The sequence below is a fragment of the Natronorubrum halalkaliphilum genome (assembly GCF_009834785.1).
GTDB lineage: Archaea > Halobacteriota > Halobacteria > Halobacteriales > Natrialbaceae > Natronorubrum > Natronorubrum halalkaliphilum.
Genome location: NZ_WUYX01000070.1, coordinates 21,622 through 79,292 on the forward strand (window position 1 = coordinate 21,622; position 57,671 = coordinate 79,292).

51 protein-coding genes (1 of these 51 running past the window's edge) are annotated in these 57,671 nt (G+C 63.8%); 19 read left to right on the plus strand and 32 right to left on the minus strand.

The genetic code is table 11. From position 1 onward, the window contains the following. The coding region (locus tag GS429_RS22310; RefSeq protein ID WP_235920866.1) for a hypothetical protein at positions 1 to 204 on the plus strand (204 nt) is incomplete at its 5' end. Between the two features lie 262 nt (positions 205 to 466). Here the strand turns inward: GS429_RS22310 and GS429_RS19565 are convergent. The 4 genes from GS429_RS19565 to pyrB all read right to left on the minus strand — a co-directional run bounded on the left by GS429_RS19565 (position 467) and on the right by pyrB (position 4,539). Then, on the minus strand, positions 467 to 1,684 hold the full coding sequence (locus GS429_RS19565) for a hypothetical protein (RefSeq protein WP_160067347.1): 1,218 nt from the start codon (positions 1,682 to 1,684) through the stop codon (positions 467 to 469). Between the two features lie 267 nt (positions 1,685 to 1,951). After that, on the minus strand, positions 1,952 to 2,833 hold the full coding sequence (locus tag GS429_RS19570; RefSeq protein WP_160067349.1) for a hypothetical protein: 882 nt from the start codon (positions 2,831 to 2,833) through the stop codon (positions 1,952 to 1,954). A 289-nt stretch (positions 2,834 to 3,122) separates the two neighbouring features. After that, on the minus strand, positions 3,123 to 3,611 hold the full coding sequence (pyrI, locus tag GS429_RS19575) for an aspartate carbamoyltransferase regulatory subunit (protein WP_160067351.1): 489 nt from the start codon (positions 3,609 to 3,611) through the stop codon (positions 3,123 to 3,125). Then, positions 3,604 to 4,539: an aspartate carbamoyltransferase gene (gene pyrB, locus GS429_RS19580; protein ID WP_160067353.1), complete on the minus strand. Its 936-nt coding sequence runs from the start codon at positions 4,537 to 4,539 to the stop codon at positions 3,604 to 3,606. The genes pyrI and pyrB overlap by 8 nt, the downstream gene beginning before the upstream one ends. Positions 4,540 to 4,693: 154 nt before the next feature. On the opposite strand from pyrB, the gene GS429_RS19585 reads away from it, so the two are divergent. Next, positions 4,694 to 5,320, plus strand: coding sequence for an RAD55 family ATPase (locus tag GS429_RS19585; protein WP_160067355.1), 627 nt, complete (start codon positions 4,694 to 4,696; stop codon positions 5,318 to 5,320). Positions 5,321 to 5,431: 111 nt separating this feature from the next. Here the strand turns inward: GS429_RS19585 and GS429_RS19590 are convergent, their stop codons facing one another. Together GS429_RS19590 and GS429_RS19595 are read right to left on the minus strand one after the other, a co-directional pair. Beyond that, positions 5,432 to 5,941 carry a twin-arginine translocation signal domain-containing protein gene (locus GS429_RS19590; protein WP_160067356.1) on the minus strand — a complete coding sequence of 170 codons (510 nt, stop codon included), beginning with the start codon at positions 5,939 to 5,941 and terminating at the stop codon, positions 5,432 to 5,434. A 312-nt stretch (positions 5,942 to 6,253) separates the two neighbouring features. Beyond that, complete coding sequence (locus GS429_RS19595; protein ID WP_160067358.1) at positions 6,254 to 7,225, minus strand: FKBP-type peptidyl-prolyl cis-trans isomerase; 972 nt, start codon at positions 7,223 to 7,225, stop codon at positions 6,254 to 6,256. An 88-nt stretch (positions 7,226 to 7,313) separates the two neighbouring features. Here GS429_RS19595 and cyaB point away from each other — a divergent pair, with 88 nt between their 5' ends. After that, positions 7,314 to 7,871 carry a class IV adenylate cyclase gene (gene cyaB, locus GS429_RS19600; protein WP_160067360.1) on the plus strand — a complete coding sequence of 186 codons (558 nt, stop codon included), beginning with the start codon at positions 7,314 to 7,316 and terminating at the stop codon, positions 7,869 to 7,871. A gap of 91 nt (positions 7,872 to 7,962) precedes the next feature. Further along, positions 7,963 to 9,168 carry a methionine adenosyltransferase gene (locus tag GS429_RS19605; RefSeq protein ID WP_160067362.1) on the plus strand — a complete coding sequence of 402 codons (1,206 nt, stop codon included), beginning with the start codon at positions 7,963 to 7,965 and terminating at the stop codon, positions 9,166 to 9,168. Positions 9,169 to 9,201: 33 nt separating this feature from the next. Here the strand turns inward: GS429_RS19605 and GS429_RS19610 are convergent, their stop codons facing one another. Further along, on the minus strand, positions 9,202 to 9,885 hold the full coding sequence (locus GS429_RS19610; RefSeq protein ID WP_160067364.1) for a DUF4336 domain-containing protein: 684 nt from the start codon (positions 9,883 to 9,885) through the stop codon (positions 9,202 to 9,204). A gap of 304 nt (positions 9,886 to 10,189) precedes the next feature. On the opposite strand from GS429_RS19610, the gene GS429_RS19615 reads away from it, so the two are divergent. From GS429_RS19615 to GS429_RS19625, 3 genes are all read left to right on the plus strand, one after another. After that, on the plus strand, positions 10,190 to 11,419 hold the full coding sequence (locus tag GS429_RS19615) for an MFS transporter (protein WP_328821499.1): 1,230 nt from the start codon (positions 10,190 to 10,192) through the stop codon (positions 11,417 to 11,419). Between the two features lie 125 nt (positions 11,420 to 11,544). Further along, entirely contained in the window at positions 11,545 to 12,723 is a 1,179-nt protein-coding gene (locus GS429_RS19620) for a tRNA sulfurtransferase (protein WP_160067366.1), read from the plus strand. Positions 12,724 to 12,763: 40 nt separating this feature from the next. Beyond that, positions 12,764 to 13,396: a DUF5804 family protein gene (locus tag GS429_RS19625; protein WP_328821500.1), complete on the plus strand. Its 633-nt coding sequence runs from the start codon at positions 12,764 to 12,766 to the stop codon at positions 13,394 to 13,396. Between the two features lie 202 nt (positions 13,397 to 13,598). Here GS429_RS19625 and nirK read toward each other — a convergent pair whose 3' ends face one another. From nirK to GS429_RS19645, 4 genes are all read right to left on the minus strand, one after another. Continuing rightward, positions 13,599 to 14,636 (minus strand): copper-containing nitrite reductase, encoded by a 1,038-nt coding sequence (gene nirK, locus GS429_RS19630; protein WP_160067368.1) that lies wholly within the window; start codon positions 14,634 to 14,636, stop codon positions 13,599 to 13,601. 341 nt (positions 14,637 to 14,977) lie between these two features. Beyond that, a complete protein-coding gene (locus GS429_RS19635; protein WP_160067370.1) occupies positions 14,978 to 15,697 on the minus strand; it encodes a hypothetical protein in 720 nt (239 codons plus the stop codon). A 110-nt stretch (positions 15,698 to 15,807) separates the two neighbouring features. Continuing rightward, complete coding sequence (locus GS429_RS19640) at positions 15,808 to 16,785, minus strand: PLP-dependent cysteine synthase family protein (protein ID WP_160067372.1); 978 nt, start codon at positions 16,783 to 16,785, stop codon at positions 15,808 to 15,810. Positions 16,786 to 17,022: 237 nt separating this feature from the next. After that, positions 17,023 to 18,084, minus strand: coding sequence for a Leu/Phe/Val dehydrogenase (locus GS429_RS19645; RefSeq protein ID WP_160067374.1), 1,062 nt, complete (start codon positions 18,082 to 18,084; stop codon positions 17,023 to 17,025). A gap of 84 nt (positions 18,085 to 18,168) precedes the next feature. Between GS429_RS19645 and GS429_RS19650 the strand changes: the two genes are divergently transcribed. Then, a complete protein-coding gene (locus GS429_RS19650; RefSeq protein ID WP_160067376.1) occupies positions 18,169 to 18,498 on the plus strand; it encodes a VOC family protein in 330 nt (109 codons plus the stop codon). An 84-nt stretch (positions 18,499 to 18,582) separates the two neighbouring features. Beyond that, the gene (locus GS429_RS19655) at positions 18,583 to 18,954 is read left to right on the plus strand and encodes a TlpA family protein disulfide reductase (RefSeq protein ID WP_160067378.1); all 372 of its coding nucleotides are present in this window, start codon (positions 18,583 to 18,585) and stop codon (positions 18,952 to 18,954) included. Positions 18,955 to 19,119: 165 nt separating this feature from the next. On the opposite strand, the gene GS429_RS19660 is transcribed toward GS429_RS19655, so the two are convergent. The 9 genes from GS429_RS19660 to thyA form a co-directional block, all read right to left on the minus strand. Next, on the minus strand, positions 19,120 to 19,866 hold the full coding sequence (locus GS429_RS19660) for a WbqC family protein (protein WP_328821501.1): 747 nt from the start codon (positions 19,864 to 19,866) through the stop codon (positions 19,120 to 19,122). Positions 19,867 to 20,179: 313 nt separating this feature from the next. Then, positions 20,180 to 22,378: a thioredoxin domain-containing protein gene (locus GS429_RS19665; protein ID WP_160067382.1), complete on the minus strand. Its 2,199-nt coding sequence runs from the start codon at positions 22,376 to 22,378 to the stop codon at positions 20,180 to 20,182. A gap of 39 nt (positions 22,379 to 22,417) precedes the next feature. Next, on the minus strand, positions 22,418 to 22,915 hold the full coding sequence (locus GS429_RS19670) for a small multi-drug export protein (RefSeq protein WP_160067384.1): 498 nt from the start codon (positions 22,913 to 22,915) through the stop codon (positions 22,418 to 22,420). Between the two features lie 141 nt (positions 22,916 to 23,056). Further along, positions 23,057 to 23,782: an alanyl-tRNA editing protein gene (locus tag GS429_RS19675; protein WP_328821502.1), complete on the minus strand. Its 726-nt coding sequence runs from the start codon at positions 23,780 to 23,782 to the stop codon at positions 23,057 to 23,059. A 159-nt stretch (positions 23,783 to 23,941) separates the two neighbouring features. Then, a complete protein-coding gene (locus GS429_RS19680) occupies positions 23,942 to 24,925 on the minus strand; it encodes a methyl-accepting chemotaxis protein (RefSeq protein ID WP_328821503.1) in 984 nt (327 codons plus the stop codon). Positions 24,926 to 25,220: 295 nt separating this feature from the next. Beyond that, complete coding sequence (acnA, locus tag GS429_RS19685; RefSeq protein ID WP_160067386.1) at positions 25,221 to 27,947, minus strand: aconitate hydratase AcnA; 2,727 nt, start codon at positions 27,945 to 27,947, stop codon at positions 25,221 to 25,223. A gap of 120 nt (positions 27,948 to 28,067) precedes the next feature. Beyond that, positions 28,068 to 28,916 carry a fructosamine kinase family protein gene (locus tag GS429_RS19690; RefSeq protein WP_160067388.1) on the minus strand — a complete coding sequence of 283 codons (849 nt, stop codon included), beginning with the start codon at positions 28,914 to 28,916 and terminating at the stop codon, positions 28,068 to 28,070. A 9-nt stretch (positions 28,917 to 28,925) separates the two neighbouring features. Next, a complete protein-coding gene (locus GS429_RS19695; protein ID WP_160067390.1) occupies positions 28,926 to 29,525 on the minus strand; it encodes a dihydrofolate reductase in 600 nt (199 codons plus the stop codon). Continuing rightward, positions 29,522 to 30,538, minus strand: a complete 1,017-nt coding sequence (thyA, locus tag GS429_RS19700) for a thymidylate synthase (protein WP_160067392.1) — start codon at positions 30,536 to 30,538, stop codon at positions 29,522 to 29,524. Before thyA ends, GS429_RS19695 begins: the two co-directional genes overlap by 4 nt. Positions 30,539 to 30,649: 111 nt before the next feature. On the opposite strand from thyA, the gene GS429_RS19705 reads away from it, so the two are divergent. Next, the gene (locus GS429_RS19705; RefSeq protein WP_160067394.1) at positions 30,650 to 32,266 is read left to right on the plus strand and encodes a ribonuclease H-like domain-containing protein; all 1,617 of its coding nucleotides are present in this window, start codon (positions 30,650 to 30,652) and stop codon (positions 32,264 to 32,266) included. Between the two features lie 3 nt (positions 32,267 to 32,269). After that, the gene (locus GS429_RS19710; protein WP_160067396.1) at positions 32,270 to 34,945 is read left to right on the plus strand and encodes a DEAD/DEAH box helicase; all 2,676 of its coding nucleotides are present in this window, start codon (positions 32,270 to 32,272) and stop codon (positions 34,943 to 34,945) included. 83 nt (positions 34,946 to 35,028) lie between these two features. Here the strand turns inward: GS429_RS19710 and GS429_RS19715 are convergent, their stop codons facing one another. Both GS429_RS19715 and GS429_RS22315 read right to left on the minus strand, forming a co-directional pair. Then, positions 35,029 to 37,074, minus strand: coding sequence for a prolyl oligopeptidase family serine peptidase (locus GS429_RS19715; protein ID WP_160067398.1), 2,046 nt, complete (start codon positions 37,072 to 37,074; stop codon positions 35,029 to 35,031). A 174-nt stretch (positions 37,075 to 37,248) separates the two neighbouring features. Beyond that, positions 37,249 to 37,704, minus strand: coding sequence for a hypothetical protein (locus tag GS429_RS22315; RefSeq protein ID WP_235920868.1), 456 nt, complete (start codon positions 37,702 to 37,704; stop codon positions 37,249 to 37,251). 503 nt (positions 37,705 to 38,207) lie between these two features. On the opposite strand from GS429_RS22315, the gene purD reads away from it, so the two are divergent. Beyond that, complete coding sequence (gene purD / locus GS429_RS19725) at positions 38,208 to 39,500, plus strand: phosphoribosylamine--glycine ligase (RefSeq protein WP_160067400.1); 1,293 nt, start codon at positions 38,208 to 38,210, stop codon at positions 39,498 to 39,500. A 286-nt stretch (positions 39,501 to 39,786) separates the two neighbouring features. Here the strand turns inward: purD and GS429_RS19730 are convergent, their stop codons facing one another. The 6 genes from GS429_RS19730 to GS429_RS19750 form a co-directional block, all read right to left on the minus strand. Continuing rightward, positions 39,787 to 40,143 carry a hypothetical protein gene (locus tag GS429_RS19730; protein ID WP_160067402.1) on the minus strand — a complete coding sequence of 119 codons (357 nt, stop codon included), beginning with the start codon at positions 40,141 to 40,143 and terminating at the stop codon, positions 39,787 to 39,789. 56 nt (positions 40,144 to 40,199) lie between these two features. Beyond that, positions 40,200 to 41,555, minus strand: a complete 1,356-nt coding sequence (locus tag GS429_RS19735; protein ID WP_160067404.1) for an aminotransferase class III-fold pyridoxal phosphate-dependent enzyme — start codon at positions 41,553 to 41,555, stop codon at positions 40,200 to 40,202. A 74-nt stretch (positions 41,556 to 41,629) separates the two neighbouring features. Then, the gene (locus GS429_RS19740; protein WP_328821504.1) at positions 41,630 to 42,922 is read right to left on the minus strand and encodes an MgtC/SapB family protein; all 1,293 of its coding nucleotides are present in this window, start codon (positions 42,920 to 42,922) and stop codon (positions 41,630 to 41,632) included. 136 nt (positions 42,923 to 43,058) lie between these two features. Continuing rightward, positions 43,059 to 43,334, minus strand: coding sequence for a PadR family transcriptional regulator (locus GS429_RS19745; RefSeq protein ID WP_160067406.1), 276 nt, complete (start codon positions 43,332 to 43,334; stop codon positions 43,059 to 43,061). Between the two features lie 447 nt (positions 43,335 to 43,781). Continuing rightward, positions 43,782 to 43,928 carry a hypothetical protein gene (locus tag GS429_RS21990; protein ID WP_201294055.1) on the minus strand — a complete coding sequence of 49 codons (147 nt, stop codon included), beginning with the start codon at positions 43,926 to 43,928 and terminating at the stop codon, positions 43,782 to 43,784. Positions 43,929 to 44,305: 377 nt separating this feature from the next. After that, entirely contained in the window at positions 44,306 to 45,010 is a 705-nt protein-coding gene (locus GS429_RS19750; RefSeq protein ID WP_160067408.1) for a hypothetical protein, read from the minus strand. A 275-nt stretch (positions 45,011 to 45,285) separates the two neighbouring features. Here GS429_RS19750 and GS429_RS19755 point away from each other — a divergent pair, with 275 nt between their 5' ends. After that, positions 45,286 to 46,296: a lysylphosphatidylglycerol synthase transmembrane domain-containing protein gene (locus GS429_RS19755; protein ID WP_328821505.1), complete on the plus strand. Its 1,011-nt coding sequence runs from the start codon at positions 45,286 to 45,288 to the stop codon at positions 46,294 to 46,296. A 76-nt stretch (positions 46,297 to 46,372) separates the two neighbouring features. Continuing rightward, positions 46,373 to 47,131, plus strand: coding sequence for a DUF7117 family protein (locus GS429_RS19760; protein WP_160067410.1), 759 nt, complete (start codon positions 46,373 to 46,375; stop codon positions 47,129 to 47,131). A 153-nt stretch (positions 47,132 to 47,284) separates the two neighbouring features. Here the strand turns inward: GS429_RS19760 and folD are convergent, their stop codons facing one another. Together folD and GS429_RS19770 are read right to left on the minus strand one after the other, a co-directional pair. Next, the gene (folD, locus tag GS429_RS19765) at positions 47,285 to 48,178 is read right to left on the minus strand and encodes a bifunctional methylenetetrahydrofolate dehydrogenase/methenyltetrahydrofolate cyclohydrolase FolD (protein ID WP_160067412.1); all 894 of its coding nucleotides are present in this window, start codon (positions 48,176 to 48,178) and stop codon (positions 47,285 to 47,287) included. 101 nt (positions 48,179 to 48,279) lie between these two features. Continuing rightward, positions 48,280 to 49,092, minus strand: a complete 813-nt coding sequence (locus tag GS429_RS19770) for an alpha/beta fold hydrolase (RefSeq protein WP_160067414.1) — start codon at positions 49,090 to 49,092, stop codon at positions 48,280 to 48,282. Between the two features lie 256 nt (positions 49,093 to 49,348). On the opposite strand from GS429_RS19770, the gene GS429_RS19775 reads away from it, so the two are divergent. Next, complete coding sequence (locus tag GS429_RS19775; RefSeq protein WP_160067416.1) at positions 49,349 to 50,803, plus strand: APC family permease; 1,455 nt, start codon at positions 49,349 to 49,351, stop codon at positions 50,801 to 50,803. A 181-nt stretch (positions 50,804 to 50,984) separates the two neighbouring features. Here the strand turns inward: GS429_RS19775 and GS429_RS19780 are convergent, their stop codons facing one another. After that, positions 50,985 to 51,194 (minus strand): hypothetical protein, encoded by a 210-nt coding sequence (locus GS429_RS19780; RefSeq protein WP_160067418.1) that lies wholly within the window; start codon positions 51,192 to 51,194, stop codon positions 50,985 to 50,987. 86 nt (positions 51,195 to 51,280) lie between these two features. On the opposite strand from GS429_RS19780, the gene GS429_RS19785 reads away from it, so the two are divergent. From GS429_RS19785 to GS429_RS19795, 3 genes are all read left to right on the plus strand, one after another. Next, on the plus strand, positions 51,281 to 52,768 hold the full coding sequence (locus GS429_RS19785; RefSeq protein WP_160067420.1) for an NAD(P)/FAD-dependent oxidoreductase: 1,488 nt from the start codon (positions 51,281 to 51,283) through the stop codon (positions 52,766 to 52,768). 116 nt (positions 52,769 to 52,884) lie between these two features. Then, positions 52,885 to 54,042, plus strand: a complete 1,158-nt coding sequence (locus GS429_RS19790) for an MFS transporter (RefSeq protein ID WP_328821506.1) — start codon at positions 52,885 to 52,887, stop codon at positions 54,040 to 54,042. A gap of 226 nt (positions 54,043 to 54,268) precedes the next feature. Beyond that, a complete protein-coding gene (locus tag GS429_RS19795) occupies positions 54,269 to 55,519 on the plus strand; it encodes an RNA-guided endonuclease InsQ/TnpB family protein (protein WP_160067422.1) in 1,251 nt (416 codons plus the stop codon). 58 nt (positions 55,520 to 55,577) lie between these two features. On the opposite strand, the gene glyA is transcribed toward GS429_RS19795, so the two are convergent. After that, the gene (glyA, locus tag GS429_RS19800) at positions 55,578 to 56,825 is read right to left on the minus strand and encodes a serine hydroxymethyltransferase (RefSeq protein WP_160067424.1); all 1,248 of its coding nucleotides are present in this window, start codon (positions 56,823 to 56,825) and stop codon (positions 55,578 to 55,580) included. Between the two features lie 264 nt (positions 56,826 to 57,089). On the opposite strand from glyA, the gene GS429_RS19805 reads away from it, so the two are divergent. Further along, on the plus strand, positions 57,090 to 57,671 hold the start of the coding sequence (locus GS429_RS19805; RefSeq protein WP_160067426.1) for a hypothetical protein. Its footprint extends 1,524 nt past the window's final position; the window shows 582 of its 2,106 coding nt (coding positions 1-582); the start codon lies at positions 57,090 to 57,092; its stop codon lies off the right edge, out of view.

The window sequence follows — 57,671 nt, forward strand, 5'->3', positions numbered from 1 at the left end:
GACGACGATGACGGGCTGATGGGCGACGATGACGACGACCTCATCGGAGACGACGATGACCGTCGGACGGACGATGACGGATTGATGGACGATGACGACGACGATCTGATTGGCGACGACGATGACGGACTGATGGACGACGATGATGGCCTGATGGACGACGACGATGACGATGACGACATCATCGGTGACGACACCCGATAGTCACGTCATCACGCCAATCCGACGTCGCCTCCGCTGGCTACTCTCAATTTTCGATCGCCGATACCGACCCGAGAACTGATCGGTCGCTACCGACGGGATAGTCGCTTCCGTTGGTTGCACTCGAGCCTTCGAGTCGAAAACTATCGACGGCTTCTCGCTCGAGCAGTTTGCGTCCGAAACGAGACAGTCGAGAAGACGCGCACTGGCGAAACGACCGTCCGGGACGGAAGATCGGACCGAGAAAAGCGGCTATAGAACGCCGTTACTCCGGCTGATCGGCGGCATCGATTGGGTCGGTTTCGAGATCGTCGTCCTCCCGCGGCCCTCGTTCGACCGAGAGATCAGTGTCATCCTGTGACATCTGATCCCGGTCGGCATCGCGGTCGGCGTTTGGTTCGGACTGACGGGCCTGTGACCGAGACGTCTCGAGTGCTTGTCCGGACGATCCCTCGCGCTGGCTCTGTCCTCGACGGTGACTGGTCGGTTGACGCTGTCGACGCTGATCGCGCTTGCCTCCTCCCGAATCGATCCGCTGTGAGTACTGCTCTCGGTGACGACCGCGGGTCGATCGATCGGGGCCCTGTTGGAACGGTTGTGGTCCGTCCTGTGTCTGCTGATTCCGCGGCTGTTGATTCCGTGGTGTCGGTGACTGTTGGTTCCGGGGCTGCGGTGATGTTTGTGGCTGTTGATTCTGTGACTGTGGGTATCGATCCTGGCTCTGGTCCTGTCCCTGTCCTTGCCCCTGCCGAGTATCGCGCCCAGACTGGCTGTGCTGTTGTCCTCGAGCGGATTGGCCCTGAGACGGACTGGAGTCGGAGGGGCCCTGATCGTGATGGGGCTGCTGAGTCTGGGCCTGGTCCTCAAACTCTGTTTGTGATGGGGGCTGTCGGTCGATCGAACCGGACGGCTCACCGCCGTACGTGTTCTCCCGGGGGATCCATTCGCCGGCCTGTGCGTACTGCTGTGTCGGCTCCTGGGAGTGGGACTGCTGGACCCCCATCTGTTGGGCACCCGTCTGCCGTCCACTGCGCTGTTGCCCAGCCCGGGTGGCATCCGTCATGGGCCCGCCCGGTCCCTGCTGAAGTCTCGGCTGCTCGAGCATTTGCTGACCCCCCATCTGATTTGCTTCTAACTGTTGTTGCAACGGCGCCTGATTCGCGGCGTGCATCCCCTTCTCCATCGCGCGTTCCATCTCGGGCATAACGGCCTCGATCCCGTCCAGATAGCTCCGCATCATCGACCGGGTGAACTGCTGGCCCGGGAACCCCTGCAGCATCGACATCGTCATCTCGAGTCCCCGTTGCTGAGCCGTCTCCTGCCACTGAATCGCACTCAGGCTCATTCGCACGATGTTCCGCTGGAGATCCATCGCCTGCTCGATGGCGTCCCGTCCCTGATTGATCGTCGTCTGTTGGAGTTGTGCCGTTGGATCGTGCTGTGACTGCTGAGATCGGTGTTGATGTTGGTGTTGGTCCGTCATCGGTTTCACTCGAGGATCGCTCGATCCTCGCTGGCACGTACGGCGAGCGAGCATCGTATAAAGGTCGCCGTCAGTTCCAGCCGAAAGGAGTCGACCACCGACTGAAACGATTCTGAACGCGCGACCAACGCGGTGAAATAACGGCACACGCGGCCAAAGAACACCGTTCAAATTCCCACTGCAGCTCCTGTGTAATCACACTGCGATCCGTCGCCAATCGGTAGTTAGCTCGGCGTAACAGGTTCTTGGGAGACTGTTATCGACGGTTCAGGGATCTGCATTCGAATCCGAATCCGGACCTGGAACCGAATTCGACTCTGTCTCCGGCTCACCGTGTGTCACACCCTCCCGTTCGTCCGCCTGCATGCGACGCAGTGCTGCCCGCCCGTTGCTCGCTTCGTAGCCGAAGAAAACGTTCTTCCCGTAGGCCTGGGCGACTTCGGTGGCGTGGATCAGGTTGTCGATATCGATGTTTATCGCGTACAATTCGATGCTGAACGGCGTCTCGAGTGCGCTCTCGAACCCGCGGGCGATCGTCTCGAGCCAGTAGGTCGTCTCGTAGGCCATGTCGTACAGTGGGACGACGAACTCGTCGACGTGTTCCTCGAGGGCCGCGAGATCGATCCCGGCGCGCTCGTAGAGGTGGCCGGGGTAGGGGTCGGGGTAGAGCGTCATGTAGACGCGACCGGGAATGCGATCGACGGCTTCCTCGACGAACTCGGTGATGACGCTGGCGCGCCACTCGAAGCGGTCGTCGTACTCGCTCGCCTCGAAGGACTGCTCGCAGACGCCACAGCGACAGTATTCGTCGCGCGGGAACCCGATATCGTCGAGTCGGACGTCCTCGTTCGCGTCGACGCAGTCGTCGATGACGTCGAACAGGCCCTCGCGGTAATCCTCGCGACTGGGGCAGATGTACGCCCAGTCGAAGTACTCTCGGTCTCGCGTGGCCGGGCGGCCGAAGTCGTCGACGGGAACGAGCGACGGATCGGCGTCCGCTGCAGCGTTGTCGCCGAAGCAAGACACCATGTTTACGCCGTCTTCGATCGGTTCGGCGGACCGGCCGGTAACGTCTTTGACCTCGTAGAATCCGCGATCGAACTCCGGCCACCGGACTTCTTCAGCGTTACGCGTGACGACGCCGTACATAACTCACCGTACGACGCCGTCGCCGTAAGCCGTTCGGAATCGAACGGGGGGTGTTCGATTACTCGACCGGTTCGTACTCGACTTCTTCGATATCGACATCGGAGGAGCCGCCGGAAACGACTTTCCAGAGAACGGCGATGACGAACAGGGCAACCAGGATTTTGACTGTACGTGACATGTACAGTCGAACAATGTATTGACAGACACTTAGATATTCGGGATACTCATCGATGCCTGAAGATCAAACCGGATCGTTACGGAAACTACAGCAGTCCGGATCCGAGGCCGGTCAGGTGTCGATCAGCGAGGCGATCCCCCTACGAACGATCGTCTCGCAGTACGCACAACGGACGCCATCGTCGAGCACCTCGAACCGGGACACGACTGGCTCTCCTCCGGTCGTGATACAGCCCGGATTGGGACACGAGAGGACGCCCTCGACGGCACCGGGGCGTTCGACGCGGTGTTTCTCGATCACCTCGTAGTCGCGAACGATGTTGATCGTGGCGTCCGGCGCGATCAGCGAGAGCACGTCGACCTCGTCCTGACTGAGCTCCCGGCCCTCTACCTTGACGATGTCCTTGCGCGCCAGGCGATCCGACGGAACGTTCATCCCGACCGAGACCTCCTCGCCGTCGCTCCCGTCGATGCCGAGAATTGCGAGGACGTTCAGCGCCTGACCGCCCCGAACGTGGTCGATAACGGTCCCGCTGCGAATCTTGCTGACCCGCAACTCGTGGTCGTCGTGGCCGTCGTGGTGGTCGTGATCGTCACTCATCGCGTTCACCCCCCGTCTCGCTGAGCAACAGATCGAGCAGCGCCATCCGCACCGGGACACCGTTGTGCGCCTGCTCGAAGTAGGCCGCGTGCTCCGTCTCGTCGATCGACGGCGCGATTTCGTCGACGCGCGGCAGGGGATGCATGATGGTCAACTCGTCGCTCGCGACCTCGAGCGTCTCGAGATCGATCTGGTACTCGCCCGCGACTTTCTGATACTCGTTCTCGTCGGGGAACCGCTCGCGCTGAATCCGGGTCATATAGAGGACGTCCAGCGACGGCAGGACTTCCTCCAGCGAGTCGTGCTCGCGGACCTGTGCGCCGTCGCCCGCCTGATGCAGGTCGTAGACGACCTCGCGGGGCAACTGCAGACTCTCCGGGCTGATGAAATGCTGGTGGGCGTCGAAGTTCGTCAGCGCGTAGGCCAGCGAGTGGACGGTCCGGCCGTACTTCAGGTCGCCCATGATCCCGATCGTCAGGTCGTCCAATCCGGCGTTTTCCCGAATCGTGTACAGATCGAGCAGCGTCTGAGTTGGATGGTGGCCCGCTCCGTCGCCGGCGTTCAACAGCGGCACGTCGACGAATTCGCTGGCCATCGTCGCCGCACCCTGTTTGGGGTGGCGCAAGACGAGTGCGTCGGCGTACCCCTCGATGACGCGGACGGTGTCCGCGAGCGTCTCGCCTTTCTTTACGCTCGAGGATTCGACGGACCCCATGTCGACGACGTCGCCCCCGAGTCGTTTCATTGCAGCTTCGAAGCTCATCTTCGTCCGCGTGCTCGGCTCGAAAAAGAGGAGGCCGAGCAACGTGTTCGCGTGACGGTCGGCGACGGTCGACGGATCAGCGTCGATTTCGGCCGCCCGGTCGAGGACCGTTTCGATGTCCGCCCGCGAGAGTTGTTTGCTCGTGATGAGGTGATCGTGACGCATTCGTTCGTGTTGGCTCTTGCCGGCCCCTTGAATCTCTCCATTCGCAGTCGACTGCGCTCCGCCCGACCCGATTCTCACGGACGACACTGGCCGACGAGACGTTGTATCGAAGCCAAAGAGTTATGCGGGCACTGGGGCAATTGAGCACAATTGTATGGTCGGTCGGCTGGAAACCGGAATCGACGTGCTGGATCGGAAGCTCGACGGTGGGTTACCTCCGGGGTGTGTCGTCGCGTACACTGCCAAGCCAGCCAGCCAGTCGGAGCTGCTCCTGTACGAACTCACGGCCGCCCGCGGAACGCTGTACCTCTCGACCGAACGCTCGGCCGACGCCGTCACGCACGCGATCGAAAGCTCACCGTCCGCCGTCGGCAGTCCGACCGTTCGACACGTCACCAGCGACGACCCGCTCGAGGAAGCGACCCAACTCATCAGTGCCCTGCCCGACGGTGCCAACCTCATCATCGACACGATGGACGTCCTGGAACGATCCGACACCGACGACTACGTCGAGTTTTGTAACGAACTCAAAACACACATGCTCGAGACCGGATCGATCGCAGTGTTACACTGTCTGAAGAGCGACGACGAACCCGCAAACCGCTCGCGGACGTTCCACGCGGCCGACGCCGTCTTCGATCTCCGGACCATGATCGCCGGCAGCGAACTCGAGAGTCACCTCACGATTCCCAAGTTCCGCGGCGGGAGTCAGCCGACCGAGGCGATCAAACTCGAACTGACGGAGGAAGTGGCGATCGATACGAGTCGGGATATCGCTTGATCGTTTTGTCTCCTGGCTGCCTAATCGCCCGATATCCGCCGCCTGAAAACGCTGAACTCTCGAGCGGTGTGAGAAGAACCGATGGCTCGTTACATCGAACGCAGACGTCAACTACTCGGATCGAACCTCGATCGAGCCGACCATGTCGTCTTCGTGGGCCTCACAGAGGTAGATCTCCATCTCTTCGGTCGCTTCGACGGTGAGGGAGGTCGTTTCACCTTCCTCCTCGACAAAACTCGTCGCCTCGGCTGGGCCATCCTCGTCCCAGATTGCGAAGTTGTGATTACTGCCGTCCCTATTCGTCCAGAGAAACTCGTACTCCGATCCCTCGTAGAGTGCAATATCCGGGTTTTCGATATCCTCGATAACAGACGGTCTTCGACCGACCCAGCCGTCTTCGCTGGCGTCGAACTCGATCGTCTCGACGTCGTCCCACTCCTCGTCCCAGTCGTCTTCCGGCGGGTCGGCTTGCTCGTCCTCTTCCGACTCACGTTCGTCGTCGCGATCGGTTTCTCCCGGGTCACCGCCCCCTTCGGTACACCCTGCAAGGATCCCAGCAGCGGCCGCTACGCCGCCGATTCGAAGAAACGTCCGTCGTGAACGCGGATTCGGTCGTTTCATTGTACGGCGTAGGTGGCCGACGAAAATAAACGACTTGCGGACACTTGCGTGGCCGGTGGGAAACTCGGCCCGCCAGCGGAGAAATCGCACCCTCGACTACGGTTTCGACCGGCACGAACGCGGGCCGTTCCCGAACGGCTGCTACGGTTCCTGTCCGTCAGTACCGACGCACCGACAGCCGCCGTGGCTCACTGATCGATACAACAGTCCGTCTGACTCTCGCACAAAACGACGGTCGGCTCCACACCGACACCGTTCGGTGGCGGTTCCTGACAGTGTCGTTCGAAAAATTCGGCTCTCGGGCTGTGTCGCTTACTCTTCGGCGCCTTCGAGTTCTTCGACGATCTCGTCGGCATCGACGTCGGCGTCCTCGAGGGCCTCCTCGATGTCGCCGCCGCCCATACCGCCCATGCCGCCCATCATACCGCCCATACCCATGCCACCCATGCCGTCGATGACTTCCTGGACGATGACGCGGTCGACGCCGACCTTCTCGATGACGTCCTGTCCGATCTGCTGTTTGCCCATCATCCACTGCTGATTCATCGTCATCTGGGGCGTGGCCTCGAGGTAGAGCGTCTCCTTCTCGACGGTCTCGGTCTCGAACTCCGGTTCGGCGGGTTCGTCGTCTTCGTCCTCGTCCTCGTCCTCATCAGGCTCGACGGGAACCTCCTCCTCGACTTCGTCCGTCTCGATCCAGAGGTCGGGCTCCATCCCGAGGTACATCTCGAACAGGCCGGACGCCTGCTGTTCGCGGTCCTCGACGGTGTCGGCGACCGTGTACTCGTACTCGACGTCCTCGCCGGCCAGCGGGTGGTTGAAGTCGACCCGCGCGCGGCCGCCGATGATGGTGCTGATGTAGCCCTGCTGGCCGTCGATCTGGACGTTCGCACCGGGGTAGCGGTCGTCCTCGTCGATTTTCTCGGCGCTGACGGTCTGGACGTCGTCAGGGTCGTACTCGCCGAAGGCGTCTTCGGCATCGATCGTTACGGTGCCGGAGTCGCCGGGCTCGCTGCCGACGATGGCCTCCTCGACGCCTTCGAAGATGTGGCCTTCGCCCAGGATGATCGTTCGCGGCTTGAACTCCTGGCCCTGGTCGTCGACGCCCTCTTCCTCGGCAACTTCGGGGTCGGTCGTGTCGACCAGCTGGTCGTCCTCGGCGGTGTATGCGGTGTACTCGATCTCGACGAAATCGCCGTGCTGCAGTCCGTCGGCGTTCTCGTCTCCTTCTGCGTCAACGTCATCGGCCTGCTCCTCGAGCTCGGCCTCCTGTTCCTCGGTCATACGTTGTACGTCCCGCCGTCGACATTTAAGTACGACGCTTTGCGCCGAGAACGACCGATACTTACGGGCGCTCGCCGTTCCCCCGGCCATGTACGAAGTCGAAGTGAAGGTGCCCGCGGCGCTCGAGGCCGTCCGTTCTCGACTCGAGGCCCTCGGCGCGGACCGAGAGGGGACTATCGTGCAGGCGGACACGTACTACGACGCGCCCCACCGTTCGTTCGTCGACACCGACGAGGCGCTGCGGATCCGCCGCGAGTCGAATCCCGAGTCAGGGACCGACGAGACCCGCATCACCTACAAGGGCCCGCTGCTCGACGACGAATCAAAGAGCCGCGAGGAGTTCGAAACGGCGGTCGGCGACGGCGAGACGATGGACGCCGTCCTGACGCACCTCGGCTTCGAACCCGCCGCAACGGTTCGCAAGGAGCGGGAACGCTACGGCCTCGAGGGCGATGGCTATAGCTATACGGTCACGCTCGATTCGGTCGACGACGTCGGCGAGTACGTCGAGGTCGAAACGGACGTCGAACGCGAAGCCGACCTCGAGCCGGCTCGAGAAGGGGCGTACGACGTTCTCGAACGGCTCGAACTCGATCCAACCGAGCAGCTTCGAACCTCGTATCTGGGACTGTTACTCGAGTCTTGAACGCGGTGGCTGTCACGTATTACCACCAGGTATTTTTCGAACCCATCCTGTTTCCGCAAGTTATAGAACCACCGTCCGCCAATTCCCCCTAATGAGTGAGCGGAACATCCGGGTCGAGCCCATCGACCGACAGGCAGTAGAGGACCAGGAAGTCGAAATCGTTGAACGAAAGGGGATCGGCCACCCCGACTCGATCTGTGACGGAATCGCCGAGGCCGTTGCCGGCGCGCTGGCCCGGGAGTACCTCGATCGCGTGGGCGAAGTACTGCACTTCAACACCGACGAAACCCAACTCGTCGCGGGCGAAGCCGCGCCCGCCTTCGGCGGCGGCGAAGTCGTCGACCCGATCTATCTGCTGATCGTCGGCCGCGCGACCAAACACTACGAGGGCCAGACCATCCCCGCCGAGACCATCGCGTTGCGCGCCGCTCGCGAGTACCTCGAGGAGACGATTCCACAACTCACCTTCGGCGAGGATATCGTCGTCGACGTCAAACTCGGCGAAGGGAGCGGCGACCTCCAGGAAGTGTTCGGCGAGGACGAAGTGAGCGTCCCGATGGCCAACGACACGAGTTTCGGCGTCGGCCACGCGCCCCTGACCGAAACCGAGCAGATCGTCCTCGAGGCCGAGTCGCGGCTGAACGGCGAGTTTGCCGCGGAGAATCCCTACCTCGGATCGGACGTGAAGATCATGGGCAAACGCGAGGGTGACGAGATTGACGTGACCGTCGCGGCGGCGATGGTCGACGAGCACGTCGCGGATCTGGACGCCTACATCGACGCCGTCGAGTCGGTCCGCGAGTTCGTCGAGGAAGTTGCGAACGAACACACGGACCGCGCGGTCGACGTCCACGTCAACACGGCCGACAATTACGACGAGGGCTCGATCTATCTGACCGTCACCGGTACCTCCGCCGAGCAGGGCGACGACGGCTCGGTCGGTCGCGGGAACCGTGCGAACGGGCTCATTACACCCAACCGCTCGATGTCGATGGAAGCCACCAGCGGGAAGAACCCGGTCAACCACATCGGGAAGATCTACAACCTGCTCTCGACCGAAATCGCCGAGGAGGTCGTGGGCGAGGTCGACGGCATTCGCGACCTGCGCGTTCGCCTTCTCAGCCAGATCGGTCGGCCGATCGACCAGCCCCACGTCGCCGACGTCCACGTCGTCACCGAGGATGGCGTCGCGCTCGGCGACGTCAAAGAGGACGTCGAAGCGATCGTTGACGAGGAACTCGCCGACGTCACCGGCATCACCCGCCGCGTGATCGACGGCGAACTGACGACGTTCTGAGGCGACACCGGAGAATCGTTTTCTGCCGAATCGCTACTCGAGCAGCCAGTCGTAACCCTCGAGGAGTGCTTGTTGTCCTCCGGAGTCGATTATCTCACCGTGTCCGGGCACGACGCGGTCGAACTCCCAGGCGAGGACGTCCCGTATCGAGCGACGGAACGTCGCCTCGTTCTGTATCGTGAGTCGGAGTTCGATCGGCGGTCCCAGGCGATTTCGGATCCGGAGCGCGCGGGCCACGAGTCGCGTCTTCAGTGGGCTATCGTCTCCCACGTGAAACCCGACATCTCCGAGGATCAGCGTCCGACTCGGCCGATGGAAGAAGGCGAGTTCCGTGAGCCAACGGTGGCCGGCGACGACGACCTGATCGATATCGGTGCCCCACCGCGGATCAGGGGTATCGCCCAGCACGTGGTCGAACCGCAGGTCCGGTCGCCGCGCGGGGAGACCGGGGGCGGCCAGCAACGTCGCGTCGGGATACGCGGCGCGGTACTGTTCCATGTACAGGTGGCCGTGGAGCTTGCTCGCCGGTGCGACGAACCGGACTTCGCCGAGTTCCTCGAGCGCCGTTTTCAGTTCGGGAGTCAACTCGGCCGGCGACTGAACGAACAGGCCGCCGCTCGAAAGTTTCATTACCGACATAATTCGACCGAGCTCGACGCCGAGAAACCGAAGCGACTCCTCGTAGGTCCAGAACCGATTACCCCGCTGTGTGAGCATCCTATCCGTTCTATCGTCGAGTTAACGTATATAACAGCGAGCCGATCCCAGACTGCTGGGACCGGGCGGCTGATACGGTTTACTGTAGTCAATTACCGCCGATCACCGACCCCGTCCCTGATGATCGGCGGTACATAGTTACAGCAATCCGTATGAATCTCCAGTACTCGGTGTCTTTCTCTCTCGAGGACAACGGGAAGATAACGCCGCCTCGGGGATCGCCGATTTCGATAGACCCTTTAGCCGCGATCCAGTCTGTTTTCCCAACGGGTTACGAATCGAAATACCTAGAGAGCGATCGCCAGTGTCCCTTCCATCCGCCAGTTCGAACCGCATCGTCCTCGCCGTCGTCGCGAGTACCTTCTTCGTCGGATTTGGCGGCGGCGTCATTTTCCCGATCCTGCCGAATCTGGGCGAAGTGCTGGGAATTTCGGCGTTCATGGTTGGCCTCATTCTGAGCGCGAATCGGTTTACGCGCCTCGTGGCTAACGCGCCGGCCGGCGCTCTCGTCGACCGAATCGGGACCCGAAAACCGTTCATCGTCGGGCTGGCGATCGAAGGCGTCGCGACGTTCATGTATGTCGTCGCGATCCTCTCACCGCTGCCCGAGTTCTGGTTTATGCTCGCCCGCATCCTCTGGGGCGTCGGCAGCGCGCTCGTCTTCGCGACCGCCTACACGATCACCGCCGACGTCAGCGAGGCCGACTCGCGGGGTACGAGCATGGGCATCGTCCGCGCGGGCATCACGTTCGGCTTTCCCGCGGGGCTCGTCCTCGGCGGCGTCGTCAGCGACGTCTGGGGCAACGTCGAAGCGTTCGTCCTCGCAGCGTCGTTCGCCGCCCTCGCGAGCGTCATCGCGTACCTGATCGTCCCCGAAACCCACGTCGAGGGCGAACAGGATTCGGTCAAGCCCTGGGACATCGAAACGAGCGTCCCCGCCCTGACGATCGGATTCGTCAATTTCGGACTCTACTTCGCGTACATCGGCGTCCTCTTCTCGACGCTCGTCTTGCTGCTCGACGCACGGGCGATCTCCATCTTCGGACTCGACGCCCAGGGCTCCTCGGGCATGCTGATGGCCGTAACGGTGCTCGCCGGCGCAGTGTTCACGCTCGGCGGCGGTGCGCTGAGCGACTCGGTCGGGGCCCGCGTTCCCGTCATGATCGGCTTCCTCGCGACCTCGTGTATCGGCTTCGCGGTCCTGGCCTTCGGCTCGAGTTTCGAAATTCTGGTCCTCGCCTGTATTCTGATCGGGGCCGGTCAGGGCGGCGTCGGCGGTCCGCTGACGGCGCTGCTCGCGGACCTCACGCCGGAGGAGCGTGTCGGCCGCGCGATGGGGACGAACAACGTTCTCGGCGACGTCGGCGGCGGACTCGGGCCACTCGTCTCGCTGCCGCTCGTCGAAACGGTCGGGTTCGAGGTTATCTACGGATTGAGTGCGATCGTCCCGATGCTCGCCGGAATCGTGCTCCTCGTCGGCATCTACGCACACACCGGTCGCATGAGTCCGACGATCGGCGAATCGGTCGGCTGACAGTGTCCCACCCGTCAGCTGGCTCTGACGACTGTTAGCGGTACCCGAACCGCCGGTCGTGTCGGCGTCGCCCCGAGACGTCGTCCTCGTAACCCCCTTATAGCTCCGGCCGACTATCCCCGTTTATGCACCCGCCGGGAGCCGATACCGTCCTCCTCCGTCACGGGGACGTCAACACCAAGAGCAACACCGTCAAGCGGTACATGGAGGGGCTCCTCGTCGAAAATCTCGAGGCCCTGCTCGCGGATCGATCGATACCCGGCGAGGTCGAACGCCGCTGGAATCGACCGCTGATTCACACCGCAGAAGACGCCATTTCGGACGCGACTGCGGCCGCGTCGGACGCCTTCGGCGTCGTCTCCGCGAGTCCGGCCCTAACCGTCAGCACCGAGAAAGAACGGATTCTCGAGGCCCTCGTCGAAACCGCCCGTGCGTGTTACGACGGCGGCGCGTTCGCCGTCGACGCCCGCCGGTCCGATAAGAGCCTCCCCTATGGCAGCGAGGAACTCGCCCGGGACGGCGGGACCGCTATCTGGGAGGCCGTCGATGACGAGTTCGACCCCGAAGTCGACCTCGACGACCCCGATATCACCTTCGGCGTCGAAGTTCGGGAAGATCTCGCGTTCATCTACCTCGAGAAAGTCCCCGGACCGGGCGGGCTCCCGCTCGGCGCTCAGGAGCCGGTGATCGTCCTGGTCAGCGGCGGGATCGACTCGCCGGTCGCGGCCTACGAGATGATGACGCGGGGCAGCCCGGTTATTCCGGCCTACGTCGATCTCGGAGCCTACGGCGGCATCGACCACGAGGCGCGCGCGATGGAAACCGTTCGAAAACTCTCGCAGTACGCGCCTAACTTCGACATGCAGGTCTACAAGGTTCCGGGCGGCGAGACCGTCGATCTGCTGGTCTCCGAGATGGAACAGGGCCGGATGCTCTCGCTTCGCCGGTTTTTCTACCGCGCCGCCGAAACGCTGGCCGAACGCGTCAACGCCAACGGAATCGTCACCGGGGAAGCGATGGGCCAGAAGTCGAGCCAGACCGTCCGGAACCTCGGCGTCACCAGTCGCGCCGCCCGCCTGCCGATCCACCGGCCTCTACTCACACTGGACAAGCAGGATATCGTCGCCAAAGCCCGCGAAATCGACACCTACACCGATTCGACGATCAACGCCGGCTGTAATCGGGTTGCCCCGGATCGGGTCGAAACGAACGCGCGACTCGAGCCGCTCTTGGAAGCGGAACCCGACGATCTGCTCGAGCGAGCCGAGGCGGCCGCGCGAAACGCCGAACTGGTCGAACCCTGATCCGTAACCCACATTACACAGACGCACCCACCACAGACTAGTGACCCGCGTCTGTCTCATCGGGACGGCCGACTGCACCCTCCAGTACGAACTCCTCTCCCGGGAGACGTCCCGCGAGGCGCTCTCGACGTACGACCTCGAGCGCCCGTTCGAGAACTCGCTTGCGCTTGACACCGTCAGCGTCGGGGCCGCCGTCTCGCTGCTCAACGACCTGAACTGGTATCTCACGCGGTTCGTCGACGAAGCGCTCGTCCAGGAACCGTCCATCAGCGACGACGAGTGGCTCTCGAGAGACCTCGCACGGGAACTTCGAAACGGCGAGGTTAAACCCGGCGAAACGGCGGAGTTCTGCAAGATTTACGGCCTCGAGCGCGTGGGCCCGGACGGGGGATCGATGCAGGAAGAGGCAGCAGAGGGGTCGAGTCAGGCTGGGGCTACCGCCTCGAAGGGTGGTTCCGAACCAGCACGGAACGACACCTCTGACTCGGTGACCGCCGCGACGGAAGACTCGAGTGACACCGCCGCGACGAGTGCCGGTGACGGCGGTTCGGTCTGGCGGCTCGTCGAACCCCTGTACGTGCGCCGAACCGACGGCGAACTGCCGACGTACGATCTCAGAGCCGTCGAAAAGACCCTCGTTGTTCGACTGACCGAAGCTGAACATTCGCCGTAGCTCATACTGCCGGACAGAAGTCACTGTAGAAGATTCGCCGGACGGAGACAGCAAATCCTCACAATAGTTCTGTCCGACAGTATCACAATCGTCGTCCGGGCTCCCTCGAACGGGAGACGGACCCTCGACTATCGCACTCGGCAGAAACCGGTGGACCGATCACACGTCCGGCAGGACGTGGCTGGGGTCCGGTTCGATACCGTCACGGATCGGGATTGTAGATGTCGGTGTCCTCCTCGCCTTCGACTTCTACCTCTGCGAGCAATCCTTTTCGGACCGTTCGGGAGAGTGCGTGGTCGACGAGTTTGACGGGTCCGGGAACCGGCAACTCCATTTCGCCGACCCCCGTCGTCCCTGCGGGGAGCGCCGCCCCTTCGACGTTCCGAACGGGCTCCGACTCGATATCCCCGTAGTCGTACCAGCGTGCCCAGACGTTACCGATGGGGTGTGGACCACTCATTAGGTTCGGTCCGGCGTTACACCAATAGACGCGTACGGTTTCGTCCGTTTCCGCGTGAATGCGTCCTTGGTCGCCACCTTCGGTAAAGGTCCCCACCTCGCCGTTGAACAGGACGTACGTGGGGTTCTCGTCGGCGGCGGCGTCGAAGTCGAAGTTGTGGTGGCCTTCCTCGCCGACCTCCATGTCCGTGTAGAGTTCGTGCTGTCCGAGGTAGAGTTCGCGGTCAACTTCGGGGAGTCCGTCCTCCGGTTCGACCAGAATCGTGCCGAACATCCCCGTGGAGATGTGGTAGTCGTGTTGTCCCGGGGCGCAGTGATAGTAGAACGCGCCGGGGTACTCCAGTCGGAACTCGATTTCGACGGGGCCCTCGCCCGGTGCGATCGTCGTGTCGGCCGCCCCACCACCGGGGCCGTAGACCGCGTGGAAATCGATGTTGTGTACGTCTGCGTTGAGGTCGTCGGGGACGTCGAACGTCAGATGGACAGTGTCGCCGACGCGGGCGCGGACGAACGGACCGGGGATTTGCCCGTCGAACGTCATGAACCGATGCGTGACGCCGTCTTCGATCTCCGCGACGAGTTCCTCGGTCTGAATCTCCAATTCGTGGTGTTCCGGTTCGTCCCGATCTATCGGATCCGGTAGGTCCGTGGGATCGGCAGCGATGCTATCGACGTCGGTCTCTTCCGCCGGACGACCCTCATCTTCGTCGTCGTCCTGCGAGACCGCCGTGCAGCCAGCGACGGCACCCAACGCACCAACGGTGCCGAGCGTTTGAATCATTCGGCGTCTGTCGATGTGTTGATTCACCTGTTACACTCGCAGATCCGTTATCAAAGAACACACACCGAAGAGTGCAAGCCTAAACGACTGGTAAAATCACAGTTGTGCTATGTTCTACTGTACCGATAGTTGTTAAGGGTGATACATCCAGCTTGCTGTGGCCGTGTACCGGCACAATCGCAGGATGATCCTACTCCCACGGGAATAGGCTACAGTGGTCGTATCAGTGCCGATTTATCGCTCCCGTAACATCGCGTCCCGCGCGAAACGACCCCCCGTCACCTGTAGGGGGAACTGAACGGTCGTCCACGTTGGTTCGAGGCACCGATCGGGACGAGCTTTCACGCGTCGTCGCGGTCGCTATCGCCCGTCGTCTCGCCGTCACCGTCCGCATCCGATTCGCTTGCGCTGTCGGCGGCCAGCCCGATGCTGCGTGGGTTCCCATCGCGGTCGACGATCGTCACCGAAACGTTCGGACTCCCCGCGATCGGCGCGCGGACGAGGTGGCCGACGGTCGTCTCCTGCTGTGCACAGGCCACCTCCTCGCCCGCCGAGTCATCCCTGACTACGGCTTCGAGCTCGAGTTCGTCGCCCTCGAGCGTCCCCTCTTCGAGCACCATTTCGTAGCAGAGATTCGGCGCGCCGGCCTCGAGTGCGACCACGACGGACGCCTCGAAGTCGGTCACGTCGACGAACTCGGTAAGGGACTCGTCCTCGAGGGGCCGTGTCTCGAGCCAGTCCGTCGCCCGATCGGGCTGGGTGAACAGCGTTGCATCGGGATCGGTCGGAACGTCGGCGTGGTTGAAGAGAACGCTTTCAACGTCCTCAAATCCGTCGTGTTCAGTGCTGGTGCCACTGACGTCCTCATCGTCGTCGGTCCCGCCGGATCCGGGGTCGTCGTCGGTGGTATCGTCCTCGCCTGTATCGTCGTCGGTCCCGTTCGACTCGTCGGGTCCGCTCAGGTCGTCGTCGGGGCCGCCGGTCTCGTCTAGACATCCGGCGCTGAGGGCGACCAGTCCGGCGGTACCACAGAGGATCCTGCGTCGAGATCGACGTGTCATTATTCGAGTAGAGAACCGGACGCCTAAAAGTGGTTTGCCAAGGTGAAAGAACGATTTTCGCGACGATCCCGACGGCGGCTCGTCGTCCGAAGGGGCGTCCGAACGACCAATCAGTCGAAGAGTCCGGTCGAGAGGTACCGTTCGCCGCTGTCCCAGAAGACGGTGACGACGAGTGGGCAGTCATCGACCGACTCGCCGCCGTCCGGTTCGGGCGTCGCCACCGGTTCGTCGAACGAGCCCGGAACCTCCGGACACTCCCGCTCCGGCACCGCGATCTCGCGGGCGATCCGCTGCGAGACGAGACTCGTCGCCCCGCTGGACTGGCCCACGAGGACGCCCTCCTCGCGGGCGAGGCGGCGGCACTCGTCTTCGGCGTTCTCGAGTTCGACCGTCTCGACGCGGTCGATCAGATCCAGATCCAGGTTCTCGCTAACGAAGCCGGGTCCCATCCCCTGGAAGTCGTCGTCGCCCGATTCACCCGTCGAGAGAACGGCGTTCGTGGCCGGTTCGACTGCGATGATCTCCATCTCGGGAAACTCCTCGCGGAGCCGTCGACCGGTCCCCGAGATCGTGCCGCCGGTGCCGACGCCGGCCACGAAGGCGTCGATCTCGCGGTCCCCGACCTGCTCGACGATCTCCTCGCCGGTCGTTCGGTAGTGGGCTTCCGGATTCGCCGGGTTCTCGAACTGACCCAACTGAATCGCGCCGGCGGCCTCGAGTTCTTCGGCGCGAGCGCGGGCATCCTCCATGTCGCCGTCGACGAGTTCGAGTTCAGCGCCGTAAGCGGACATGATCTGACGGCGCTCGGTGGACTTGTCCGACGGCATGACGATCGTCAGGTCGTAATCTCGAGCTGCACAGACCAGCGAGAGACCGATCCCCGTGTTTCCGCTGGTCGGTTCGACGAGCCAGTCGCCGGGTTCGATCGTGCCGTCGCGTTCGGCCGCCCGGATCATCTGTAGGGCCGGCCGGTCCTTGGCCGAGCCACCGGGGTTGAAGGATTCGACCTTCGCAGCGACGGTCGCGCCCTCCGGCGAATCGACCTGGACGAGCGGCGATCCGATCGTGTCCAGGATGCTTCCCTTCATTGGCCACCCGTAGGTATTCGAGACGTAAACCGGTGCTGGACAGAGGCAGGACGTGCCGGTGTATGGACGAGTGTCAGCGGCCGAACTCGAGCGCAAACTGAACCGCGCTCGGACCGACACTCGAACTCAAACGCAAACTCAAAAACAAGCTCAAAAACAAGCTCAAACCCAAGCGAAATCGCCGTCACTCGCCTTCGCGGATCGGCGAACAACGAACGGGCGGCGGAACTGACGTGCCTACAGTTGCGTCGGAACCGCTGGCGTCGTCCGCTCGGCGGCTTCGATCTGCTCTCGAGCGTACGCGTCGGCCGCCTCGAGCACCGTCGTCTCCCGTTCCTCGGCGAGTTCGATCATCTCGAGCAGTCGGTCGCCGATCGCTGCCGCCTCCTCGTAGGCCTCTTCTCGGGTCCCGCCGAGATACTCCTTGGCGACCGTGATCAGGCCGCCGCCGTTGATCACGTAGTCCGGAGCGTACAGGATACCCCGATCCCGGAGCGCGGTCGCGTGTCGACGTTCGGCGAGAATGTTGTTCGCGCCGCCCGCGACGATGTCGCAATCGAGTTGCGGAATCGTCTCGTCGTTGATCACGCCGCCGACGGCACAGGGTGCGAAGATGTCACACGACTGGTCGAAGACGGCGTCCGACGGGATCGTTTCGACGTCGTGCTCCCGTGCGAACGCGTCGACGGCGTTTTCGTCGATATCCGTAACCGTTACCGAAGCGCCGTCGGCGAGCAGTTCCTCGGCCAGCGAGCGGCCGACCTTGCCAAGCCCCTGGATCAAGACCTCGCGACCGCTCGTCGATTCCGTCCCGTAAACCGACTCGGTACAGGCCCGAACGCCGTGATAAACGCCGTGAGCCGTGATCGGCGATGGATCACCCAGCCCGTTGCTCGTGCCGACTACGTGGTCGGTTTCGCGGGCGATAACGTCCATATCCGCGACGCCGGAGTTGACGTCGACCGAGGTGATATACCGGCCGCCCAGACAATCGACAGCGCGCCCGTAGGCCTCGAACAACGCCTCGCTTTTGAGGTCGTCGGGATTGCCGAGGATTACCGCTTTCCCGCCGCCAAGCGGGAGGTCAGCCGCGGCCGCCTTGTACGTCATCGCCTGGGAAAGCCGCAACACGTCCTCGAGGGCGTGTTGTTCGGTTTCGTAATCGAGCATTCGCGTCCCGCCGAGACTCGGTCCGAGCGTCGTGTCGTGGATCGCAACGATCGCTTGCAGTCCGGTTTCAGGATCGGTGAAGTGAGATACCTGTTCGTGATCCCGATCGCCGATAGAGTCGAATACCATGCCATATAATATTTTTGTTTACCGTAAAAATCCCACCGACTTGGCTCCGGGAGCGTTTTTATCAGCGGGCAACAAGGAGCCGGTATGGACGGCATCGTCTTCTTCCGGACCGAACGCCACGACGACGTGATCGACTTCTATCAGGAGTTCGGCGCCGACGTTTGGCTCGAGCAGCCCGACTGTACCATCCTCGAGGCCGGATCGTTCCGATTCGGGTTCTGTGACCGAAACGACGCGGACACCGAGGGCATCGTCACGTTCGTCTTCGAAGACCGCGCGGGGGTCGACGACGCCTACGAGCAGATGGGCAACCGAGCCGAGGGCGAACCACACGCCAACGACACGTACGACATCTACCAGTTCTTCGCCTCGGATCCCGAGGGGCGCACCGTCGAGTTCCAGACGTTCGAGTGACCGTCCCGAAGCCCCCTCGAGACGACCGCGACGCGGCGGGAGGGAAGCGCGGTCGTTAAGCCGCCGGCCGTGTAATCCGGAGCCATGAGTCTCGAGACCATGCAGCCGAATCCCACCTGGGACGAAGCGTCCTATCAGGATGCGGTCGACACGCTCGAATCGCACAACGACGAACTGGTGTACAAGGTGTGGGGCGGCGACTGGTGTAAGGACTGCCGGAAACTGCTCCCGGATCTGGGGGCCGCACTCGAGGCGGCGGGCGTTTCCGAAGAGCGCCTCGAGGAGTACGCCCTCGACCAGGACAAGCAGGGCCCCGGAGTCGACGAGTACGGTATCGAGTACATCCCGACCGTCGTGGTAGAAACCGACGACGGCGAGGAAGTTACTCGGTTCGTCGAGTCCGAGGACCTGCCGCCGGCAATCTGGTTGGCCCAGCGGTTCGACGCGGAACTGTAACCGGATTCGGGCTACGAGAGCCGACACTTGAGCCGTTCTCTGGAACCCGGGCGGATGGAGGACAGTGACAGTTCATCGACGACCGACCGGACCGGTCACTCGAACGACGCAGCGAGGTCACCCGTAGCTGAACTCCGGACGTGTCGGTCATGGCGCTGTCTCGTGCTACCCACCGTCGGCGTCCATCCGCTGTAGGAGTTCGTTCGTGCCGTCCAGACCGACGTTCATGAGCGCGTCGACGACCGAGAGCTCCGGAATGAAGCCGTCGAAGCGCTGCTCGTAATCCGGATAGTCGAACGACTGGTACGTGAGGGCGACCTCATTCGCCTCGAAGCGCGACTGATCAAGGTACGACCGTGCACCGGTTCCGGAGAAGTACCGACCGGCGTCGAGTTCCGAACAGATGTCGACGATTCGGTCGGCCTTCGTCGCGTCGATCCCGAGCGAGGACGAGCGGACGAATCGACACTCGAGGTCGAGACGGTTGGCGATCTCGCGGACCAGGTGGACGTTCAGTTCGCACAGCGAGTCCCGCGTGCGCGCGTACGTCTCCTCGAAGAGATCGGCGACCGTGTCGAAGCGAGCAGCGTTGCCGTAGTTCTGCTGGAGGCTCTTTCTGTGGGTCTCGCACCAGTCCTCATCCGCGATCGTCACGTCGGCGATCGGGCCGCTCGATCCTCCCCGGACGGGGACCGTGAGCCACGTCCAGCCGTCGGGCGTCTTGATCCGGTTGCGGTTGATCCACGAGCCGGAGGTATACTCGACGTCGTCGAGGAAAACGAAGACGTCGCTCGCTCGGATCTTGTGGAAGTAGCCGAGCCATGGAAGATAGTTTGGCTGGTGGGCGGCGACGGTGACGTCGGACCGGCAATCGAGCGCTACGGACTCTGACTGCGACCTTGATCGGCTCACGTCAGTCCACCCCGCATCGCGCGCCAACTCGTTTGATTCGGGACGGCTCCGAACCAACCTCCCCACCCGCCGTTACTATTGCTATCGGAAACATGCTACCGGAAAAACATCTTGTGAGTATATCGTTAATGAGCGGTGAACAGTCAGGTAATCGGATCATTATGCGACAGGAAACTGTTTGTCAGTTTTTCACTTCAGCGCTAACTCGCCCCCGTCAAACGGGGCAAACCGATCACGGCGTCGCGAGAACCACCGCGTCGTGACACGTCGATGGTCCGCTGGCGAGGTGCAATGACCGCGACGGCGGGAAGCGCTAGAACGGACTGTCCTCGTCGTCGAGAACCGTCCCGGTCGACCCCTCCACCGTCGCGTCGACATCTGCGTCCGCAGTCTCAGTCAGCCACTCGAGTGCCTCCTCCACGTCGTGGACCGGCGGCGAACACGTCCGGTTCCGGCAGACGTACAGCGTGGATTCGCCGTCGCGGGCCTCGCGTCCGGCCCAGATCGGCGGCGCGTCTTCGAGGCCTAACTGCTCGAGCCACGTCTCGAGTCCGGCTTCCGTCGGCGGTCGGCGCGCGAACAGTCGGTCCGGGAGGAACCGATCGGCGAAGCGGTCGCGCCACTCCTCGGGGAGCGCCTCGGCGGCGACGGTAATCTCGAGTGCGCCTGACTCGAGTCGGTCGGCGGCGAGACAGAGCGACGCGTGCTCGAGCGCGTTCGTCTCGATCTTGTTCGCGTGCGTCTCGAGGACGGTCGAGGCGATCGCGTCGAACGCATCGTCATCGTCGGCGAACTCGTCGAGCGCGAGCAGCGTCTCGACCGCGACGCCGGTCGCCGAGGGCGTCGACTGGTCGTTCAGTTCCTGGGGACGCGTGACCAGCGACTCGCCGCTCTCGGGCGTGAAGTACAGGGTTCCCCGGTCGGCGTCCCAGAACTCTGCCTCGATGATCCGTGCGAGTTCGAGCGCGAACTCGAGGTGATCGACCTCGCCCGTGGCCTCGTAGCAACCCAGGGCACCCCGGGCGAGGAATGCGTAGTCCTCGAGGTAGCCGTCGACTTTGACGTCGCCATCCTTGTACCGGCGCGAGAGCCGCTGATCGTCTCCGTTCCAGAGCCGATCCCGAACGAACTCGAGCGCGTCGACGGCCATGGTAGCGTACTCGTCTTCGCCCAGCACCAGCGCCGCCTCCGCGCAGGTCGCGATCATCAGCCCGTTCCAACTCGCCAGCACCTTTTCGTCGCGGTTGGGACGCGGCCGCTGCTCGCGGACCTCGAACAGCCGTTCGCGTGCGGTCTCGAGTCGCGTTTCGACCTCGCGCTCCTCGAGGCCGTACGCCTCGGCGAGGGCCGGGACGGACTGGACACGATTCGGCTGGTTCGTTCCCTCGAAGTTACCCGACTCGGTGATGTCGTGGCGTTCACAGAAGAGCTCCGCGGTGGTCTCGTCCGCGAGCACCTCGGTCACTTCGTCGGGGGTCCAGACGTAGAAAACGCCCTCCTCGCGTTCGCCCGTCGGTGTCTCGCTCTGGGCGTCGAGCGTGCTGAAGAAGCCGCCCTCCTCGTGGGTGAGCTCTCGGGCGACGAACGCGAGCGTCTCCTCGGCAACCTCGGCGTAGCGCTCGGCACCCGTCAGCTGATAGCCGGCGAGGAACGCCCGCGGAATTTCGGCGTTGTCGTACAGCATCTTCTCGAAGTGAGGCACGGCCCAGTCCCGATCGACGCAGTAACGGTGGAAGCCGCCGCCCACGTGGTCGTAGAGCCCGCCCGCCGCCATCGCGTCGAGGGACTCCTCGAGCACCTCGAGATACTCGCCGCGGCCCGTTCGGTCGTACGCGCGGGCGAGCACGCGAAGACGAGACATCTGCGGGAACTTCGGCCCGCTCGAGCCGAAGCCGCCGTACTGCCGGTCGGCGCTTCGGACCGCCGCGTCGGCGGCGGTCTCGATGACCTCGCTCGAGGGCGGCTCCGGCGCGGCCACGGAGTCGGGCGTCTCCTCGAGGCGGTCTTTCGCCGCGTCGGTCCACTGCTCGGCGCGGTTCTCGACCGCTTCGCGATCGGTCTCCCAGGACTCGACGAGGTTGTCCAGCACGTCGAGGAAGCCGGGCTGGCCGCGTTTGGGCTCTTTCGGGAAGTAGGTCCCGACGTAGAACGGCTTGCCCTCGGGGGTGAGCCACGCCGAGAGCGGCCAGCCGCCCCGGCCGGAGACCAGCTGGGCGACAGTCATGTAAATGCTGTCGACGTCCGGGCGCTCCTCGCGGTCGACCTTGATCGGGACGAACTGCTCGTTGAGCACCGCGGCGACCTCCTCGTCGGCGAAGCTCTCGTCTTCCATGACGTGACACCAGTGACACGCCGAGTAGCCGATCGAGAGGAAGATCGGAACGTCGTGCTCGCGGGCGGCCTCGAGAGCCTGCTCGTCCCAGGGCTGCCAGTTGACGGGGTTGTCCGCGTGCTGGCGCAGGTAGGGGCTTTCCTCCTCGTCGAGGCGGTTTCGGTCCGTCGGAGTAGTCATGGGCGAAAATACGGTCGGACGTTGTAAAAGCCCGGCGTACTACGCGATCCCGAGCACCGAGACGCCGTACACCGAGGCCGCGACGAGCACGACCGTCCACACGAGGATGCCCGCGGTCATCCAGACGGCGACGGTGCGGCTCCGACTCCCAGCGAGCAACGCGACCAGTGCGGCGACGTGAACGCCGGCGAGTACTGGCCCGCCGAGCGCGAGTCCCGGCAGTCCGTACCGGTCCCAGAGCCGGCGCGCTCGGGCGTACCGGTCGCTGCGCCCCGACTTTTCGCCGCGGCGGCGCCGAAGCCAGTTCGCGATCTGCTGGTAGAAGAGAACGAGCGCATACACCGAGAGGACGTTGCCGGCGAACGCGACGACGCCCGCGAGAACGGGATCGAGTCCCAGCCCGATCGCGACCGGAATCACCACGAGAATCTCGATCACAGGAATCGCCGCGAAGACGAATACCAGCAGGTACTGGAGGAAGCCGGTCGCCTCCTCGAGGGTCGAGCCGACGTCGACCAGGAGTGGAACGAACGACATGAGTAACACACTGTGGAACGACGGGGCGCAGGGTTCGCCCGAAGACGATAGGTCAGTAGACGCTACTGGCGATAAATACGTGACGCTACTGGGACAAACGTCCGCTAGGCGCGTCTGTACATCGACCGGTCTTCGCTCGAGCTACGACTTCTCGAGTTCGAACGCGATTCGGTCGACGTCTTCGCCCTTCGACGTGTGGTCGACGATCGATACGCGTCCGATATCGCCGAGTCGCGAGACGTGCGTGCCGCCACACGGACACATGTCGAAGTCCTCGATCTCCACGACACGAAGCGGATCGACGGAGTCAGGGATCAGGTTGAGCAGCGCCCGCCCTTCGTCGACCTCCGCTTCGACGACATCCCGCGGACGGTTCTCCTTTACAACCGCGCGGTCGTGCTCGATCACTTCGTTGGTGCGACGCTCGATGCGTTCGAGGTCATCATCGTCGAACGATGTGGGTTCGAAGTCGATCCGCGACCGATCGGGGTAGACCTGGTTCCCGGCCGTGCTCGCGCCGTACTCCTCGAGGACGACGCGGGAAACGACGTGTTGGGCGGTGTGCATCCGGCTCAACTGCTGTCGTCGCCCCTCGTCGATTCGGGCCTGGACCGTCGTCCCCGGTTCGGGGAGCTCCCCCTCGCGAACGTCGACATCGTGGCGGACGTCGCCGTGGTCTTTCTGGACGTCGACCACGTCGGCGACGCCGCCCTCCCACTCGAGGGTACCCTGGTCGGCCGGTTGACCGCCGCCTTCCGGGTAAAAGTAGGTTCCGTCGAGGAACACGCCGTCGTCGGCCGCTTCGGTGACGGTTGCGGTGAACGTCGTCACGTCGTCGGCATCGGGAAGGTATCGTAACTCGGTCACGGACTGGGGTTAGAACCGAAGCGTAAAGACGCTACTGACGACGACTCGAACGGGGTGTGTGCGTCGACAACCGGAACGAGCCGACCCCGGTCCGGAGCCGGTCGGTGAGCTCCGATTCTCGGGCGACGGGAGCCACAAGAACGGGAGGGAGAGCGAGAGCTACCGCGCCGGACCCGCGTCGGGTGCGAAGTCGTCGACCAGCTGCTCGAGCGTCCGATCGATCGTCTCGATCTGCTCGGTCTGAGCGTCGACTTCGGACGCGATCGCACCGGTATCCTCGGCGATGGACTCCGCGCTGGCGACGCTCTGATCGACCATGCTCGCGACCTCCTCCGTGCTCGAGGCCTGCTGGTCGGTCGCCGCGGCGACTTCGTCGATGCCGTCGGAGACTTCGTCGACGGTGTCGTAGATATCCTCGAGGATCTCGGCGGCGTGATCGACCGATTCGATGCCGCGTTCGATGCGCTCGTTGTTCTCGTCTAAGCTCGTGGCGGCGGCGTCGGTCTTCTCCTCGACGTCCCGAATCATCCGTTCGATCTCGCTGGCTCGCTGCTGTGAATCCTCGGCCAGCGATTTAACTTCCGAGGCGACGACGGCGAACCCGTTGCCCGACTCGTCGGCGTGGGCGGCCTCGATCGACGCGTTCAGCGCGAGCAGGTTCGTCTGATCGGCGATGTTGTTGATCACCGAGACGATCTCGTCGATCTCCTCGACACTCTCCTGGATCGCCGTGACGTCGTCGGTCACCTCGGCCGCGGCCTCGCGGATCGCCGCCATCGCGGTCCCCACATCGTCCGCCGACTCCTGGCCCGCTTCGGCCAGGTCCCGAGCGGTCTCGCCGGCCGCGGCGACCTCCTCCGAGGACGAGGCGATCTCCTCGACCGACGCCGACAGACTCGAGGTTTCGTCGGCGACGTGCATGATCGCGTCGTACTGTTCGTTCGCCTCGTCGTGGATCTCGTCGAGACGATCGCTGATTTCGACGGTCCCGTCGCCCAGTTTGGCGATGGACCGTTGCATCTCCCTCGCGTTCTCGTCATCGTAGTCGGCGTCCGCATCGATGTCCGCGACGTCGCTCGTATCGACGTCGGTCTCCTCGCTACTGGCCACCGTTCGGTCGAGTGATCCGGACTCAAAAGCCACCGTCGGCCCCCTCGTGTAGCGAAACTCGACTCCGGGACCCACAGAAACAGCCAGCCATGGTTCGGTTACGTGATGCCATCTACTTCGTACGCTCGAAAAGTAGCATATAAAACCTGCTTGCCAACTATGAAGGTGAGCGTGTCAAGCACAGACAATGCTTTCGCGATGTGGCTGACGATCCGACGATGGGGCCCCAACGATCCGCCGGGATCGGACTCGAGACGAGAGACTGCGTCCCTCGAACGACACCGGGACGCGTTCCGTCTCGACGTCCCCCTTTAGCGCGGGGACGATCTCACTCCGTCAGCAACTTCCGCAACACGAGGTGGAGCACGCCGCCGTTCTCGACGTACTTGACGGCTGCCGGCGTGCCGACCTGTGCGGTTACGTCGAACTCGGTGGTCTCGCCCTCGTCGTCCTCGGCGACGACGGTGAGTTCGGCGTTCGGCTCGAGGCCGTCGTCTAAGCCCCGAATGTCGAAGTGTTCGGAGCCGTCGAGGCCGAGTTCCTCCCAGCCGTCGCCGTCTTCGAACTGCAGGGGCAGGACGCCCATGCCGAGGAGGTTGTCGCGGTAGATGCGCTCGTAGCTCTTGCCGATGGTCGCGCGGATACCGAGCAGATCGGTTCCTTTCGCGGCCCAGTCGCGGCTCGAGCCGGTCCCCAGTTCCTCGCCGGCCATGACGATGAGCGGGGTGTCCTCGTCGCGGTAGCGCTCGGAGGCCTCGAAGACGGTCGTCTCTTCGTCGGTCGGATGATGGATCGTGTAGCCACCCTCCTTTCCGTCGAGCATCTGGTTCTCGATGCGGACGTTCGCGAAGGTGCCCCGCATCATGACCTCGTGGTTCCCGCGGCGGGAGCCGTAGGTGTTGAACTCGTACGGTTCGACGCCGCGCTCCGCGAGCCACTGGCCGGCGGGCAGATCCTCGCTGAACGGCCCCGCCGGACTAATGTGGTCGGTCGTGACCGTGTCACCGAGGGTGAGCAGACAGCGCGCGTCCGCGATGTCTTCGACGCCGGGTTCGTCGAGCGGGAAGTCCTGGAAGAACGGCGGCTCACGGATGTACGTCGACTTCGAATCCCACTCGTAGACCTCGCCGGTCGGCGCATCGAGTGCTTCCCAGCGGTCGTCGCCCTCGAAGACGCTCGCGTACTTCTCCTCGAACAGTTCGGCGGAGACGCTGTCGTGGATCGTCTCTTTGACCTCCTGTGGGTCCGGCCAGACGTCCTCGAGGAAGACCGGTTCCCCGTCGTCGTTCGTGCCGATCGGCTCCTCTTCGAGGTCGATATCCATCTTCCCCGCGAGGCCGTACGCCACTACGAGCGGCGGACTGGCGAGATAGTTCGCGCGAATCTTCGGGTGAATCCGGGCCTCGAAGTTACGGTTGCCCGAGAGGACGCTGGTCGTCCAGAGGTCGTGGTCGTCGATGGCGGCCTCGATCGGTTCGGCGAGCGGGCCCGCGTTACCGATACAGGTCGTACAGCCGTAGCCGACGACGTGGTAGCCCAACTCCTCGAGGTCATCAAGCAGGTCGGCCTGTTTGAGATACTCGGTGACGACCTTGCTGCCGGGTGCGAGACTCGTCTTGACGTATTCGGGTACCTCGAGTCCCTGTTCGGCTGCATTTCGAGCGAGCAGTCCCGCAGCGACCATCACCGAGGGGTTCGAGGTGTTCGTACAACTCGTGATCGCGCTGACCAGAACGGAGCCGTGGCCGATCTCGACCTCGGTTCCGTCCTCGAGGGTGACTGGAATTTTCTCGTCGAGTCCGGGCTGTTCCTTGGCGACGAGTCCACCGTCGCTCTCTGCGGCTCCCGAATCGATCACACCCTCCTCCGCGAGCAGCGTCGGGAAGTGCTCGTCCAGATCGCCCATCGGGATGCGGGCATGGGGCTTCTTGTGGCCCGCGAGGCTGGGTTCGACGGTGCCGAGGTCGAACTCGACTTCCTCGGTGAACTCCGGATCGTGCTCGCCAAAGAGACCCTGCGCTTCGAGGTACTCCTCGACGAGTTCGATGTGGTCATCCTCGCGGCCGGTCAACTCGAGGTAGTCGAGCGTCGCGTCGTCGACCGGGAACATGCTGATCGTCGACCCCTGCTCGGGGGCCATGTTCGCGATCGTCGCGCGATCCGCGACCGAAAGCTGCGAGACGCCGGGACCGAAGAACTCAACGAACTTGTCGACGACGCCAACCTGGCGAAGCTTTTCCGTGATGTGGAGCACGAGGTCGGTCGCGGTCGCGCCCTCTGGCAGTTCGCCGGTCAGTTTGACGCCGACGACCTCCGGAAGCGTCATCGTGATCGGTTGGCCGAGCAGCGCGGCTTCGGCTTCGATCCCGCCGACGCCCCAGCCGACGACGCCGATGCCGCCGATCATCGGGGTGTGGCTGTCCGTGCCGACGAGGGTGTCGGGCAGGAGCCACTGCTCGCCGTCCTCCTCGCGGGCGTGGACGACCTTGCCGAGGTGTTCGAGATTGACCTGGTGGACGATCCCGGTTCCCGGCGGCACGACGTTGAAGTCCTCGAAGGCCTGTTCCGCCCACTTGATCGCGCGGTAGCGCTCCTCGTTTCGCTCGTACTCGAGTTCGACGTTCTGCTCGTAGGCGTCCTCGCTGCCGAAGTAGTCGACCTGCACGCTGTGGTCGATCACGAGGTCACACGGGACTTCAGGTTCGACGACGGAGGGATCCTTCCCGGCGCGGTCCGCGGCCGAGCGCAGTGCGGCCAGGTCGACGACCGCCGGAACGCCGGTCAAGTCCTGGAGCACGACGCGGGAGGGCTGGAAGGGGACTTCGACGTCGGGGACGTCGGGTTCCCAGGAAGCCGCGTTTTCGACGTCCTGCGCCGAAATCATGTCGCCGTCGGCGTTTCGGAGCACCGACTCGAGCAGCACGCGGATGCTTACCGGCAGTTTCTCGAGGTCACAGAGTCCCTGCTCCTCGAGGACCGTAAGATCGGCCATCTTGTACGTTTCGCCGTCGTGGTCGAACTCCCGGATCGCCTCCGAGAACTCATCAGTTGCCATAGGGTAGCTTCGAGGTGGGGGCATTTGAATCCCTCGAGAATCCGCCGTAGAGCCATTTAGACCCCATATTTGGCGGGGATAGGTAGTGGTTTATAGGAGCGTCGCGTGTCGGCTCCGCTCTCAGTAGCCGAGTCGGTCGAGGGTCGCCTCGAGATCGGCGACGTATCGCCCGCCGAAGAGGTGGACGTGGACGAGCAGCGGGTACAGTCGGTAAACGTATCGCCGGCGGTCGAAAAAGCCCGCGTCGACGGCGTGGTGAGTCTCGTATCGGTCGAAGAACGCGTCGCCGAACGTCCCGGTCCAGTCGATGTATGCGAGTTCGATCTCTGGGTGACCGTAGTACGTCGCCGGGTCCAGAAACGCCGTCACCTCGCCGTCTCGAGAAAGGATGTTCGTCGTCCAGATGTCGCCGTGGATCAGCGACGGAGCGTCTGGTTCGTCGAGCAGCGCCTCGAGTGCATCGCCGACCGCGGCGACGCGTTCGGCGAGTGACGACGGGAGCGCCCCGCTTTCGACTGCCACGCGTGTGAGGTGCTCGAGTCGGTGCTCGCGATAGAAGTCGATCCAGGAGTCGGTCCACGGATTCGGCTGTCTGACCGGGCCGGTGAGGGTGTCTCGTTTGAACCCGAACGCGTCCGCGCGCTCGCCGTGAAGCGCAGCGAGCCGATCCGCCGCGTCTCGAGCGGCGGCGGGGCCGTGGTCGGTCGATCCCTCGACGTACTCGAGGATCATCAGGTCGGAATCGGCGAACAGGACGTCCGGAACGGGCAACTCGCTCTCGCGGGCCAGTGTCCGGAGCATGAACGCCTCGACCTCGAGGGGCGTCTCGTCGACCTTCGCGACGACCGGCGGCCCGTCCGCACGGTCGATGCGGTACACCGCCCCGATCTGGCCGCCCTCGAGTTCGGTGACCTCCGCAGGGTGAACATCGAGGACTCGCGCGACGTCGGCTGCGATCGATTCCGCCATCCCATCCGATCAGTCCCGGCGGACGTACTCGAGGAACGCGAACCCGTCCCGCTCGTCGCGAGCGACCTCGCGCCACGCGTCTCGATCCCACTCGGGAAAGGTCGTCTCCCCGTCGGGTTCGTCGTGAACTTCGGTCACGAGCAGTCGATCGAGCGCCGGCAGAAACTGTTCGTAGACGGTCGCGCCGCCGGCGACGAAGAGCCGGTCGGCGTCGTCGTGGCGCTCGCGGGCAGCCGTTTCGGCCCGCTCGAGAGCTTCCTCGAGACTCCCCGCGACCACGGCGTTGTCCGGCGTCTCGAGTTCTCGACTCGTCAGGACCACCGTCGTTCGGCCCGGCAGGGGTTCGCCGAGCGCCTCGAGGATGCTCTCGTAGGTGACTCGGCCCATGATGACCGGGTGATCCATCGTCACCGCTTTGAACTGCTGCAGATCTTCCGGGATGTGCCAGGGCATCTCGCCGTCCTTGCCGATGACGCCGTTTTCCGCGACCGCGACGATACCGACGAGTTCGCGGTCGCTCTCGAGGGACGGGAGATCGACCGCTTCCGGTTCGGTTTCGGTTTCCGTCCCCGTTCCGGTCTCCGTCTCGCTCGATCCGCGCCCGTTCATTCGGCCACCGAGAACTCGAGTCCGTCGTGGGACTCGTAGTCCCGCAGTTTCACGTCCTCGTAGGCTAACTCGTCGATCGACGTCTCCGCGACCTCGAGCGTCGGCTGCTCGAGTGGCTCTCGAGACAGTTGCTCGAGCAGCCCAGGGACGTGATCGAGGCGTTCGTCGCCCTCGGCCTCGGCGGGCGCTTCGGACTCGAGCCACTCGCGGACCGCGAGGTAGTCCTCGCGGGATTCGGCGTCGGCCAGCCGGGACTGCAGCGACTCGAGGTTGTCCGCGTACCACTCACCGCGTGCGCCGCGGCCGCAGTAGACGTGAGCGTCGACGACGGTGTGAGCGAACGAGCCGGGTTCGAACCCAGTCTGTTGCGCTACCACCTTCGTCAGGAGCGCGTAGGCCGCGATGTTAAACGGGACGCCCAGCGCGATGTCGCCCGAGCGCTGCGTGAGATGGCAGTTCAGCCGGTCGCCCTGGACGTTGAAGACGAACGAGTAGTGACACGGCGGCAGCGTCGAGACGGCCGCGTTGGCCGGGTGCCAGGCGTTGACCACGAGACGGCGGGAGTTCGGCGAATCCGAGAGCGTGTCGACGACGTACTGTAACTGGTCGAACGTCCGCCGACCGTCTTCCTCCTCGGTGACCCATCGGTGGGACTCGTCGGGCCAGGACTCGCCCTCGAGTTGCGCTCCCTGCTCGGGAACCGGATACCGTCGCCAGAAGCGGCCGTACGCGGTGTCGAGTTTCCCCTCTTCGTCGGCCCACGCGTCCCAGATCTTCGTCTCCTCGCGGAGGGTTCGGATGTGTTCTTCGCCCGAGAGATACCAGCAGACCTCGTGGAGCATCGAGTTCCACCGGTAGCCGTCCATCTGTTTCGTCGTGAGGAGGGGGTACCCCTCCTGCAGATCGACCTCGTAGTGCTCGCTGAAGGCCGAAATCGTGTCGACACCGGTTCGATTGGGCTTGTACGCGCCCCCGCTGAGAGCCGACTCGACGAGATCGAGATACTGTTGCATTGTCGCCTCATTTGGAGCGACCCTACATAGTGGATTCGGCACCGGTCGAGTCAATTCACTTTCACTCCGCTGTCCAAACCCTCTTTGTCGTCCCGCGCGTTCCGACGAGCGATGACCGCTCGAGACGGCGCGACCCTCCTCGCCCTCCCGCCCTCGGCGATCGCCGACCGCCCCGTCGCGACGCTCGAGGATCTCGATACGACCCTCGACCCCGACGCCGTCTGGGTGCTCGGACCGACCCGCGAGCCCCAGGCCTTCGCCCGGGCCCGAAGCGCGTTCGACGCGCCGGCGTTTCACCCGCCGCTCGAGACGGGGAGCGAGGGATCACTTAAGCGGCAGCCGCTCGGCGATAGCGAAATCGCCGTCACTGCAGGAATCGGGTCCCTCCGCGCAAATTCAGCTGACGTCTCGAACACGCTCGCTGAACAGTCCGACATCGCCGCGCTCGTCTGCGACGACGTGACGACGACCGTTCGTCCGACCGCTCTCGAGACGACCCTCGAGGGCGCAGGGACACTCGCCGATGCGCTGCCGTCCGGCCAGGTCACGACCGTCTTGTCGGGGAGCGAACCGGCCGGCTACGACGAACTGTGGCACCTCGAGCCCGAAACCGGCGCGGTCCGGGCCGTCGAACACGACCTGCTCGGGGGGATCGAGCCGCTCGACGAGAACTGCGTCTCGGTTCGCTTGCAGGGTGCAGGCCCCGTCGAGGGCTACGACCGGCGTCAATCGATCGCGAGCCTGAGGCTCACCGACGATGGTGTCGATCGCGTCGATACCCACAAGATCACCAACTTCGGCCTCGAGGCCGTCTCCGGAATCGGCCCGAAAACCGCCGAGCGACTCGCCGGACGCGGGGTGACGACCCGCACGGAACTCCTCGAGACCCCCGTCCAGACGCTGGCCGATCTCCCGAACGTGGGCCGGAAGGGGGCGCGCACGATGCACCGGCACGCGAGGGTTCTCGAGACGGGCGACCCCCGACGACTCAGCGGCGAGTCCCTGCCCGGCGAGGATTGGCACACGCCGCCGCTCTGCGTCGACATCGAGACCGATGGCCTCTCGCCGACGATCATCTGGCAGATCGGCGTCTACGACCCCGCGACGGACGACTACCGTGCGTTCGTCGAGCGCGACGATCCGTCTGACCCGGGATCGGTGCTCGAGGCCTTCTGCGACTGGCTGCTGGGCGTCCACCCCGATCGGGCGCTGCTGACGTGGAACGGGTGGCGATTTGACTACCGACACCTCGGGGCCTTCATCGCGAAGCACGTCCCCTACTACGCCGACGAGTGGGAGTCGATCCCCAAATTCGACCTCTACCTCTGGGCCGTCGGCGACGACAACGCCTTGCTTCCCGGCCGAACGAACAAACTCGAGGCCGTTTCCGACGCGCTCGGCTACGAGAGCGCGGGGACCGGGCTCGACGGGGCGCAGACTGCCGCCGCGTACCAGCGATTCATGCGAACGGGCGACCCCCTCGAGTGGGAGCGCCACGAAGCCTACTGCGAGGACGACTGTCGAGCGCTGTGGCACGTCTACGAGCGGCTTCGGGACGCGCCCCAGGCCGAGTCCCGGATCGATTCGAACCGCCGCGACTCGAGTCGGGTAGAGACGGACACCGCGAGCGGAGAATCCGCAAACGCAGACTCGACGGATCGAACGGCGGACAGACAGCCCTCGAGCGAGCCCAAGAAAAGCGAACAGACCGGGTTGAGTGATTTCTAACCGATGAGCGAGCACCACTCCGACGAGCGGACCGAGGTCCCGGTTACCGGCGACGAACTGGTCGAAACGTTCCCCGGCTACCGGAATCCGAACGATATTTCGCTGCTCGAGCGCCCCGGTCGACCCGCGTCGACCGTCCCGAGCGCGGACGTCCTCCGAGCGGACCTCGCGGGGCCGCTCGAGCACGACCTCTACACCCATCAGGCGGAAGCTCTCGAAGCGCTTGCCCGCGACGAGAACGTCTGCGTTGCGACGAGCACCTCCTCCGGGAAGACCAGGGTGTACGCGCTACAGATCGCCCGGAACTATCTGGCGGCACGGGCTCGAGGCGAGGCGTCGACCGCATACCTACTGTATCCCACCAAAGCGCTCTCGCGGGATCAGGAACGCAGCCTGAACGACCTCTACGACGAGCTGGGGCTCGACATCACGGTCAGCGTCTACGACGGCGACACCGAGCGCGGCCGGAATCGCAAGCGAATCCGGGAGGAGGCCGACGTCATCATCACGAACTTCGCGGGCGTCAACACCTACCTGCACGACCACGACCGCTGGGCGAAATTTCTCTCGACGTGCGACCTCGTCGTGATCGACGAGTCCCACACCTACACCGGCGTCCACGGAATGCACGTCGCCTGGATCGTTCGGCGGCTGAAACGCGTGCTGTCGTACTACGACGCCGACCCCCAGTACGTCCTCACGAGCGCGACGATCGGCAACCCCGGCGAGCACTCGAGCGCCCTGATCGACGAGTCCGTCACCGTCGTCGACGAGGACGGCTCCCCCGCGGGACCTCGGGATCTGGTCCTCTGGAATCCGCCGCCACAGGGCCGAGAGGCGGACGACGACCGCGACGACTGGAGCGGGGCGGATGACGGTAACGGCGATACCGTCGTCGAACGCGTCCCCGCCACCGTCGAGGCTCCGCGGCTGCTCTCGCACCTGACCTATCAGGACGCCCAGACGCTGCTGTTTACCCCCTCGAGAAAGCTTGCGGAACTCTCGATCAAGCGGGCCTCGAAACACCGCCAGGACAACCACTACTACGCGAATCCCGATCGGGCGAGCGCGATCGAGCCCTACCACGCGGGACACTCCCGGAAGAAGCGCCACGGGACCGAACACCAGCTCAAAACCGGACTTCTGGACGGCATCGCATCAACCAACGCCCTCGAGTTGGGAATCGACATCGGCGCGATGGACGCGACGGTCCAGTTGGGCTACCCCGGTCAGCGCCAGTCGTTCTGGCAGCAGATCGGTCGGGCGGGCCGGGGCGCGAAACGAGCCCTCTCGGTGCTCGTCGCCGAACACCGCACGCTCGATCAGTACGTCGTGAACAACCCGGACTACCTCCTCGAGAACGACATCGAGGACGCCGTCGTCGACATCGACAACGACGCGGTCTTCGCCCGGCACCTGCGCTGTGCGGCCGACGAACTGGCTATCGACGACTCCGACGTCGGCGCGTTCGCCGAGCGCGAGCGCCTCGAGCGAGCGATCGAGATGTGGCGTCGCGCCGGGCAGTTGACCGGCGCGCTCGAGACCGGCGTCTCCTACGTCGGGCCGCCGCGACCCCAGGGGTCCATTTCGCTGTACGCGACGACGGGCGAGGAGTACGAGGTGACCCTCGAGGACGGCGCTGACCCGGCACAGGACCCCGAGATGGAACCGCTCGCGAAGGAGCGAGTCTTGCGGGATTTCCACGAGGGCGCGGTGAGGCTCCATCAGGGACAGCAGTACGAGGTCACGGCCGTCGATCACGGCTCGCCGCGACCGTCGGTCACGCTCAAACCGACGAATGTGGACTATTACACGCGCACGCGGACCGACGTTACCGTCCTCGATGCGGTTTCCGAAGAATCGCGCGACATCGGTGACTTTACCCTTCACTTCGGCCGCGGGCGGGTGCTCGTCTACCACGGCACCTACGACAAAGTCGCGATCCACGGCGGGAAGAAAACGGACCAATCGATCCCCACGGAGAACCCGCCGCTGTCGATGGAGACCCAACTGTGCTGGCTCGAGGTGCCCCAGCGCGTCGAGCGGGCGCTGATAGAGAAATACCGGGACTTTTCGGTGCCCGAACTCGAGGACGGGCTCGCGGGAACGGCCCATCTCGGCTACGCGGGCGGCCTCCACGCCGCCGAGCACGCGACCATCGGCGTTGCGCCCCTCGAGTTGATGGTGGATAAACGGGATCTGGGCGGGCTGGCGACGCTGACGATCGATTCACACCTCGATCAGGACGCCGATCCGGACGCCGATTCCCGATTCGGCGCTCCGGGAGCGGCCGACGACGCGCCGAAGAACATCGCCGCCGCCGAAGCGACCGTCCGCGAAATCGCGACCGACCTCGAGCGCACCCCCGCGAGCGGCTGGTTCATCTACGACGGCATCGAGGGCGGCCTCGGCTTCGCACGAGCGATATACGAGAACTACGAGGCCGTCGCGCGGCGGGCGCGCGACCTCATCGCGGACTGTGACTGCGGAAACGTCGGGGGCTGTCCCGCCTGCGTGATGGACGAGCAGTGTGGGAACGACAACCAGCCGCTGCATCGCGGGGCTGCCGTGGACGTTCTGGATCAGTTACTCGGAACGGAAGATACGAGCGCGCTCGAGGCCCACCTGCCCGACGACGAGCACGGCGGCGACCGGCGGCCGCCGCTGTTCTACGCCTGAGCCGGGGCAGCCGCTGCGATTCCGTGGAAATCGTTTCCAGGACGGATCGTTTAGGTCCGATCGTACCCGGCTCGAAACAGCGGCTACGGCTCGACGTACTCGACGTTGAGTTGATCGAACAGGAACGACCAGGTGTCGAGCTGTTCCTCGACGATCATCCAGGTCGGCTTGCCCGTTCCGTGACCCGTGTCTCGATTCGTCTTGCAGCGGAACGGCCCGCCGTTCGCGACCGACTGCATGCGAGCGACCATCTTCCAGGCGTGGACGGGGTGAACCCGGGTGTCGCCCTCGGCGGTTTCGAAGAGCACCGGCGGATACTCGGGTCCGTCCGCGCCACCCTCGACGTTGTGATACGGCGAGTACGCCTTGATGTACTCGTAGGCCTCGGGGTCGTCGGGCGAGCCGTACTCGCTCGTCCAGGACGCGCCGAGGAGGAAGGTGTGGAACCGGAGCATGTCGAGCAGCGGGACCTGACAGCAGACCGCTGCTAGCAGGTCCGGTCGCTGGGTCAGCACCGCGCCGACGGTCAACCCGCCGTTGGAACCGCCCTGAATCGCCAGCCGCTCGCTCGAGGTGTACCCCTCCTCGAGCAGGTACTCCGCGGCAGCGATCATGTCGTCGAACGTGTGCTGTTTCTGCTCGTGACGGGCCGCCTCGTGCCACTCCTTCCCGAATTCGCCGCCGCCGCGGAGGTTGGCGACGGCGTAGACGCCGCCCGATCGGAGGAACTCGCCCCCGAATTTCTGGAACGTCGGCGTCAAACTGTTCTCGAAGCCGCCGTAGCCGTACAGCAACGCGGGGTTGTCGCCGTCGCGCTCGAGGTCCGCGCGGTGAACGACGAACATCGGGATCTCGGTCCCGTCGCCCGACTCGTACCGGACCTGGTCGACGGTCAGATTGAACTCCAGCGAGACGTCCGGGCGGTCCAGTGCCGCGGACTCGTCCGCCTCGAGGTCGTAGCGGAACACCGCGGGCGGGTGGTCGAACGACTGGTAGCTGAAAAACGCCTCCGGCGCGTCGCGGTTGCCGTTCAGGCCGGCGAGCGTTCCCGTACCGGGCAGATCGACCGACCGGAGATGGTCGCCGTTCAGATCGAACGCTTCGAGTTCGGAGACGGCCGCCCGCTCGTACTGGACCAGCAGGCGGTCGTCAGCGATCGTCGCGCCGGTGACGATCCCGTCGCGTTCGGGGACGATTTCGGGCAACTCAGCGGGGTCGACTTCGTCGAGGTCACCCGAGAGATCGAGTTCGATGAATCGGTAGTATGGGGCGTCCAGATTGGTCCGTACGTAGGCGGTGTCGCCGTGGATCAGCGGCGTGTAAAGATGGTCGGCATCAGTGACGACGGGCGTCAACTCGGTTTCGCCGACCTCGGCGTACAGCAGGTCGCTGCGTTCCCAGCCGACGATCAACGAGACGAGTAGGTGATCGCCGTCCCGGTTGGTCGAGAGCATCGGCCACATCGACGGCACGTCGACCTCGTAAACCAACGCGTCCGCGCCGGGGTCGTCGCCGTGCTCGTGGAGGTAAATCTCCTTTTCGAGTTGGGCCTCGCCCTCCTTGCCGGTCCGTCCGTAGTAGAACCCGTCGGGCGTCCACGCGAACATGCCGGGGCCTGCGCGGCCGAGACCGGCCAGTTCCTCGAGTTCCTCGCCGGAGGGCACCTCGATGACCGTCACGTCGTACAGTTCGTTCCCGCCCTCGTCGACGCCGTACGCGAGTCGCTCGCCGTCCGGCGAGACCGTCCACCACCCCATCGATTTCGTGGCGTCCTCGCTGAACTCGTTCGGGTCGACGAGCACCTCGCGGTCGTCCTCGAGGGACTCCCGGGAGTAGAGAACGGGTTGCTCATCGTCGGGCGTCTCGACCTCCTGAAAGTACCCCGTCGGTGCGGCCGTGATCGTCCCGTAGTCGGTCGTCCGGGCAAGGGACTCGAATCGGGGCTGAAGGTCCTCGCGTACGGGGACCGACTCCAGGTAGTCGTCGGCGTACTCGTTCTGGCGGTCGACCCACTCGTCGACCGCCTCGCCGCCCTGCTCGAGCCAGCGGTAGGGATCGTCGATCAGGTCGCCGTGTCGCTCGTAGCTCGTGTTCTCGCGTTTCGTCTGCGGAGGGCCGGACGGAGTCATGTCGGTTGGTTTCGAATACGAACGACTTCAACCGACCGGTCGCGGAAGTTCCCGTTCGATTCGGCGGACGCCTCGACGGTCGACAGTTCGGAGCAGCACTCCGCCGGTTCCGCGAGCCGGAATCACGGAAATCGCCCCTCGGGCCTCAGAGCCGTCTCTCCTCCGGTACTCCACTCACTCCGAGCGACAGACCGTCGCCTCGAGTCCGTCGGCCTCGATCGAGGTCGGTTCGCCCTCGAGTTGATACGTGAACCCGTAGGCGGCGCTCCCGCCGGAGCCGTGAACGATCGCGACCGTACCGCGGCGGTCGTCGTCGGTGCAGGCGTCAGCGTCGGCTCCGTCGGGAAAAGCGAACGGCGCGTACGTCGTCTCGAAGGCCCTCGTCTCCGCCGCGGGAACGACGAGATCCGTTCTCGAGGGTGAGAGGGGACGGTTCGAGCCGGCTCCGACGACGCCGGGACCGAGATCGGACGCCGAGCGGTCGAACGAGTCGCCTTGCGGATCGACGCACGGATTCGGGACATCGCCGTAGATGGCGACGAACTGGACGAGCAACGGGACCGAGGTCTGGTTCTCGATATCGAGTCGCGCGCGACTGTCCGGAGAGCGGGTCGACGTTTCGAACGGCACCGTGGACCGGTTCCCAGATCCACTGCCGGACCGCGCCGTCCGCCGTCTCGGCTTCCACGCGGAGCGACGTGGAGAAGCGCGTCTCGACTCGGTTCGGGAAAATAACGGGAAACCGGACGGCGTCGCCGGGTTCGTCGATCGATTCGTACGTTTCGTCCGTCGACGAATCGAAGAGGACGGCTCGGCGAACGTCGGCGGTCTCGCGGAACGCAACGACGAGGTCGGTCCCGTCGAACCAGTGATCGGCGAAGACGTCGTCGGGTTCCGGGCGGTCACCGACGAACGGAAGCGATCCGACGCAGCCGGCCGACACGAGGACGCCGGCGGTCGCGAGAGTCTGGAGGAGCGGGCGGCGGTTCATGGAGAAGGTATGACAGGAACCACGTATGTATCTTTTATTGACTCGATCGGCCGCCGTTTCGCCGAGCAGTACTCACGACCGTGTACAGGTCTCGCTCGAGGAAAGAGCAACGTTTACAGGTTCGTGCGTTCCGCGTTCTTCCATGCGAGAGAACGTGCTCCTGATCGGCGGCGGCGGCCGCGAACACGCCATCGCTCGTGCGCTCGAGGACAGCGAGGCCGACCTGTACGCCTGTGCGGGGAACCGTAACCCGGGCATCGCCCGCATCGCGACCGGGTTCGAGACGCTCGAGACGACCAATTCGAAGGCCGTCGTCGAGTACGCACAGGCGGTGGACGCGACGATCGCCGTCATCGGCCCCGAGGCACCCCTCGAGGCGGGCGTCGCGGACGAGCTCGAGGCGGCGGGGGTCTACCCCTTCGGTCCGAAGAAAGACGACGCCCGTATCGAGACGGATAAGGCGTTCCAACGGCGGTTTATGCGGGAACACGATATCCCGGGCTGTCCGGCGTTCGAGACCTTCGACGACCCGGAGGCTGCGTGTGACTACATCGACGAGTACGACGGCGACCTGGTTATCAAACCCGCCGGCCTCACGGGCGGCAAGGGCGTCAAAGTCATCGGCGATCAGGTGACCGCCGAGGAGGGCAAGGAGTACATCCGGGACTCCGACTACGACCGGATCGTGCTCGAGGAACGCCTGATCGGCGAGGAGTTCACCGTGCAGGCGCTGGTCGCCAACGACGGGTTCGAAACCGCCCCCGCGGTGCAGGACCACAAACGCGCCTACGAGGGCGACGAGGGGCCGAACACGGGCGGCATGGGCAGCTACTCCGACGCGTCCGACGAACTGCCGTTTATGACTCCCGAGGACTACGACGAGGCCGTCTCGATCATCGAGGCGACCGTCGACGCCCTCGAGGACTATCGCGGCATCCTGTACGGCCAGTTCATGCTCACCGACGAGGGTCCGAAGGTCATCGAGTTCAACGCCCGCTTTGGCGACCCGGAGGCGATGAACACGCTGCCGGTCCTCGAGACGGACTTCCTCGACGTACTCACCGCGGCCCGGAACGGCAACGCGCCCCCGACCCTCGAGTTCGCCCCCAAGGCGACGGTCTGTAAGTACGCCGTCCCCGACGGCTACCCGACGGAGCCCGAAGCCGGCGCGAAGGTGCGGATCGACGAGGAAAGCGCCGGGGACGCCCTGCTCTACTATGCGAGCGTCGACGACCGCGAGGACGGCATCTACACGACCACGTCGCGGTCGTTCGCCGTCGTCGGTCTCGCGGACTCGATCAGCGACGCCGAAGCGATCGCGGAGGACGCGCTCGAGGCCGCCGGCGAGGAGGGCCTCCACATGCGCCACGACATCGGCAAACCCGACCTCGTCCAGCAGCGCATCGACCACATGAACGAACTCCGCGGCGAGTAGCCGTCCGCGCTACTCGAGCGTACCGGCGTCGTCCGTGATCTCAATCTCATCGTCGACCGTCCGAACGACTATCTGTACGCCACGAACTCGAAAATGACACCAGCGCGCTTCAGACTGTGAAAGTAAACGAGTAGTGAGGATACCGGCGGGCGGATAGCGCCGTTTCGTTGACGCGGCCGCTGTCTGCCGCGGTCGGACTCGAGCCGGATCCATCACTCGGTTGTCAACTGATTAGGGTCAGGAGCCGACAGCCGACGGCCGACGTTCGGCCCCTTCGTCTACGGCCCTATTCAGCGCCCTGCTCGTGATCGCCGGTGAACTCGTCGGTCTCGTCCGACACGGACGACTGGATATCGTCGACGTCGACGCCCGAGCGCAGTTCGTCCTGATCGATCGCCTCGTCGAGTGTCTGGACGTCGGTCACCGCCTGCAGACCCTCCTGCTCGACCGCGTTCGTGATCGAATCGGCGTCGATGGCCGAGTCCAGCGCGTCGTCGTCGGCGTTCGTCGCCGACTGGAGTGCCCGACGAACGGCGACGTAGCCCGCCAGTGCGATACCGCCCGACGCGACCGCGCCGGGGATCCCGTAGCGTTTGTAGCCGAACGTCACTGCCTTTTTGCCGACCGTAAGTGCCCCGATCATCGTACACCGGCTTGGCGCGGACGCCGAAAGAGGCTGGGGCTTTCGTACGACGACGGTTACGAACGCTCCGCCGAAACGTCCGCGACCGACTCGCTGAGCAGTCGGACGCCGAGGTCGATCTCGCGTTCGGTGACGTCGAGCGGCGGCAACAGTCGCAGGGTCTTGTACCCACACCCGAGCGTCAACAGTCCGCGCTCGAACGCCGCCTCGACGACGGCCTCGCGGCGCGCTTTGGTGTCGAACTCGACGGCGACCATCAGGCCGTGACCGCGGACGTCGATCAGTCCCTCGAGTTCCTGCGCTTTCTTTTGCTCTTCGAGACGGCTCCGCAACTGCTCGCCGCGCTCGCGAACGTTCGCGAGCAGATTCTGCTCGTGGATCACGTCGACCGTGAGGACGCCCTGCATCGCGGCGATGACGTCTCCGGCACCCCAGGTCGACGACAGCCGTCCCGTCTCCGCCGGGAAGACGTCCGACCGAGAGATCGTCGCCCCCACGCGAAGTCCCTTGCCCGCGGTGATGACGTCCGGCGTGAGATCGAGGTGGTCGACGCCCCAGAGCTCGCCTGTTCGGCCGAGACCCGTCTGGATCTCGTCGGCGATGATTTTCAGATCGTAGCGCTCGCGCAGGGCCTCGAGGTCGCGGGCGAACTCGGGGTGAGCCGGCCGATACCCGCCTTCGCCCTGAATCGGCTCGAGGATGAGGAAGGCGACCTCCTCCGGATCGATCACACCCCGTTCCGGGTGGAGCTTATCGGCGACGACGTTCCCGCCGGGGCCGTCGGTCAGCCAGCGACTCTCGTAGGCCTCCTGCGTCGAGGGGAAGGGGACGCTGACGACGCCGGGAACTTCGGGATACCCCCGCCGGTGGACGGCCTTCGAGCGGTTGAGCGAGAGCGCTCCGAGGGTGCGGCCGTGGAACGCGCCGTCGAAGGTGAACGCGCGGTGACCGCCCGAAGCGTAGCAGCTCTTGATTGCGTTTTCGACGGCCTCAGCCCCGGAGTTCGAGAGAAAGACGCGATCCATATCGTAGTGGTCGGTCATCGCGACCAGTCGATCCATCAACTGGGTCGGACCGGGGAGGTCGGGATCGTCGGGGGAGCCGCCGTTGCTCACGTAGAAGTCTTGGCCGGCGATCTTCAGCGGATCGACGAGATCGAACTCCTCGAGTTTCTCGCGAAGCGTCGGGTTGTTGTACCCCAGCGGCGCTGCGGCGACGTGGCTCGTAAAATCCAACAAGACGTTGCCGTCGACGTCGGTACAGAACGGACCGACTGCGTCGGCGCTCGTATCCCAGACGAACTCGTAGACGTACGTACTCGGAGCGGCGAAGCGGTGGTGATAATCGGCCCACTGACTCGCTCGCTCGCCGGGAATCGTTTCGACCTGTGGTTCGATCGTCTCGCGATCCATATCCTGAATTAGCACAGTCGCGTGAAATACCCAACCCCTCCCATGATCGAAAACATCCCCTCGTTGCTCGAGTCCTAGATGAGAATCAGGATCGACGCCAGCGCGCCGCCGAGCAAGAGCAGTCCGCTGTAGGCCGCCACCTGATTCCGGAAGCCGTGGTTCGTCGACGTCGACGCCAGCAGGGCTTTGACGACGATGCTCGAGACCGTCGCGAGCAGGATCGCAATCGTCGCCTCTGCGGGGCCGAGTTGGCCGCCGCGGTAGAGGACGACCGCCGAGGTCGTCGCCCCGGCGCTCGAGACGAAGCCGCTCGCGACGGCGGTTGCGTAGAAGCCGAGCGTCCCGAACCACGTCTCGGCGAGCGAGCCGAACACGAGGACGACGAGGAAAACGGCCCCGAACGCGAGCGCGTTCGTCATTGAAAACGGGCTCTCGAGTTCCATCGGGCCGGATTCGCGCCAGTCGGCCGTCGCCGCGGCGACGGCGAACGCGATCAAGATGACGGCACCGAGGGGGACGATCGCCTCGATGAGGATCTCCCGTCTGCCGCCCACGGTAAAGCCCACGGCGATGGCGAGGTTGCGCGCGGCCATCGCCGCGTTCGCGAGCAAGATCGCAGCGACGGCGTAGGAGGCGGCTTCCGGCCGCTGACGGACGTGGTCGAGCATCGTTCCGACGACGGCCGTCGACGAGGCGAGCCCCCCGAAGAAGCCGGTAACGGCGATGCCTCGACCACCGTAGCTCGAGACGATCGCGTAGTTGGCGATCCCGATCCCCGCTACGGCGACGACCATGAGCCAGATCACCTGCGGCTCGAGGGGGATCGTTACGCCGGCGAACTCGGGAGTCCACTCGGCCGGAAGCAGCGGGTAGATGACGAAGGCCAGGATGGCGAACTCCGTCGTCGATCGCATCTCCTCGTGGCTGAGCCCCCACGCGAACTCGTGGAGTTCGCGCTTGAGGACGAGCAGGAGCGACGAGAGAACGGCGACCGTGACGCCCTCGAGGATGAACTCGGCGGCGACCAGCGCACCGACGCCGTAGGCGACGAGCATCGAGACCGAGGTCGTCAGCGAGAGACCGGCTTCGTCGTCGCCCAGCAAGCCCTGAATCCCGAGCATTACGCCCTGGACGATCACGAGCAGACCGCCGAGGACGAGCAACGCTTCGCCGATCTCGGTTTCGACGACCAGCAGGGTAAAGACGGCACCGAGGAGGCTGATCAGCGAGAAGGTCCGGATGCCGGCGGACTTCTGGGACCACTCGCGCTCTAACCCCAGGAACATACCGAGCGCTCCGGCGAGGGCGATTCGGACGACGGTTTCGTCCAACGGCGCGTCGATAAGCTGGAGGGTGAGCCCGCTCACTGTCGAACGTTCATCGCGACCCTACATAAGCGGCGTGCCGATATCGGCAGCGTGAGCCCTCTCAGGTCGTAAATCGAGACCGACGATCCGAGAACCAGTCCGCAAGTGTGGTGACCGTCCGCAATCGGACCACACCCTAGAGATCGACGTACTGTGCTTCCCACTCTCGACGCGCCTCGAGTTCGCGGCGGCCACGCCGAGTGAGCGTGTAGAAGTTCGTCCGGCGATCGCGACGCCCCTTCTCGACGAGCCCTTTGTCGACGAGCGTGTCGAGGTTCGGGTAGAGCCGCCCGTGATGGATCTCTTTCTCGTAGTACTCCTCGAGTTCCTCTTTAATTGCCAGTCCGTGGGGTTCCTCCTCGCCAGCGATGACGAAGAGCAAGTCACGCTGGAATCCTGTCAGGTCGTACATTGGGAAAGTACCAGTCGCACTTACTGTCGAATTTTAATAAGGCTATCGGGTTGTTTCGAGTGAAACAGCGATATTACCGTTGAAGATAGTCGTCTACGGTTGATTCGAATGATAACGGCCGTGATGGGTTCCCGGATGAAACATACGTAATCCGGTGGTCATGTCTACAGTACAGTGTAATCGTTTCTGGATACTTATACTGGCTGGAGGCCCCTGGCTGATCGGAAGCAACCTGCTCGAGAGCAACAGCACTGTTCGGTTATTCGGTTTGGAAACAGGAAAGCAGATCGCGTGGCGGAAAAATGCCACGCGATCGCTTGCCGCCCTGAATTGGTCCCCGCTGACGCTTCGGCCCTCCAAGCGAAGCGTCACGTGAAAGATTCTGCTGGCCCTACTTAAAGGTAACGACACTGGCCGGAATTGTGATACGAGTCGTGTGTGCTCGACTCAGATGTGTTCCTCTTCGAGGACCCAGCCGAGCGCGCGTTTGTAGTAGGTAAACATCTGCTCGACACCGTCGTGGCGCATCTCGTCGCTCTCGAGGTGCTCCTTGAGGAACTCGTACTGCTCGCGGATTTCGTCTTCATCACGCATAGCCGCCACTACACGAGGCGGAAGGAAAAAGGGTCGGCGAGCGGGTGGCCTAATCCGTGATTAGGTCGGTACGGCCCCCATTGTTTGCGCCACTTGCAGCGATAAGCTGTGGATTTCGTTTCGAAAACAGTCGTCCAATGTCTCCTAGTCGTGACCCGCGCGTCGCTCGTGACCCGACCTGTGGAAGCCAGCACGGGTGCCGCAGAAGGACAGTCAACACGCACCGGAGCCGCTACCACGAACGGTCGTTCCAGTAGATGACAGCAGCTACCAAGCTGTATCGCGCCGAAAAAACGAGGGCAGACGGCGACCGAATAGTCGATCGACCGCCCGCGTTCGCGCCGCGCTACTGTACCGGAGTTCGTACGGGACGCCGATTAGATGTCGTCGTCTTCGTCGTCATCGTCGTCATCTTCGTCGTCATCGTCGTCGTCTTCGCCGAGGGTCAGGGTAATCTCTTCGTCGTCGCCGTCGATCTCGACGTCGTCTTCGGCTTCTTCGCCTTCGTGCTCTACAGAGGCGGTGTACTCGCCGTCCTCGAGGTCGTCGAACTCGGCTTCGCCGTCTTCGTCGGTCTCCTCTTCTCGTGGCCAATCTTCGTCGTCGTCATCGTCGTCGAGGCCGTTCTCGTCGTCTTCCTCGTCATCGTCCATCCCGTTCTCATCGTCATCCTCGTCGTCGTCCATCCCGTTCTCGTCGTCTTCGTCGTCGTCCATCCCCTCCTCATCGTCATCCTCGTCATCGTCCATCCCGTTCTCGTCGTCTTCCTCGTCATCGTCCATCAGGCCGTCGTCCTCCTCGAGTTCGACGGTTGCGCCTTCGACGGGTTCGCCTTCGTCGTCCTCGACGGTGACCGTCAGCGTGTAGGTCTCGTCATCGTCTTCTTCCTCTTCGTCCTCGTCGTCGTCCATTCCGTTTTCGTCGTCCTCTTCTTCGGTCGCGGGCTCTTCTTCTTCTTCCGCACCGGGGTCTTCTTCCTCATCGTCACCGGGGCCCTCGTCGGCACAGCCGGCGAGGACGAGTGCACTTGCGGTACCTGCTGCGGCAACGAACTTTCGACGGTTCAGTCTTTGATCGGACATATCTCTGGATAGGACGTTCCCGTTGGTCTCAGTGCGGCCTGCAACTGCCGCCCGTTAATCACCCATTGAACGTCAGCACAAAACGCATTACAGTCATCCGTTGTAGACCGTTCAGCGGGTAAATTCGTCGTGGACGCCCGGAACTGTCGGCCGTCGAACCGAAAAGCTGCACAGCCGAATCGAGATTGAATCCCGTCGCCCTCGGTGCAATTTCGATGGATTTTACCGTGGTCCCATTCACAAAATAGTTGTAGGATCAGTACAATGTTCGGCCCGTGAAACGACGGATCGTCCTCGGATTCGTGTTTGCCCTCGCCCTCCTCGCCCTCCTGATAAGCGTCATCGGAAGCCAGGATATCCTCGATGAGCTCTCGAAGGCGGATCTGCGCATCCTCAGCCTCGGCTTTTTCTCGGGGTTTCTCGCACTGACGTTTCGCGGACTGGTCTGGGACCGGTTTCTCAGCCTGATCGACAGATCGATGTCTCGCAGACGGATTGCGGGCGTCTTCCTGACTGCGATGTTCGTTAAGTACGCGACACCGTACGGGCAACTTGCAACCGAGCCGTTCGTCGCCTATCTGGTCTCGCGCGACGGCGAAATGGCCTACGAAGACGGCCTCGCGAGCATCCTCTCCGCCGATCTCTTGAACTATATCCCCTACTACTCGTTCGGATTCGTGGCGCTTGCACTGATCGCAGGAGGTGACCTCCTCGGGAACGGGATGCGGAATCAGGTCGCCGCTTTCGCCGGGCTGTTCATTGTGGTCGCGTCGATCGTCTTTATCGCCGTCAGACGACCCTCGATCGTCTACAGGCTCGTTCTCGCCATCACGAGTGTCGTTCGCCGAATCGTCGGTCGGTTCACCGGCCGGTTCGACGACCAACTCTCGCCAGACCCCGTTCGCAGACGGCTCGATGGATTCTACAGCACGGTTGAGACGATCACGTCCGACAAACGAACGCTCATCGTCGCAACCGTCTACGCCCATCTCGGGATGGCGTTCCTGATGCTTCCGGTGTACATCGGCGCGATCGCGCTGGGCTACCGAGTCACGGTCCCCGTCGTCATCGCCGTCGTCGCGCTCGGAAAGCTGGGTTCGGTTGTTCCCGCTCCCGGCGGAACCGGCGGCGTCGAGGCGATCGTCACCGCCGGACTCACCACTCTCGGCCAGCTCGATCCCGCCGCCGCGCTTACCGTCGCACTCATTTACCGAGCCTGTACCTACTGGCTCACGATCGGAATCGGGGGGCTCTCCGCCGCGGGCCTGTTCGCAACGAAACCGTAGTCGCAGTTCGAATTCGCACTGCACGCACGAACCTGACTCCGGTGTGATTTTTGGGCTCGGACCCATACTACCGCGTATGAAAATCCGGGGTGAGCGTGAGTGTACGGAGTGTGGGACCCGCTGGTCGTACTACGAAACGGGCAGCGTGGGCTGTCCGGCCTGTGGCAGCCTCCGCAGCGTCGGCATCGACGAGCGCACCGAACACACCGATCTGCAGGTCGGATTCGATCTCACTCCGGTGCGAAACGAAATCGACGAAGCGTCGCTCGATACCATCGCCGAGCGCACCCGAGAAAAATGCCGAGAGTACATCCGCCGTCGCGGATTCATCAACGCCGGCACTCTCCGCGAACTCGACGACACCTATCTCGCCGCGGGCGAACTGCTCCACGTCTCGGATATCATCGCCCGTGATATCCTGCTCGAGGAGCGCGAAGAGCTCTACTTCCTCTCGTTGCTTCGTGACGCCGACGCCAGCGAGTCGAGTGAACCGAAGGGATCCGACGGCAGCCAACGCCCGCCCGCCGCGGAGATTCCACCCAGCCTGCGCGGGGCTCGCGGGCTCGCGTACGCGAACGCCGTTCGCGAGTACCGCCGCGATATCCGTACCTGGGCCGAGGATCGCGACCTGACAAGCGCCGAGCGGAGCGCCCTCGAGACGCTCGGCGAACACGTCAAGCGGATCCGGATGCTCGACGGCGACGTCGAGCCGCAGTTGGCAGACCGTCTTGTTGCGGCGACTCGAGACCTGGCAAACGGACTCCGCGGCGACGAACTCGCGTTAACCCAGGCTCAGGACCGACTCGAGAGCCTCGAGTTCGGCGGGGTGGAGTAGACGAGGACCGAAAAGCGGGCGACCGACCGAAGGGGAACGAAAAGTGAGCGAACTGCCGATCGACTTATGAATTCGTACGGACTGCTGTACCGAGTTGCCGGCACAACCACGAACGGCCGTGATTGTGGCGGTACTGACGGACAGGAGACCGTATCAGGGCAGGTCGACGGCTACGTCTTCCTGCAGACCCGCTGCCTTGACCGTGTTATATAGTAACATTGCGCGCGTCATGGGACCGACGCCGCCGGGAACGGGCGTGATCGCGCTGGCTTTTGCTTTCGCGCTCTCGAACTCGACGTCGCCGACGAGTTCGTACCCCTTCTCGGTGTCGGCGGACACACGGTTGACGCCGACGTCGATCACGACCGCGCCGTCGCCGATCATCGAACCGTCGACGAGTTCGGGTGCGCCGGCGGCGGCGACCACGATGTCCGCGTTCCGGGTCTTCGTTGCAAGGTCCTCAGTTCGGGAGTGACAGACCGTCACCGTCGCGTTCCCGTCGTCTGCTTTCTGGATCAACAGGTTCGCGAGCGGCTTGCCGACGATGTCCGAGCGACCGACGATGGTGACGTCTTTCCCCTCGAGATCGATATCGGCGGACTCGAGGAGCTTCTGGACGCCGTGGGGAGTACAGGGGCGGAATCGGGCGTCGCCGGCGACGAGTCGGCCGACGTTCTCGGGGTGGAAGCCGTCGACGTCCTTTGCGGGGTCGACTCGGCGGATAACCTCGCGGTAATCGACGTGGTCGGGAACGGGGGCCTGCACGATGTAGCCGTGAATCTCCGGGTCGTCGTTCAGGTCGGCGATGGCGTCGTACAGCACCTCGGGGTCAGCATCTCCGTCGACGTCGACGTGGTGGCTCTCGATGCCGACCTCCTCGCAGTCGCGCTGTTTCATGTTCACGTAGGTCTGGCTGGCCGGGTCGTCGCCCATCAACACGGTCGCCAGTCCCGGTCGCGACCCCGCCTCGGCGAGGGTCTCGATCGCGTCGGTCAGGTCGTCTCGGATCTCGCTGGCGACGGCGTTGCCGTCGATGATCTCGGTCATTACTCGTGTGAGCGGTAGCGAGGGTAATCAATGCTCGGATCTGTGCCCAGAACCACTGCTTCAAAGCGGAGAAATATGCACGAATATGGGTATCGAACCGGTCAGAACCGTTCCTCGAGGAACGATCGAATCGCCTCGTTGACCGGCTCCGGTCGCTCGAGGTTCGACGTGTGACCGGCTTCGGGAATCAGTTCCATGCGGGCGTCCGGAAGTTCCTCGAGCATCGGTTCGGCCCGCGTGGGGTCGATCGAGGGGTCCTCCTCGCCGTGGACGATGAGAACAGGTACGTCGATCTCCGAGAGCCGGTCGGTGACGTCGGGCCGCTCGAGCCAGGAGTGGAGTTCGTTGTACACCGCTGCGCCGGGATAGGTCGCCCACCGATCGACCCACTCCGCGACGAGCTCGGGGTTCTCCTCGCGGGTCGTTTCCCCGAAGAGATAGCCGGTGACGCCCTCCGCCAGCGACCGCGGGTTCGGGTCGGTCGACCCCTCGAGTGGCTCGACGAGTTGCCCGTACGTCTCACGTTCCTCGGCCTCGTGAGGTGCCGCCATCGAATCGATCAGAATCAACCCGTCGACCCGTTCCGGATGGGCGAGTGCAAACCGCAGAGCCATGAACCCGCCCATCGACATTCCGCCGATGACGGCACTCTCCTCGCCGATTCCATCGAGCAGGGCGTCACAGTCCTCGACCAGATCGTCGAGGTCGTACCCCGGCGCATACTGATCCGTCCGCGCCCGCAGGTCGTAGGCAACCGCCCGATACTCGGGGGCGAGGGCCTCGAGTTGCGGCCGAAACATCGTCCGATCCATCAGAGTCCCGTGGGCGAAGACGACGGGGCCCCCGTCGCCACGGTCGGTCGTGACGGCTCCGGTTCTGGTGCGGTACATCGCCGCCGCTGCATCGTCGTCCATGCGGATTTGTGACACGATACATTTACAAAAATCTACGCAAAGCGGGTAGTCGTCCAGCGGCGGACCAGTCGACGGGTGGGATGATCCCTCTCGAATCGTGTCGACTTTCTTATACGGCGTTCGAATGAACACTCGCGAATACAACCGACCGTGGGGAGCGATATACCCGACGGGTATTGACTGAATCGGTGAAGATGTTCCCCGAGTAATAAGTATTTTAAAGAGCCCCTGGGTGTCATACTCTGACGTATTATCGATGTCGGGGGACGATTTCAAGCTGATCAACGAGAAGATTGGACCGATCGCTGCGGTGGCACTACTCATCGGAACGGCGGTGGGAATGAGTATCTTCATTGTGCCGACCCAGATGGCCGTCGTCGCCGGGCCGAGCATCATCGTCGCGATTTTGCTCTCCATCATCCCGATGGTGCTGGGTATCCTGTTGCTGTTACAACTCGGGGGCGCGATTCCGGTCGCCGGCGGAGCATACGTTTACGCCTCGCGGCTCGTCGGCCCGTACTGGGGATTCCTGGGGGTTGCGGTACCCGTCATGTCCGTCTGGGCGTACCTCCTGTTCGCCGCGCTCGGCTTCGCCGAGTACGTTCCCGTCTTCGCCGACTTGCCGACGCTGGCCTCCGTTTACTTCCTGCTTGGGGCCTTCCTGGTGTTCAACTACGTCGGCGTTCGGTTGGCTGCGAACGTCCAGATCCTCCTCGTCTGCCTGTTGATGGCGGCGATGGTCACGTTCATCGCAGGGGGGTTGACCTCCTTCGACGCCTCGAACTTCCAGCCCCTGTTCCCATCCGGCGAGGGTGAGCCGTTCGCCGACGGCTACGCACCGTTCTTCCTCGCCGCCGTAACCCTGTACATCCCGTTCCAGGGTTTCGCGATGATCATCGAGATCGGCGAGGAACTCGAGAGCCCGGCGAAGAACATTCCGCGCGTTCTGGCGGCGGGAATGACGCTCGTCGCGATTCTAACGATCGGCATCATCGTGGCGCTGATCGGTGCGGTGCCGTGGCAGGAGATCATCGGCGAGGACGGCGAACCCGTCGAAGGCGGGCTCGCGGCCGTCGCGGAGGGGATCATGCCCGGCTGGGCCATCGCGTTCGTCGCCATTGGCGCGCTCGTCGCCGCTGCGACGACGACCAATACGCTGTACACCTCCTACTCGCGAACGATCATGCGTGCGGCTCGAGACGACGTCATCCCCAACTTCTTCGCGGGTATCGACGATCGATTCGGCACGCCGAACCGGGCGCTGCTGTTACTCGCGCTGGTTCCCCTGCTCGTGGCGCCGTTCACCGGCCCACTCGATGGGATACTCGCGGTCGACGTACTCGACTGGCTCGTGACGATCACCGTCACCGGTATCTTCATCAGCTTCATGATCAGCGGCGTCGCGCTCTGGAACCTGCCGAAAGTGTTCCCGGATCGCTACCAGTACTCGTTCTACAAGCTGCCGATGCCGGTGCTCAAGGTCGTGGCTGTCGGCAACGTCATCGTCTCGGCTATCTTCATGGTGTTCGTTGCCCTCGGTGCACCGAGCGCACTCGGGGTTCAGTTCGGCTGGATCCTGCTGGTTTCGCTGTTGTACGTCTACCGCGTCCGAACGTACGACAAGGAGGGAGAAGACCTTCGAGACAAGATGTCGCTGCTGCACAAACACGAGGCGATCGGTGCCGACAGCAGCAGTCAGAACGACGACTGAACCGGTCGGTACCGCTCCTCGATCTCGATTTCGTTCGGCCGAGGCCGTGACCGCCTCGCGTCGACGCGCGAGACGGCTGTTCGACTTCGTCGCGGATGTCGTTTGTCACGGAGGACGCCAGTACGCTATTGGAATCACTTCTCACGTGTGGCCGACGGGGATGCGACGCGGATGGCGCGTCTCACTCCTCCGGATCCCTGTCGGTCGTCCCCGTCTCCGAGACCTCCCACGCGGCCGTACCGCGTTCGGCGGTGACGACGACGTCGTACTCGGTCGCGAGGCCGCCGTATTCGTCGGTGTCAGCCGTCTCGATCAGCGCCAGTGCCTGTCGCTCGTACACCGTTCGCGCCACCTGGAGCGCGGCACCGTCGACGTCGACGATCGACAGCAACTGAGGACAGCGGTCCGCCCGGTCCGCCGGACTTCCGAAAAAGCAAGAGTTACGTCTCTCATTTCCGAAAGTTGGGTCAGTATCCAATGGCGTGCAACCAGCGCGATGTGGTCGTTGTCGGGGGCGGGATCGCGGGCTGTTTTGCGGCCGCAACGGCAGCGGCCGCCGGGCTCGACGTCGTCCAGTTAGAGCGCAAACCGCGTGAACAGGGCGGATTCATCGCCTGCGGCGACGCGATAAAGAGCCCTCGCGACCCGCAGAAGTATCCGGGCCCGATCGACATGGACGCGATCGCCGACGACGAGGCCGTCCTCGTCGACAACAACATCGACCAGATCGAGTACTGGGACGAGGAACTCGGGGTGCGGAAGGTGTTGCCCTACGAGACGGGCAGCAACGTCATCGACCGCTACGAGTTCGGACAGCGACTCCTCGAGCAGGCCGCCGACAACGGCGCAGTCCAACACTACGATACGGTGGTCAACGAGGTGCTTCAGGACGGTCGCGTTACCGGAGTCAAAGCCGTTCGAGACGGCGAGCCGGTCAGGTACGAGTGTGACGTCCTGATCGACACCGCGGGCGCACAGTCGATCCTGCAAGACATGATCGAGTTCGAGACGCTCGACACTCCCGGCGCCCCGACGTTCGAGGTTCCCCACTACACCCACTTCGGGTCGGCCTACCGCGAGATCATCGAGACCGAGAAACCGGTCGAGTACCACAACGCCATCGTCGGGAAACCCCTAGAAGAGTTGGGCTACATTTGGTACTTCCCGCGGACACCGACGCAGATCAACGTCGGCCTGGGATTCCAGATGAACAAGGAGCCGATCCCGCTCGCCGACCGCCTGCGCCGCGACATCGAGGACCGACCCGAGTATCAGGGCGCGAACGTCGCCGAGAAGTTCGACACGAAAAACAAGCTTGGGTCGGCGATCGCCCTCCGTCGGCCGCTGGATTCGATGGTCGCTCCCGGCTACCTGACCGCGGGTGGCGCGGTGGGGACGACGCATCCGATCACGGGCAAAGGCATCCGCGGGGCGGCTTACTCCGGCTACTCCGCCGGACGCGCCGCCGTCGAGGCGATCGAAGACGGTGACGTCTCCGAACACGGCCTCTGGGAGCACAACCGCTGGCTGTACCGCGAACACGGCGAGGCTGCGAAACTCGCCTCGTGGGACGCGTACAACGTCGCCGCGAGCGCGCTCGAGGTGAACGTTCTCCGGGCACTCACCGCGTTGCTTCCCGAGGCGGAGCTTCGCGAAATCGTCGGCACCTCCACGGAAGTCGACGACCTCAAAAGCAAGCTTCTGGTCGGGACCGGCGTTCTCAAGAACTTCCTCGCGGAGTATCGCAGAGACACCTTCGAAACGCTCGGCGTGAGCACGCACGAACTGTACGAGGCCGTTCTCGGCCTCAGGGAGACGCGTACCTACGTCTCCGAGTACGAACGGCAGTATGACGCCTATCCTGCCGATCGGTCCGGTTTCGAACGGTGGCGTGCCGAGCGCGACTACATCGATCGAGACTTCTACGACGCGCTCGATCTCTCTCCGTCCGAGCACAAGTACTGACAGGGACCGCTCCGCGACCGTTCGACCGAGACGCTTGAGGACGACTGTGGCCGCGACCCAACCGACGAACCGGCCGATTTCGGAACGTTTGTGGCGACCTATCAGAAACAGAAACCGTGACCCGAACCCGACTCTTCGCCTCTCTCTGCGGACTCGTCTTCCTCCTCAACCTCGCCAGAATCATCTTCGCGCCGCTGCTGGACGTGATCATTGCGGAGTTCACCATCGGCGAGGCGACGGCCGGCCTGCTCGTGACGCTCACGTGGGTGGGGAGTGCGGCGCCGCGGTTGCCGACCGGCTGGCTTCTGACGAAGGTGCCGCGTCACGTCGTCGTGCTCAGCTCCGGGGCGATCCTCGCGGCGGCCTCGGCGTTCGCCGCGATGGGGACGTCGATCGAGCACCTCATGCTCGGGGCCTTCCTGATGGGGATCGCGTCGGGCGTCTACTTCGTCTCGGCGAACCCGTTTCTGAGCGAGCTCTTCCCGGAGCGGGTCGGTCGCATCGTGGGGATCCACGGCGCCGCCAGCCAGATCGCTGCGGTGCTCGCGGCCCCGCTGGTCACGGTGACGGTGCTCGTCGACTGGCGGCTGTCGCTGTGGCTCATCGCCGTCGGCGCGGCGGTGATAACCGGCTACACGTGGCTCGCCGCGCGGCGGGCGACGCTGCCGAACGCGGGTGCGGACGACCGGAGCTTCGTCGCCGGCGCGCTCTCGGAGTGGCGGGTCATCGTGACCGGCCTGGCGATTGTCGGCGTCGCCTCGTTCGTCTGGCAGGGCGTGTTCAACTTCTACGAACTGTACATGCAGTCGAAAGGCATGTCCCCGCGGGCCTCGAGCATGCTGCTAACCGTCGTCTTCGCCGCCGGCATCCCCGCGTTCTTCGTCGGCGGCGATCTGGCCGATCGACTCCCAAAAGTACCGTACCTGCTCGGCGTCGTCGGCCTGTTCTCGGTCTCCCTGTTCGTCCTGACGCTGACCGAGGGGTTGATCGGGCTACTCACCCTCTCCGCCGTCGTCGGCGTCGTCATCCACTCGCTGTTTCCCGCGACCGACACGTTCCTCCTCGAGACGCTCCCCGACTCGACCCGCGGGAGCGCCTACGCGGTGTTCAGTTCCGTGTGGATGCTCACCCAGTCGCTCGGCTCGTTCGTCCTCGGCCTGTTCGTCGAACAGGGCTACAGCTACGACCAGCTGTTCCAGATCGGCGCCGTCTTCCTCGCGCTCACGATCGTCGGTCTCGCGATCCTCGAGCGAGCCGGCCGACTTCCAAACTGAGACGGACATACGGAAGCCGAACGACGTAGCTATCTTTAATCAGCGAAAGAATCCCACCGTTCACAGCGTCCTCAGAAATCAAAGACTTCTGGTGGGCATCGCAAACCTTCGATTTACTCAATGGGCGTGAATCGCGTCACTGGACGACGCAATCCACCGTCGGTGGCGGGCTGGATATTCCACGATCATCCATACTATTAAGTTGGTTTATCTACATAGGCTATGTATGGCGATCGAGGTCACTCGCACCTACGTTGGTTCCATCCAGAACCAGCGGCAGGTCTGCGATGACCTGGATTTGCTCGGACACTCCGCCTCGAAGATCTGGAACGTCGCACGCTGGACAGCCGGTCGAATCTGGGATGAAGTCGGTGAAATCCCAGCCGAAGAGGTGCTGAAAGCGTATATGAAAAACCAATCGTGCTGGAAAGACCTGAACGCCCAATCCAGTCAGAAAGTCATCGAAGAACTTTCTGACGCTTTCCAGTCGTGGTTTGATCTGCGACAGAACAACGAGACGGCGAATCCGCCCGGCTACCGCAAACACGATGACGAACGGCCGCGCAGTACGATCACATTTAAAGTAGACGGGTTCAAACACGACCCCGCCAACAACCGCGTCCGACTCTCAAAAGGTTCAAACCTCAAAGAGAATTGGTCGGACTTCATCCTCTGTGAGTACCAGACGCGCCCGGACGTTGACCTCTCGGAGGTCAACCGAGTGCAGAACGTCCGCGCCGTCTGGAACGGCGACGAGTGGGAACTGCACTTCGTCTGCAAAGTCGAACTCGAAACCAACGACTCCGCAGGTGATGAAGTGGCAGGAATCGACCTTGGCATTAAGAACACCGCCACGGTCGCATTCCCCAACGAGTACGTCCTGTACCCCGGCAACTCGCTCAAACAGAACAAGCACTACTTCACTCGGGCAGAGTACGACACCGAAGGTGAGAACGGGCCATCAGAAAAGTCGATGTGGGCGCGTCGAAAACTTGCAGACCGCGAGACACACTTCTACCACGTTCTCACGGACACCATCATTACCGAATGCGTTGAACGCGGTGTTGGAACGGTGGCAGTGAGTTGGCCTGAAGACGTGCGTGACTCGGACTGGGGCAAGACCGGTAACAAGAAACTCCATACGTGGGCATTCGATCGTATCTACCAGTACCTCGCGTACAAAGGCGAGATACGTGGCGTCGAGGTACTGAAAGAAAACGAGTGGGATACCTCGAAGACGTGTTCGGCGTGTGGCGACGACACGACGTCGAACCGCGTCGAACGTGGCTTGTACGTCTGCTCATCGTGCGAGTTGGTGGCCAATGCGGACTGTAACGGGGCGGAGAATATGCGACAGAAGATAACTCCGAGTCCTCACGGCGAGGATAGGAGTAACGGCTGTGTGGCACAGCCATCGGTACACCTGTTCGACCGCGAGAGCGGGACGTTCCGCACGAGAGAACAGGTCGTGTCGTAGACCAGCAAATATCCCAACTGCGGTACGGGAAGCCGCGCCCTTCAGGGCGCGGAGGATGTCACTCGTACAGCGGGTTCGCGTCACACAGCGACTCGACTTCCTCGCGGACGTCCTCGAGGACATCATTGTCCTCCGGCGCGTCGATGACCTGAGTGATTAGATCGGCGACTTTTCGGCAGTCGTCCTCGTCGAAGCCGCGGGTGGTCAGCGCGGGCGTCCCGGCGCGGATGCCCGAGGGATCGAACGCCGAACGCGTCTCGCCGGGGACGGTGTTGCCGTTGAGAACGATGCCTGCGTCCTCGAGGGCTTCTTCGGCGTCGCCCCCCGACGTCTCGGGGTGGCTCTCGCGCAGGTCGACGAGCACGAGGTGGTTGTCAGTGCCGTCCGAGACCAGCGAGAAGCCGTTGTCGACGAGGCTCTCGCCGAGCGCCTTCGCGTTCGCGACCGTCTGGGAGGCGTAGTCTTCGAACTCCGGCTGGAGCGCCTCCTTGAAGCCGACGGCCTTGCCGGCGACGTTGTGCATGAGTGGACCGCCCTGCCCGCCGGGGAACACCGCCGAGTCGACGTCGTCGGCGTACTCCTCGTCGCACATGACGATCCCACCGCGGCCGGAGCGGATCGTCTTGTGGGTCGACCCCGTGACGAAGTCGGCCGTGCCGACCGGCGACGAGTGAACGCCCGCGGCCACGAGACCGGTGATGTGAGCGATGTCCGCGAGGTGGAGCGCGTCGACGCTGTCGGCGGCCTCCTGAATGCGCTCCCACTCGATTTCGCGCGGGTACGCGGAGTAGCCCGAGACGATGATGTCGGGTTCGAACGCTTCGGCGTGCTCTGCCAGCCCCTCGTAGTCGAGATACCCCGTCTCGGGGTCGACCTCGTACTGTTCGACGTCGTACAGTTGGCCGACGAAGTTCGCCGGGTGGCCGTGGCTCAGGTGACCGCCGTGGGTCAGATCCAGCGAGAGGATCTTGTCGCCGGGCTCTAACATCGCGAAGTAGACGGCCTGGTTGGCCTGCGTGCCCGAGTGTGGCTGGACGTTGACGTGCTCGGCACCGAACAGCTCCGTCGCGCGTTCGATCGCGAGGTTTTCGACCTCGTCGGCGTACTCGCAGCCGCCGTAGTACCGCGAGCCGGGATACCCCTCGGCGTACTTGTTCGTCAGGGCGCTTCCCTGCGCGTCGATGACCGCCTGGCTGACGTGGTTCTCGCTCGCGATCATCTGCAGCGAGTTTCGCTGGCGATCGACCTCTCCCTCGAGTGCATCGGCGACGGCGGGATCGACGTCCCGGACCTGCTCGTGTTCCATATCCGATGTGCAGTTTGGCGGCTGCATAAGTGTACCCGTCTTCGGCAAGTGGAGCCACTACCCTCCGTCTTCGAGACCGTACGAACGAGTCGGGTCGGCTCTCCACGCTGGTGGTGTCCGGTGCTGTTGTGTTGACCGGAAGAGCTACCGTGGTGCGCCGGGACCAGCAACTATGACCGGTTTGGTTCCCAACACGCCGGACTCACAGTCGTTCGCTGCCCACCCGATACAACTAACTTTCCGGAGTGACATTCAGCGTACCGAATGATCGAGTGGGCGGCGGACGACGGCGCGCTCCGTGTCACCGACGCTGACAACACCGAGTTGTCGGTCCGCGGTGCCGATCTCGTCGTCGGCGGACCGGGGCCGGACATCCAACGACCAGTCGACGAAACGGTCGTCGCAACGGCTAACGAACTCCGCTTTCCCCACGCGGTCGTCTACGCGTTCTCGCTCGGATCGGGCGAGCAACACGAACTCGACCTGGGCGGCTCCCCGCTCTCGCTGTCCCCCGGCGAGTACATCGTCGATATCGACACCGACATCAAGACCTATCTTCGGTTTTCCGGCACTGCGACTATCGAGAAGACCGACGGCTACGACACGATCACCGTCTCCTTTCCCGATCGCACTCGCGTCCTCCTCGGCTTCCGGAGCCACCACGAACTTCCGGCGGGGACGATCACCGTCCCGGATTCGCCGGAGGCCATCGCAACGGCGATCAGCCACCTCTCGGCATCCCAGAAGACGGATAGTCCGGATCGCACCTACCCCTCCCTCCGGGGCCATCCGTCGCTTCTCGAGTCCGGCGACGACCTCGAGATTCCCGACTGCATCCGGGAGGAT

Excerpts from the sequence above, each read along its gene's own strand:
- GS429_RS19565 (WP_160067347.1), bottom strand. The coding sequence starts at position 1,684 with ATGACGGACCAACACCAACATCAACACCGATCTCAGCAGTCACAGCAC.
- GS429_RS19570 (WP_160067349.1), bottom strand. The coding sequence starts at position 2,833 with ATGTACGGCGTCGTCACGCGTAACGCTGAAGAAGTCCGGTGGCCGGAG.
- pyrI (WP_160067351.1), bottom strand. The coding sequence starts at position 3,611 with ATGAGTGACGATCACGACCACCACGACGGCCACGACGACCACGAGTTG.
- pyrB (WP_160067353.1), bottom strand. The coding sequence starts at position 4,539 with ATGCGTCACGATCACCTCATCACGAGCAAACAACTCTCGCGGGCGGAC.
- GS429_RS19585 (WP_160067355.1), top strand. The coding sequence starts at position 4,694 with ATGGTCGGTCGGCTGGAAACCGGAATCGACGTGCTGGATCGGAAGCTC.
- GS429_RS19590 (WP_160067356.1), bottom strand. The coding sequence starts at position 5,941 with ATGAAACGACCGAATCCGCGTTCACGACGGACGTTTCTTCGAATCGGC.
- GS429_RS19595 (WP_160067358.1), bottom strand. The coding sequence starts at position 7,225 with ATGACCGAGGAACAGGAGGCCGAGCTCGAGGAGCAGGCCGATGACGTT.
- cyaB (WP_160067360.1), top strand. The coding sequence starts at position 7,314 with ATGTACGAAGTCGAAGTGAAGGTGCCCGCGGCGCTCGAGGCCGTCCGT.
- GS429_RS19605 (WP_160067362.1), top strand. The coding sequence starts at position 7,963 with ATGAGTGAGCGGAACATCCGGGTCGAGCCCATCGACCGACAGGCAGTA.
- GS429_RS19610 (WP_160067364.1), bottom strand. The coding sequence starts at position 9,885 with ATGCTCACACAGCGGGGTAATCGGTTCTGGACCTACGAGGAGTCGCTT.
- GS429_RS19620 (WP_160067366.1), top strand. The coding sequence starts at position 11,545 with ATGCACCCGCCGGGAGCCGATACCGTCCTCCTCCGTCACGGGGACGTC.
- nirK (WP_160067368.1), bottom strand. The coding sequence starts at position 14,636 with ATGATTCAAACGCTCGGCACCGTTGGTGCGTTGGGTGCCGTCGCTGGC.
- GS429_RS19635 (WP_160067370.1), bottom strand. The coding sequence starts at position 15,697 with ATGACACGTCGATCTCGACGCAGGATCCTCTGTGGTACCGCCGGACTG.
- GS429_RS19640 (WP_160067372.1), bottom strand. The coding sequence starts at position 16,785 with ATGAAGGGAAGCATCCTGGACACGATCGGATCGCCGCTCGTCCAGGTC.
- GS429_RS19645 (WP_160067374.1), bottom strand. The coding sequence starts at position 18,084 with ATGGTATTCGACTCTATCGGCGATCGGGATCACGAACAGGTATCTCAC.
- GS429_RS19650 (WP_160067376.1), top strand. The coding sequence starts at position 18,169 with ATGGACGGCATCGTCTTCTTCCGGACCGAACGCCACGACGACGTGATC.
- GS429_RS19655 (WP_160067378.1), top strand. The coding sequence starts at position 18,583 with ATGAGTCTCGAGACCATGCAGCCGAATCCCACCTGGGACGAAGCGTCC.
- GS429_RS19665 (WP_160067382.1), bottom strand. The coding sequence starts at position 22,378 with ATGACTACTCCGACGGACCGAAACCGCCTCGACGAGGAGGAAAGCCCC.
- GS429_RS19670 (WP_160067384.1), bottom strand. The coding sequence starts at position 22,915 with ATGTCGTTCGTTCCACTCCTGGTCGACGTCGGCTCGACCCTCGAGGAG.
- acnA (WP_160067386.1), bottom strand. The coding sequence starts at position 27,947 with ATGGCAACTGATGAGTTCTCGGAGGCGATCCGGGAGTTCGACCACGAC.
- GS429_RS19690 (WP_160067388.1), bottom strand. The coding sequence starts at position 28,916 with ATGGCGGAATCGATCGCAGCCGACGTCGCGCGAGTCCTCGATGTTCAC.
- GS429_RS19695 (WP_160067390.1), bottom strand. The coding sequence starts at position 29,525 with ATGAACGGGCGCGGATCGAGCGAGACGGAGACCGGAACGGGGACGGAA.
- thyA (WP_160067392.1), bottom strand. The coding sequence starts at position 30,538 with ATGCAACAGTATCTCGATCTCGTCGAGTCGGCTCTCAGCGGGGGCGCG.
- GS429_RS19705 (WP_160067394.1), top strand. The coding sequence starts at position 30,650 with ATGACCGCTCGAGACGGCGCGACCCTCCTCGCCCTCCCGCCCTCGGCG.
- GS429_RS19710 (WP_160067396.1), top strand. The coding sequence starts at position 32,270 with ATGAGCGAGCACCACTCCGACGAGCGGACCGAGGTCCCGGTTACCGGC.
- GS429_RS19715 (WP_160067398.1), bottom strand. The coding sequence starts at position 37,074 with ATGACTCCGTCCGGCCCTCCGCAGACGAAACGCGAGAACACGAGCTAC.
- purD (WP_160067400.1), top strand. The coding sequence starts at position 38,208 with ATGCGAGAGAACGTGCTCCTGATCGGCGGCGGCGGCCGCGAACACGCC.
- GS429_RS19730 (WP_160067402.1), bottom strand. The coding sequence starts at position 40,143 with ATGATCGGGGCACTTACGGTCGGCAAAAAGGCAGTGACGTTCGGCTAC.
- GS429_RS19735 (WP_160067404.1), bottom strand. The coding sequence starts at position 41,555 with ATGGATCGCGAGACGATCGAACCACAGGTCGAAACGATTCCCGGCGAG.
- GS429_RS19745 (WP_160067406.1), bottom strand. The coding sequence starts at position 43,334 with ATGTACGACCTGACAGGATTCCAGCGTGACTTGCTCTTCGTCATCGCT.
- GS429_RS21990 (WP_201294055.1), bottom strand. The coding sequence starts at position 43,928 with ATGCGTGATGAAGACGAAATCCGCGAGCAGTACGAGTTCCTCAAGGAG.
- GS429_RS19750 (WP_160067408.1), bottom strand. The coding sequence starts at position 45,010 with ATGTCCGATCAAAGACTGAACCGTCGAAAGTTCGTTGCCGCAGCAGGT.
- GS429_RS19760 (WP_160067410.1), top strand. The coding sequence starts at position 46,373 with ATGAAAATCCGGGGTGAGCGTGAGTGTACGGAGTGTGGGACCCGCTGG.
- folD (WP_160067412.1), bottom strand. The coding sequence starts at position 48,178 with ATGACCGAGATCATCGACGGCAACGCCGTCGCCAGCGAGATCCGAGAC.
- GS429_RS19770 (WP_160067414.1), bottom strand. The coding sequence starts at position 49,092 with ATGGACGACGATGCAGCGGCGGCGATGTACCGCACCAGAACCGGAGCC.
- GS429_RS19775 (WP_160067416.1), top strand. The coding sequence starts at position 49,349 with ATGTCGGGGGACGATTTCAAGCTGATCAACGAGAAGATTGGACCGATC.
- GS429_RS19785 (WP_160067420.1), top strand. The coding sequence starts at position 51,281 with ATGGCGTGCAACCAGCGCGATGTGGTCGTTGTCGGGGGCGGGATCGCG.
- GS429_RS19795 (WP_160067422.1), top strand. The coding sequence starts at position 54,269 with ATGGCGATCGAGGTCACTCGCACCTACGTTGGTTCCATCCAGAACCAG.
- glyA (WP_160067424.1), bottom strand. The coding sequence starts at position 56,825 with ATGGAACACGAGCAGGTCCGGGACGTCGATCCCGCCGTCGCCGATGCA.